The sequence below is a fragment of the Sphingomonas sp. CBMAI 2297 genome (genome assembly GCF_029870595.1).
Lineage (GTDB): Bacteria > Pseudomonadota > Alphaproteobacteria > Sphingomonadales > Sphingomonadaceae > Sphingomonas.
The window spans coordinates 113,211-168,353 of record NZ_JAPDIR010000009.1 but is presented as its reverse complement, the minus strand read 5'-3'; the positions used below and the strand labels follow the sequence as shown (position 1 = coordinate 168,353).

The following is a 55,143-nucleotide window of genomic DNA, read 5'->3' as shown; positions in this document are numbered from 1 at the left end:
AATATATGACATTTGCGCAACACTGCTGAGTTAGTCCCCTTTTGCAACCTTTGTTCTGCTTGACGTCCCTCCGGGACCTGTCAGTATTCGAGGATAGGGTATGGAGCCGCCAAAGTGCTCTGGCCCGTGGTGGGAGAGATGATGATGATGCGGTTACGCCTTTTGTCGTGCGTTGCTGTTCCTGCGCTCAGCTTTGCCCTGGCGGCTCCTGCCTTCGCGCAGGACACCCAGACCCCGGCCGACGCGGCTGCCCAGAACCAGAGTGGCCAGAACCAGAACGGCCAGAACCAGGCCGAGCAGAACACGGGAACCCGCGATCCCAACGAGATCGTCGTCACTGCCCAGGGGCGCGCCCAGGTGCTCGCCGACGTGCCGCTCGCCGTCTCGGCGGTGACCGCCACCCAGCTCGAGCGCACCGGCGCCAACGACATTCGCGCGCTCAACCAGGTCGCGCCGTCGCTGCTCGTCTCCTCGACCGGCAGCGACGCCAACACCTCCGCCCGCATCCGCGGCGTCGGCACGGTGGGCGACAATCCGGGCCTGGAAAGCTCGGTCGCGACCTTCATCGACGGCGTATATCGCTCGCGCACCGGCCTGGGCCTGAACGACCTGGGCGAGATCGAGCGCATCGAAGTGCTGCGCGGGCCGCAGGGCACGCTGGGCGGGCGCAACGCCTCGGCCGGCATGCTCAGCGTCACCACCAAGGGGCCGGAGTTCACCTTTGGCGGCATGGCCGAGGCCACCTATGGCAATTACGACGCGTGGCGCCTGCAGGGCGCGGTGACCGGGCCGCTGACCGAGCAGCTCGCCTTTCGCCTCGACGGGCTCTATTCCAAGCGCGACGGCTTCTATCACGACGTCAATACCGGGCGGGACATCAACAATCGCGACCGCTATCTCGTCCGCGGCCAGCTGCTGTTCCAGCCCAGCTCCGATCTCTCCGTCCGCCTGATCGGCGACTATAGCTATCGCAAGGAAGATTGCTGCGCCGCCGTCTATGCGACTGCCGACGTGTCGCAGGCCAATGCCTATGTCTCGCCGACCAATCCCGGGCTGATCGCGCCGGGCACGCCGGTGGCGACGGTGCTGACCGGGATCACCGGCACCACCTTCGCGCAATATTTCCCGGGCTATAACGACGCCTATTCGCGCCGCATCGCGACCAGCGCCAACCGCTCCTATACCGGCAAGACCAAGGACTGGGGCTTCTCGGCCGAGGTCAACTGGAACCTGGGCGGCGTCGAGCTGACCTCGATCACCGCCTATCGCGACTATGACAATACCCAGGCGGCCGACGCCGATTACGGCCTGGCCGACATCCTCTATTTCGGCCCGAAGAGCGGCCGTCAGTTCAAGACCTTCACCCAGGAGCTGCGCTTCCATGGCGAGGCGCTGGGCGGCAAGCTCGACTGGCTGGTGGGCGGCTATTACGCCCATGAGGACCTGGACACCAAGAGCGAGCTCAAGTTCGGCAATGATTATGGCCGGTTCGCCGCCTGCCGCGTCGTCTATGGCTCGTTCAGCGCCTTCTACAATCCGAACAATGTCGGCTGCCTGTCGCCCACCGGCGTGGCGGTGCTGAGCAACACGCTCGGGCCGCTCGGCGCGGCGGGGTCGGCGATGGTGCAGGGGCTGCAGCGGCTCGACACGGTCCGCAACGTCGGCGACGACACGGCGAACTTCGACCAGACCAGCTCGAACTTCGCCTTCTTCACGCACAACATCTTCCACGTCACCAGCAAGGTGGATCTGACGGTGGGCCTGCGCTACACCAACGAGACCAAGAAGCTGAACGCGAACTTCAACAATACCAACACGATATGCCCGGTGCAGCAGGCGAACCTGCTGCCCTATATGGGCGTGGCTGCGCTGGCGCCGCTCGCCGGCGGCATCATCACGCTGAGCTGCCAGGGCGGCTCGTCCTCCGCGCTCAACGGGCTGACGCTGAACGACCAGCGCAAGGAGAACAAGTTCACCGGCACGGCGATCCTGTCGTGGAAGCCGGTCGACAACATCCTGCTCTATGGCAGCTATTCGCGCGGCTACAAGGCGGGCGGCTTCAACCTCGATCGCTCGGCCTTCAAGAACCCGAACCCGGCCCAGCCGCTGCCGATCTTCCCGATCAGCCTGGCCAATGCCGGCTATTATGCCGATGTGCTCCAGTTCGAGGAGGAGACGGTTACCGCCTATGAAGCGGGCATGAAGCTCTCGACCCGGGGCTTCAACCTGAACGTCGCGGGATTCCGCCAGGAATTCAGCAATTTCCAGCTGAATACCTTCAACGGCACCGTCTATCTCGTCCAGAACATCAACGGCTGCAAGATCAGCCTGAACGGCGGCGATCGCGACCTGAGCGCGACCACCGGCGCCTGCCCGTCGAACCAGATCAAGCCGGGCGTGGTCTCGACCGGCTTCGAAGTCGAGATGGCCATGTCGCCGGTGCGCGACCTGAACTTCAACTTCGGCGTGACCTATGCCAAGACCAAATACGCCAACAACCTGGTCGGCTCGAGCAGCGGCGCGCCGCTCGATCCGGCGCTGCGCCTGCTGCCGGGCCAGCTGCTCTCGAACGCGCCCGAATGGGTGGTGACGAGCTCGGCGGGCTGGACGCCGTCGCTGGGCGGATCGCTGCGCGGCCTGCTCTATGTCGATGCGCGTCTGGCCGACCGCTACAACACCGGCTCGGACCTGTTTCCCCAGAAGGAGCAGCAGAGCTTCGTGGTGGTCAACGGCCGGATCGGCATCAGCGGCAACGACCAGCTCTGGGCCCTGGAGCTCTGGGTCCAGAACGCGACCAAGGCCAATTACATGCAGGTCGGCTTCAGCTCGCCCTTCCAGGCGGTGAGCACCACGCCGACGACGGGCTATCCGGGCGGGTCGCAGATCTTCTCGGCCTATCTCGCCGAGCCGCGGACCTATGGCATCACGCTGCGCTCGCGCTTCTGACGCCTTTGGCAAGGAATGGGGACGGGCCCGCGGAGCGATCCGCGGGCCCGTTCGCCGTTTCAGACGCGGTTCAGCCGGCCGGGCGGAAGGAGAGGGAAGATGATCGTGGAGAAATGCCGCATGCGCTTGTTCCCGTTGCCCCTGTTCGCCTTGCTCGTACCGGCCCCGGCCCCGGCCCTTGCCCAGGCGGCGGCGCCGGAATGCGCGGTCCGCGTCCAGTTCGGCAGCTATGCGATGGGGATCGACCGGCCCGCCTTCGAGCGCGTGCGGGCGCTGCTCGCGCGCGATCGCGGGGTGCGGGCGGTGGAGCAGCAGCATTGGGGGCGGGAAGGGGAGACGACGCTCTGCGTGCGGACGCGCCGGCCGAGCGATGCGCGGCGGCTGTTCGGACGCGTGCAGGCGGCGCTGCCCGCCAAGCCGCGCGGCCCGATCACGGTGGAGGCGCGCGGTGGCCTGCGCTTCGAGGCGCCGCGACCGCAAGAACACTGAATCGTGCATGATCGTGCGCATTGACTCGCGTAGTTATGCACGATAATGCCGATTCATGATTGTTGATCCTCCCAATGCGCGGCGCGATGCGATTGCCGCGCGCCTTGCCGGCGGGCAGCCGGTTTCGGCCGGCGCCCTGGCCGCCGAGTTCGCGGTTTCGGAAGACGCGATCCGGCGCGACCTGCGGGCGCTGGCCGCCGAGGGCAAGTGCCGGCGCGTCTATGGCGGGGCGTTGCCGGTCTCCCCGATCTCGGCGCCGATGGCGGCGCGCATCGCGGGCGATCAGGGGCACAAGCATGCGCTTGCCCGCGCCGCCGCGACGACGATCCGCCCGGGCGAGTTCCTGTTCCTCGACAGCGGCAGCACCAACCTCGCGCTGGTCGAGTTCCTGCCCGAGGACAAGGACCTGACCATCGCGACCAATGCGATCGACATCGCCGCGGCGGTGCTGCGGCGGCAGGACCTGAAGCTGATCCTGCTGGGCGGCGAGGCCGATCCGATCATCGGCGGCTGTGTCGATGCGGTGGCGCTGCAGGCGCTGATGCAGATGCGGTTCGACCGGGCATTCATCGGCGCCTGCTCGGTGTCGGAGGACGGCGTGGGAGCGGCGCAGCTCGCCGATGCGACCTTCAAGCGCGCCCTGGTCGCCCGGGCGGCGCGCACAGTGGCGCTGATCGCCAGCGACAAGCTCGGCCGCGCCGCGCCGCACCAGGTCGCGGCGCTGGGCCAGATCGATCTGCTCGTGGTCGAGGCGAGCGCCTCGGCCGTGCAGCGCGCCGCGCTCGATGCCGCCGGGTGCCGCGGCATCCTCATCGCCGACCCCGCCTGAGCCGGAGCATTTCATGACGTCCGCCGATCGTCCGGCCACGCGGCTGGCCACGCGCCTTTCCTTCCTGGTCGCCGGGTTCGGGATCTCCTGCTGGGCGCCGCTGGTGCCCTTTGCCAAGGCGCGCCTGCATATCGACGCCGCGATGCTGGGGGTGCTGCTGCTCTGCATCGGCATCGGCTCGATCGCGGCGATGCTGGCGACCGGGCCGCTCAGCGCGCGTTATGGCGGCAAGCCGGTGATCGTGACGAGCGGCATCGCGCTCGCGGTGATCCTGCCGCTGCTGACCGTCGCCGCGACGCCCCTGGCGCTGGGCGGCGCGCTGCTGCTGTTCGGCGCCGCGCTCGGCTCGCTCGACGTGGCGATGAACGTGCACGCGGTGGAAGTGGAGCGCGCGGCGGACCGGCCGCTGATGTCCGGCTTCCATGCGCTGTTCAGCATCGGCGGCTTTGCCGGGGCCGGGCTGATGACGATCTTCCTGTCGCTCCGGGTAAGCGCGCTTGCCGGCAGCCTGGTGTGCGCGGGAATCATGCTGGCGGCGATGCTGGTCGCCCGGCCGCGATTGCTGCCGGCCATGCGGGGCGAGGACGGGCCGCTGTTCGTGCGGCCGCACGGCGTGGTGGTGCTGCTGGCGGTGCTCGCCATGGCGACCTTCCTGGCCGAAGGCGCGATGCTCGACTGGAGCGCGCTGTTGATCACCCAGATGGGGCTGGTCGGCGCGACGCAGGGCGGGCTGGGCTATATTCTGTTCGCGATCGCGATGACGGGCGGGCGGCTGCTGGGAGACCGGCTCACGGCGCGGCTGGGCGATTACCGCACCTTGCTGGGCGGCGGGCTGGTCGCGGTCGCGGGCTTCGTGGTGCTGCTGAGCGTGCCGGTCGCGCCGGTCGCCCTGGCGGGGTTCCTGCTGATCGGACTGGGGGCGTCGAACATCGTGCCGGTGCTGTTCCGCCTGGCCGGCGCGCAGACCCATATGCCGCCGGCCCTGGCGATCGGCGCGATCACCACGCTCGGCTATGCCGGCATTCTCGCCGGGCCGGCGGGGATCGGCCTGGTGGCGGAAGCGGTGGGGCTGCGCGCCGCCTTCTGGATGCTGGCGCTGCTGCTCCTGCTGGTTCCCTTCACCGCCCGGCGGACGGCGAGGGCGGCGAGTCCGGCCTGACGCGCGCCGGTATGGCGCAGGGGCTATTGCGACTAGCTTGCAATAGCATCTCTCCACTGCTAGCGGCTCCCGCGAACAGGCCGGCCCATGGCGGCACGGCGAAACTCCCGGGGGTCCAACCATGGCCGTGCGCGCGCGCCTTTCGCTGCTTTCCTTGCCGTTGCCGGTGCTTGTCGTGGCGATGCCGCCCGTCGCCCATGCCCAGCAGGCCGAGCCACGAAAGGATGCGGAGAATTCCGAGGAGATCGTCGTCACCGCGGCGCGCACGATGCTGCCGCCCAACGCGCTGCCGCTCACCATCGACGTGATCGACAAGCAGCGGCTCGACCAGCAGATCGCGATCTCGGGATCGGTGACCGATGCGGTGGCGAACCTCACGCCTTCCTTCTCGCCGACCCGCCAGAAGCTGTCCGGCGCGGGCGAGACGCTGCGCGGCCGCTCGCCGCTCTATGCGATCAACGGCATCCCGCAATCGACGCCGATGCGCGACGGCAGCCGCGACGGCTTCACCATCGACGGCTTCTTCGTCGACCGGGTCGAGCTGATCTATGGCTCGAACGCGCTGCAGGGGATCGGCGGCACCGGCGGCATCGTCAACCAGGTGACGGTGGGCGCGCCGAAGACCGATGGAGTCAGCGGGCGCGTGCTGCTGCAGGGCACGGCGGACAACGACTTCCGGAGCGACGGCATCGGCGGCAAGGCCGCGGGGCTGGTCCAGTGGAAGTCGGGCCGCTTCGACGCGAGCTTCGGCGCCGCCTATGAGAAGCGCGGCGTCTTCTACGACGGCGACGGGCGGCGCGTCGGCCTGAACCTCACCCAGGGCGAGACGCAGGATTCGACCACGGTCTCGCTGTTCTCGCGCATCGGATACCAGGTGGGCGATACCGGGCGGATCGACCTGATCGCGAGCCGCTTCGAGCTGAAGGGCGGCGGCAATTACGTCGCGGTGCCGGGCAACCGCGCCACCGGCCTGCCGACCAGCGCGATCCGCGGCGACGCTCCGGGCAAGCCGGCCACGAGCCGGACCGAGAGCGTGGCGCTCACCTATACCGACAGGGCGCTGGGCGGCGGCAATTTCGTCGGCCAGATCTTCTTCAACCGCACCCATGACACGTTCGGCGGCGAGATCGCGCCGATCGCGACCTTCCAGGACCCCAGGCTCGATCCGACCGAGAAGCTGTTCGACCAGTCGGAGAACCGCTCGCGCAAGCTGGGCGCCAAGCTGAGCTATGAGCGGGCGGTGCCCGGCTTCGAGGCGCTGACCGCCACGCTCGGCTTCGACGCGCTGATCGACAAGACCGAGCAGCGGCTGATCGCCACCGGCCGCATCTGGGTGCCGCCCAGCGATTTCCGCAGCCTGGCGCCCTTCGCCCAGGCGAACCTGAAGCTGTTCGGCGGCAAGCTGCGCCTGGCCGGCGGCGCGCGCTATGAGAATGTCGAGATCAGGATCGACGATTACCACACGCTCGCCTCCACCACCTATGTCGCGCCGAACAAGGCGACCTATGGCGGCGTCGCGGTCTCGGGCGGCAAGCCCAGGTTCGAGGACCTGCTGTTCAACGGCGGCGTGATCGTGGAACCGGTGGCCGGCATCCGCGCCTATGCGAGCTATGCCGAGGGCTTCACCGTGCCCGACATCGGCCGCATCACCCGGGCGATCAAGGTGCCCGGCGTCGACCTGGACAATTATCTCGACATCTCGCCGATCGTCTCGAACAATCGCGAGATCGGGGTGGAGGCGAAGCGCGGGCCGCTCGACGCCTCGGTCACCTATTTCTGGTCGTCGAGCGACAAGGGGCAGCTGCTGATCGCGCGCGCGAGCGGGATCTTCGACGTGCAGCGCCAGCGGGTGGAGATCGAGGGGCTGGAGGTCAATCTGGGCGTGAAGCTGCCGGTGCCGGGCCTGAAGGCGAGCATCGGCTATGCGCATCTGAAGGGCCGCTACGATGCGGACACGGTGCCGGACGGCAAGGTCGACACCGATCTCGACGGCACCAACATCTCGCCCGATCGCGTCAACCTGGCGGCGGACTATGCCAGCGGGCCGTTCAGCGCGCGGGTGCAGACGCAATTCTATCTGTCGCGCCGCTTCGACGGCAAGGCGCGGACGATCGACGACGCCAATCCGCTGCACCCGCAAAAGCTCTTCATGAACGATTTCGGCGGCTATGTGCTGACCGACGCCTATGTTCGCTACCAGACCGGGCTGGGCGGGCTGAGCCTCAGCGTCACCAACCTGTTCGACAAGATGTATATCGACTATAGCTCCGACACCCGTCTGCCCAACGACAACACGGTGTTCTATGCCGGGCGCGGGCGCACCTTCACGCTTGGCTGGGATTATCGCTTCTGATGCAGCGCGGCGTGATGCAATGGCTCGACCTGATCCACCGCTGGACCGGCGGCGTGCTCGGCCTGGTGCTGGCGATCATGGGGCTGACCGGGGCGATCCTGGTCCATGAGGAGAGCTGGCTGGCGCTGACGCTGCCGCACGCGGCGGACATGCGCGTGGCGGACGACGGCGCCATCGCCGCGACGACGGCGAAGCTGATGGCGGCCGAGCCGGCGACGCAGAGCATCGTCTATGCCGACGACCGGTTCGGGCTGCACCAGCTGCGCCTGGCCAAGGGTGCGGGCGCCTATGCCGACCAGGCGGGCGATGTGGTGACGCGCTGGGGCAGCCAGTGGAGCCGGCCTGAATTGTGGCTGTTCGACCTGCACCATCATCTCTTCACCGGCGATACCGGCGAGACAGTGATCGGCATCGCCGGGCTGGCGGCGATATTGTTCGTGATCACCGGCACGATCCTGTGGTGGCGGACGCGCAGGACCTTCAGGTTCCGGCTCTGGCCCAAGCGGCTGAGCCGGCCGATGGTCGTGATGCAGCACCGCGACCTGGGGATCGTGGTGGCGCCGCTGCTGCTGCTGTCGGCGGTGACCGGCACGATGATGATCTTCAAGCCCTTCGCGGCGCTCGTCACCATGCCCTTCTCCTCTCCGGCCGCCGATGCGGCGGCGATGAAGCCGCCCATGGCGAAGAGCGGGCCGCTGGCGGTGCATCCCGACTGGCGCGCGATCGTGGCGGCGGCGCATGCGCGCTTCCCCGATGCGCAGATCCGCATCCTTTCGCTGCCGCGCAAGGCCGGCGACCCGATCCTGGTGCGGATGCGGCGGGCGGGCGAATGGCTGCCCAACGGCCGCTCGAACATCTGGTTCGATGCCGCCGACGGCCATATGCTGGGATCGATCGACGCGCTGGCGCTGCCGCGAGGCGCGCAGATCTTCAACGGCGCCTATCCTGTGCACGCCGCCAAGGTGGGCGGGCTGCTCTACCGGCTGCTGCTCACCGCATCGGGGCTGGCGATGCTGCTGCTCGGCAGCCTGGCGGTGTGGAGCTTCTGGTTCAAGCGGCCGAAGATGGGGAAGCGCCCGGCCTAGCCGGACACGAACTTCTCTCCCCGATGGCCGGCTACCCCGCCAGCACCCGATCGTCGAACAGGCCGAAGGCCAGCGTGGAGGCATAGAAGGCCACCGCGCGCTCGCGCGGCATGGTGCTGGCCCATTTGCGCATGTCGAACGCCGCGTTCTGGAGCGCCATCAGCGTCTGCGAGGCGACCAGCGGATCGATCGCGCGGATCGAGCCCTGGGCGATCCCGTCCGACAGCATGCCGGCGAAGCGGCGGGCGATGCGGTTCGAGCGGTCGATCATCGTCGAGCGGACCTGGGGCGGCAGGCCGGAGAGCGCCGTGGTGCGCAGCAGCGGGCCGCGCTCGCTGAACTGATAGTCGAGCAGCGTGGCGATCGTGCTCTCCAGCTGCTCCCAATGCGTGCCGCCCGCATTCTCGGCCAGGCGCTGGGCGTCGGCGATGATGTCGAAGCTGCGCTTGTAGCAGGCGATGACCAGCTCGTCCTTGGCGTCGAGATGGTGGTAGAAGCTGCCCTTGGTGACGTTCAGCTCGGACGCGATCTTCTGGACCGAGGCGCCGCGATAGCCGAGCTCGTTGATCAGCCGGGTGGCGGCGAGCAGAAAGGCCTCGCGCCCCGGCTCGGGCTCCTCGTGCACGAGATCGAGCATCGCCGGCGTCCAGGCCTCGCCCGGGGCGGCGATGCCGGTGCGGAACACGTCCATCAGGCGCGCCTCGACGCGCGGATATTCGTCCACCTCGTAGCGGGGCAGCCAGGCGGTGAGCCAGAATGTGTTCTCGAGCAGCACATGCGCGCGGGCGCCGTGGAGATCGGTCTCGGCCCGGCTGGCGGCGGGGGCCCAGAGCGCGCGCGTCTTGCGGAACACGTCGCGCCAGCGATCGAGCAGCTCGCGCTTGATCGGGTCTTCCATCGCCCGCAGGTCGGAGAGAATGGCGAAGTCGCGCTCGGCGCCGCGGCGGATGCGGGCGAGTCGCTCCATGTTGATGTTGAGATAGCGCGCCACCCGGTCCTCGGGCGTGGGCTCCCGCGCGGCATCCTCGAGCATCGCCTCGAGCCGGTCGAGCGTCTGCTCGAAGGCGGCGGCGGCAAGGTCTTCCTTGCGCTTGAAGTAATAGGTGACGGACGTGGTGTTGAGGCCGACGCGGCGGGCCACGTCGGCGAAGGTCATCCCCTTGGCGCTCTGCTCGTTGATCGCGTCCGCGGCCGCGGCGAGGATCGCGTCCCGCTTGGCCTGGAAGCGTTTCGTCGCGCTTGCGATTTCGACTTTCCCCGGTGCATTCATTGCAACCAGTCTAACGGATTTGGTGTGAAGCCAAAGCGTTTTTTCGAATCGCGGTTGTGCCGATTTTCGCGCCGGCCCGACTTTACCGAATATCCGGTATGCTCTACTCCGGTCCAAGGAACTGAGATCGGAGAGGATGCGCCATGGATTTCACGCTGAGCGAGCGCGAGACCTATTTCCGCGATCGGGTGAAGGCGTTCATCGACACGCGCATCCGCCCCCGCGACGGCGACTATCGCGCCCAGCAGAAGGCGGGCGATCGCTGGAAGGTGCTGCCGGTGATCGAGGAAGTGAAGGCCGAGGCCAAGGCCGCCGGGCTGTGGAACTTCTTCATGCCGCCGCATTCGGGCCAGGCCCATGTCGACGACAGCTTCGAGTTCCAGGGCACGCAGCTCACCAACCTCGAATATGCGCTGTGCGCCGAGGAGATGGGGCGGCTCGGCTGGGCTTCGGAGTGCTTCAACTGCTCGGCGCCGGACACGGGCAACATGGAAGTGCTCCACCGCTACGGCACGCGGGCGCAGAAGGACCGGTGGCTCGCGCCGCTGATGGCGGGCGAGATCCGCTCGGCCTTTCTGATGACCGAGCCGGCGGTGGCGAGCTCGGACGCGACGAACATCCAGACGCAGATGGTGCGCGACGGCGATCATTATGTGGTCAACGGGCGGAAATGGTGGAGCTCGGGCGTGGGCGACCCGCGCTGCGCCGTCTCGATCGTGATGGGCAAGACCGACACGGGCGCCGCCAGGCACGCCCAGCAGAGCATGATCCTGGTGCCGATGGACGCCCCCGGCGTGAAGATCGAGCGCATGCTTTCGGTTTTCGGGTATGATCATGCGCCGCACGGGCACGGCGAAGTGGTGCTCGAGAATGTCCGCGTGCCGGCGGAGAATGTGCTGCTGGGCGAAGGCCGCGGCTTCGAGATCGCGCAGGGCCGGCTCGGGCCGGGGCGCATCCACCATTGCATGCGGACGATCGGCGTGGCGGAGGAGGCGATCGAGGCGATGGCCAGGCGGCTGGTCTCGCGCGTCGCCTTCGGCAAGCGCATCTCGGACCATTCGATCTGGGAGCAGCGCATCGCCCGCGCCCGTATCGACATCGAGATGACGCGGCTGCTCTGCCTGAAGGCGGCGGACATGATGGACAAGGCCGGCAACAAGGCCGCCCAGCTCGAGATCGCGATGATCAAGGTGCAGGCGCCGCAAATGGCGCTGCAGATCATCGACGACGCGATCCAGGCGCATGGCGGCGCGGGCGTCTCGGGCGATTTCGCGCTGGCGCACGACTGGGCGGGCATCCGCACGCTGCGGCTCGCCGACGGGCCGGACGAGGTTCATTGCCGGGCGATCGCGCGCAACGAGTTCGGGAAATATGCCGAGTTCAAGGCGGACCGGGCGTCGAGCGGGGATGTGGGAGTCAGCCGCTAGCCTTCGTCATCCCCGCGAAGGCGGGGATGCGGAGGTGCGAGGGACCTCGCTCAGTTACCCTGGATCCCCGCCTTCGCGGGGATGACGGGTTGGGGGAGCAGGAGGACGGGTTAGGGGAGCAAGATGAAAGCAGCCATTCTCTACGAAGCGGGCAAGCCGCTCGAGATCGCCGATATCCGCGTTGCCAAGCCGGGCCCGCGCGAGGTGCTGATCCGCACCGCGGCGGTCGGCGTATGCCGCTCGGACCTCCATTTCGTCGACGGCGCCTTCCCGCATCCGGTGCCGACGGTGCCGGGGCACGAGGCCGCCGGCGTGATCGAGGCGGTGGGCAGCGACGTGGCGCATCTGAAGGTGGGCGATCACGTCATCACCTTCTTCACCGTGTTCTGCGGCAGCTGCGAGATGTGCGTGACCGGGCGCCCCTCGCTCTGCGTCGATCCGTCCACGCGCCGCCCGGCCGATGCCGAGCCGCGGCTGTCGCTGGACGACGGCACCGCGCTGGCGCCGTTCCTCAACCTTTCCGCCTTTGCCGAGCAGATGCTGGTGCACGAGAATGCGTGCGTGGCGATCTCGAAGGATATGCCGCTGGACCGGGCCGCGCTGCTGGGCTGCGCGGTGATCACCGGGGCGGGATCGGTGTTCAACGATAGCCGGGTGCGCCCCGGGGAGAGCGTCGCGGTGATCGGCGCCGGCGGGATCGGGCTCGCCGCGATCAACGCCGCCAGGATCGCCGGCGCCGGCACGATCCTGGCGATCGACCCGGTGGCGGAGAAGCGCGAGCTGGCGCTCAAGCTGGGCGCCACCCATGCGCTCGACGCGATGGCCGAGGGACTGGCCAAGGACGTGCTCAAGCTGACCGGCGGTGGCGTCCATTATGCGATCGAGGCGGTCGGGCGGCCGAACACCGCCGAGCTCGCCTGGAACATCCTGCGCCGCGGCGGCACCGCGACGATCCTGGGGATGATCGCGCCGGGGAACAATGTCAGCCTGCCCGGGCCGACCTTCCTGACCGGCAAGAAGATCCAGGGCTCGCTGCTGGGCTCGACGCGCTTTCCGATCGACATGCCGCGGCTGGTGCAGATGTATCTCGACGGGCTGCTCGACCTCGACACGATGGTCGCCGAGCGGATCCGGCTGGAGGACGTCAACGACGCGCTGGAGAAGCTGCGCAAGGGCGACAGCGTGCGCTCGGTGATCGAATTCGCATGAGCGACCTGGACGAAGCCCGGCTGGCGGACTGGCTGGCCGCGAACGTCGCCGGTTTCGCCGGTCCGCTGGCGGTGACCAAATTCCCGGGCGGGCAGAGCAACCCGACCTATCGGATCGATGCCGGCTCCGGCGCTTATGTGCTGCGCAGGAAGCCGTTCGGGCCGATCCTGCCCTCGGCGCATGCGGTGGAGCGCGAATATGCGCTGATCGCGGCGCTGCACCCGACGGGCTTCCCGGTCGCGCGGCCTTATGGGCTCTGCGAGGATGCCGAAGTGATCGGCGCGCCCTTCTACATCATGGAGATGGTGGAGGGGCGGACGCTGTGGGACGGCGCGCTGCCCGGCATGGCGCCGGCGGAGCGGACCGTGCACTACCATGCGATCGTCGACACGCTCGCGGCGCTCCATGCGGTGGAGTATGAGGCGGTGGGCCTGGGCGGCTATGGCAAGCCGGGCAATTACTTCGCGCGGCAGGTCGAGCGCTGGTCGAAGCAGTATCGGATGAGCCAGACCGACGACCTGCCCGAGATGGAGCAACTGATCGCGTTCCTGCCGCGCACCGTGCCCGAGCAGACGCGCACCAGCATCGTCCATGGCGATTTCCGCATCGACAACATGATCTTCGCGCCCGAGGGGCCGCGCATCCTGGCGGTGCTCGACTGGGAGCTGTCGACGCTGGGCGATCCGCTGGCGGACTTCTCCTATTTCCTGATGAGCTGGGTGACCGAGCCGGAAGGGCGATCGGGCGTGAAGGGGCTCACGGGCCCGCAGACCGGCATCCCGACGATCGAGCAGGTGGTCGCGCGCTATTGCGCGGCGACGGGGCGCGACGGCGTGCCTGACCTCAACTGGTATTTCGCCTATAACCTGTTCCGCCTCGCCGGGATCGTGCAGGGCATCAAGAAGCGGATGATCGACGGCAACGCCTCCAGCGCGCAGGCGGCGGCGACGGTGGAGCGGATGCCGGGGTTGGTGGCGGCTGCCTGGCATTTCGCGCGGGAAGCGGGGGCCTGATCGTCATCCCGGCGAAAGCCGGGATCTCGTGCGGCTCTTTTCCCGCCATCGCCTGAGATCCCGGCTTTCGCCGGGATGACGGGCAGAGTTGGAGGAAGGATGAGCACATTGTTCGACCTGGCCGGCAAGGTGGCGATCGTCACCGGATCCTCGCGCGGGATCGGCAGGGCCGCGGCCGAGGCGCTGGCCGCGCAGGGCGCGAAGGTGGTGATCTCCAGCCGCAAGCAGGACGCGTGCGACGAGGTCGCCGCCGCGATCGACGCGAGGCACGGTGCCGGCACCGCGCTGGCGGTGGCGGCGAGCATCTCGGACAAGGCGGCGCTCCAGCATCTGGTCGACGCGACGCGGCGCGCGTTCGGCCGTATCGACGTGCTGGTCTGCAATGCGGCCTCCAATCCCTATTACGGTCCGCTCGAGGGCATCGCGGACGACCAGTTCCGCAAGATCCTCGACAACAATGTCCTCTCCAACCACTGGCTGATCCAGATGGTGGCGCCGGAGATGCGGGCGCGGCGCGAGGGATCGATCGTGATCGTCTCGTCGATCGGCGGGATGCGCGGATCGCCGGTGATCGGAGCGTACAACGTCTCCAAGGCGGCGGACCTGCAGCTGGCGCGCAACTATGCGGTCGAGTTCGGGCCGGACAATGTGCGGGTCAACTGCATCGCGCCGGGCCTGATCCGAACCGACTTCGCCCGGGCGCTGTGGGAAGATCCCGAGCGGGCCAGGGCGACCAACGCGGCCACGCCGCTGCGGCGGATCGGCGAGCCCGAGGAAATCGCCGGTGCGGTGGTGTATCTGGCCAGCCCGGCCAGCGCGTTCATGACCGGCCAGGCGATGGTGATCGACGGGGGCGTGACGATTTGAATCCGCCTTCCGCGAGCGGGAGGGGAGAAGAGAGGGAAACGAAGAGATGCAGTTCACCGGCAAGGTCGCAATCGTCACGGGTGCCGGCTCCGGGATCGGGCGGGCGACGGCACGCGCCTTCGCGGAAGCCGGCGCGATGGTGGCGGCGGCGGATCTCAGCGAAGCCGTGGAGGAGACCGTCGCCGGACGGGAGAGCATGATCGCCGTGCGCATGGATGCGGGCGACGAAGCGGATGTCGAGCGGCTGGTCGCCACCGCGATCAAGGCGTTCGGCGGGCTCGACATCTTCTTCGCCAATGCCGGCATCTCCGGCGGCGCCACCGGCATCTTCGATACGCCGGTGGACCTGTGGACCGAAGTGCTGCGGGTGAACCTGATCGGCCCGGCGCTGGCGATCAAGCATGCGGGGCCGCGGATCGTCGAGCGCGGCGGCGGCGCGATCCTCTGCACCGCCAGCGTGGCCGGGCTGCGATCGGGCGCGGGCGGCCCGGCCTATTCGGCGAGCAAGGCGGGCGTGATCAACCTGGTGCAGACCGCCGCGCAGCAATTCGCCGGATCGGGCGTGCGCGTGAACGCGATCTGCCCGGGGCTGATCGAGACCGGCATGACCCAGCGCGCCTTCGACTATGCGCGTGAGACGGGCAAGGAAGACAAGCTCGGGCGGCTGAACCCGCTGCGCCGCGCCGGCGTGCCGGACGAGATCGCGCGTGTGGCGCTGTTCCTGGCGAGCGACGCCGCGAGCTATGTCAACGGCCAGGCCTGGGTGGTGGATGGCGGGCTTTCGTCGAGCCACCCGGTGACGCGGCAGGAATTCGGCAAGCCGGCGTTCTGATTGACTTGGGGCAGGCCACTCCGCACTCTCCCGATCAACGGAGGGAGAGCGGGCATGAAATGGCTGTTGGCGGCATTTTCACTGATATCGGTCGCGCCGGCGTTCGCGCAGCAGGCGGTCCCAGCGACGAGCGCGCAGGAGATCGTGGTTACCGGCTCGCGGCGCGAGGCGGACGATTATTCGGATACCATGCCGATCATCACTCTGCGCCGCACCGCGGATTTCGCGGTGCAGGAAGTCAGGGTGGCCGGCGACACGCGCGAGGCGGGCAAGCGGCGCGAGGAGATCTACGCGATGATCCGCGGCGCGATCGACCTGGCCGCCGCCCATGGTGTGGAGCTGGCGACCGGCGAATATGTCGTCGAGCCGCTGACGGTGGCCAATTACCGGAACCTCCCCTTGTCGAACGACGGGCGGCCTGACACCGACAAGACCGTGTTCCTGGTCAAGACGCGCCTCGCGCCCGGTGTTGATGCCAAGACCGCGCTCGACCGGATCACGCGCTTCCTGAAGGCAGTGCCCAGCGTCGGCCGGGCGGAGATGACCGAGAAGGGGGATCTCACCCTGTCGGTGGTCAATCCCGACCAGTATCGCCCGCAGATCATCGGGCTGATCGCCGCCGATGCCGAGGCGACGGCAGCGAAGTTCGGCACCGGCTATGGCGTGGAGGTGCGTGGGCTGGACCGGCCGGTGGAATGGGCGCGGGCCAGCCTGACCGAGGTGTTCCTGTATCTGCCCAGCGCCTATGTGGTGCGGCCCAGGAACTAGAGTTCGACGCTGCCGTTGAACACCGGCACGCAGCGGCCGGCGACGCTGGCGCGGATGCCTTCGGGCGCGCGCCAGGCGCGGACGACGAGGTTGCTGGGGCGACCCATCTCGACGCCCTGGCGCACGTCGAAGCGCGCCGTTTCCGCCTCGCCGAGCGACAGCAGCAGCGCGCCGAGCGTGGCGTTGGCGCTCCCGGTGGCGGGGTCCTCCCAGGTGCCGGTGAGCGGGGAGAACATGCGGGCGCGGATGCGGTTATCTTCGCGGGCATAGAGGAAGATCGACAGGCGCGCGGCGCTGTCGCGCTCGGCATCGGCGAGGCGCTGATAGGCAGCGATATCGGGCCGGGCGAGGCCGAGCGCTTCCTCGGCCACTTCGACGAAGACGAAATCCACGCCCAGGCTGGCGCGGATGGGGGCATGGGTGGTGGTGACCAGATCCGTCACATCGAGACCGAGACAGGCGGCGGTGCCGTCCGCCGGGAGCGTGCCGAGCAGCTGGAGCGGCTGGGGCGCGTCGATCTCGGCGCCGAGCGGGCCGCCCCTGTCGTCGCGGGCGATGCGGACCTCGACCAGCCCGGCGATCTCCTCGAAGCGGAGCGTGTCGCCGGCATCGGGGCGCAGGCCCGCGAGGACGAAGCCGGTGCCGACATTGGGATGGCCGGCAAAGGGCATCTCGGCGGTGCGATGGAAGATGCGGACGCGCGCGGTGTTGGCCGGATCGGCGGGAGGCAGGACGAAGGTGGTCTCGCTATAGTTCATCTCGGCGGCGAGAGCCTGCATCTCGGCGTCGGTCATGCCCCGGGCATCGGTGAACACGGCGAGCGGATTGCCGCCGAAGCGAGTCTCGGTGAACACGTCCAGAGTGACATAGGCGAAGCGGCGCGCGGCGGTTTCCATGCTCCGCCCTCTAATGCTTCCCGGCTCAGGCGCAATTGGGATCGGCGACGGGATTGCCGGTGGCGCGGAACAGGCCGTCCTTGCCCTGCGTCACTTCGATCGGCTTCACGCTGAAATAGCTGCCGCCGTTCAGCGCGCGATCGAGGATGCAGAGCTTCATCGCCTTGTCGCCGCGATCGAGGATGCTGACGCGAAAGGTCCAGCTCTTGTCGGCGGCGTCGAGCACCGCGGCATTGCCGTCGCGGGCCACGCTGGTGAAGCCATAATCGGCGAAGGTGCGCAGCCCCTCCTTGCGGCGTGGGCCGGTCGAATTGGGGAAGGACGTGATGTCGAGCTTGGTGGCGACCGCGACGGGATCGGCGGCGTCGGCGGTGACCAGCGCCAGATCCTGCGCGAACCATGCCGCCAGCACCATGCCGATCGCCATCTTCCCGAACTCCCGCCTTGATGTCCCCGCCGCCAACGCCCGGCTGGAACTGGACGTTCCGGCGGCGAGGGGGCAGGCGGGCGCATGTTCTTGATATGTTCGTAGAAAGCAGCTAGCGCGGCCGGGCGAGGGAGGAGCTGGCATGGCAATCGAGGCGGGCGGCGTGGCGCATGGCGAGGATCTGTCCGCCGGCGAATTCGGCGATGCCGATCTCGCGGGCGCGCGGTTCGAGAATTGCGTGCTGCGCGTTGTCCAGCTGACCGGGACCTGCCTGCAGGACGCGCGGTTCCGCGATTGCCGGATCATCCGCTGCCGCTTCGCCAATGCCGATCTGCGCGACGCCAGGTTCGAGAATTGCAGCTTCGCCGACGATGCGGGGCATGCCGGCGTGCAGTTCGCTTTCTCCCAGCTCGACCAGGTGGCGTTCGAGCGCTGCGACCTCTCCTTCGCCAGGATCGAGCGATCGAGCCTCCATGCCGGCGCGCTCAGGGGCTGCAACCTGCGGGGCGCCGTCTTCCACAAGGTGGATTTCGGCCATGCGCTGGGGCGCCGGCTGGTGAAATGGGCCGGCGTGATCGCCGATTGCAACCTGGAGCTCGCCGACCTGAGCGAGCTGCGCATGCCCGATTGCACGCTGACCGGCTCGCGCCTCCGCGAGGCGCTGCTGTTCGATGCCGAGCTGGAGGGCGCCGATCTGCGCGGCTGCGACTTCACCAATGCCCAACTCGCCGGCGCGAAGCTGGCGCGGGCCGATCTGCGCGGAGGCGAGCTGGCCGGGATGGTGCTGCGGGAGCTCGGCAGCGTCGAGGGGATGATGGTCTCCGCCGACCAGCAATTCGCGCTGCTGACGGCGCTGGGCCTGGACGTCCACCCGGATTAGGCGGGGGCCTAGTCCTTGACGCGGACCAGCCCCTCCTGCGCCACGCTCGCGACGAGGCGGCCGTCGCGCGCATAGATGCGGCCGCGGTTGAAGCCGCGCGCATGGCCGGCCCAGGGGCTGTCGGTGGTGTAGAGCAGCCATTCGTCGAAGCGGAACGGCTCGTGCAGCCACACGGCATGGTCGAGGCTGGCGGTCTGCACGCCGCCGTTCATCCAGCTGACGCCATGCGGGAGCATGCAGGTGCCGAGCAGCGTCATGTCGGTGGCATAGGTGAGCATCGCGCGGTGGAGCGCGGGATCGTCGGGCAGGGGGGCGACGACGCGGAACCAGCTGTGCTGGACGGGCTCGCTCTTCACCGGCTTGAACCAGTTGCGCGGATTGACCGGGCGGATCTCGATCGGCCGCGCGCGCAGGAAGAAGCGGCGGAACTTCTCGGGCACCTCGTCGCGGATCGCCTCGCGCAGGTCGCGCTCGGAGACGAGGCTGTCCGGATCGGGCACGTCGGGCATGTCGAACTGGTGGTGCAGGCCCTCGGCAGGGAGCTGGAAGCTCGCGGTCATGTTGAGGATCGGCTGGCCGCCCTGCATCGCGATGATCCGGCGATTGGCGAAGCTGCGCCCGTCGAAATCGCGCACGACCCGGTAGATGATCGGGTGGTTCTCGTCGCCGGGCCGCATGAAATAGGCGTGGAGCGAATGGGCGAGCTTGTCGTCCTCGACCGAGCGCTGCGCGGCCTGGAGCGCCTGGGCGACCACCTGGCCGCCGAACACGCGGCCGACGCCGCCGGGCTGGCGCGGACCGCGATAGAGATCGGTGTCGATCCGCTCGACGTCGAGCAGCTGGGTGAGCTGGCCGACCAGGGCGGCGGGCTCGGTGGCGCGTTCGGGAGTGTCAGTCATTCGCGCATACTCCGTCATCCCCGCAAAGGCGGGGATCCTGGGTAACGGAGCGACGCCCCTTGCGACTCTGGATCGCCGCCTGCGCGGGGACGACGAACGGGAAGGAAATGCGGCCTGCCATCAATATCCCGCCGCTTCCGCCAGCGCGTTCGCATGGAAGTTGCTGTCACCGAACATCTCGGCGAGCACGCGGGCGCGCTTCATGAAGAAGCCGATGTCATATTCGTCGGTCATGCCGATGCCCCCGTGCATCTGGACACCCTCCTGCACGGCGAGCGTGGTGGCAAGTCCGGTCATCGCCTTGGCGACCGACACGGCCTCGGCCGCGTCCTGCCCGGCATCAAGCAGCTGCTGGGCCTTGAGCACGGCGGCGCGGGCGACTTCCATCTCGCTATAGAGATGCGCGGCGCGGTGCTGGAGCGCCTGGAAGCTGCCGATGGCCATGCCGAACTGCTTGCGCTCCTTGAGATAATGGACGGTCCGGTCCATCGCGCCGCCGCCGACGCCGACCATCTCGGCCGCGGCGCCGGCGCGGCCCGCGGCGAGCAGGCGGGCAAGCGGGCCGTCCCCCTGGTCGACCTCGCCGATCACGGCATCGGCATCGACTTCCACGCCGTCGAACCGGAGGCGGGCGGCGATGCTGGAATCGGCGAGACGCTCGGGCGTGGCGGTGAGGCCGGCGGCATCCTCGGGGACAGCGAACAGCGTGACGCCGTTCCCGGTTCTTGCCGCGACGAGCAGCAGGTCGGCGACATGGCCGTGCGTCACGAACTGCTTGGTGCCGGTGAGGCGGAAGCCGTTGCCCGCGCGCTCGGCCTGCATCGCGATCCTGCCGTCGTGCTTGGGCCCCTCGTCGATCGCCAGGGCCGCGACGGTCTCGCCGGCGAGGATGCCGGGATACCAGGTTCGGGCGGCGGCAGTGCCCTTCAGCGCTTCGACGGCGGCGACGGCGGTGGCGAGGAAGGGCGAGGGCGACAGGTTGCGGCCGATCTCCTCGAGCACCACGCCCGCCTCGACATGGCCGAGGCCGAGGCCGCCTTCGCTCTCGGGAATCAGGATGCCGGTGAAGCCCATTTCGGCGAACTGCTTCCAAAGCGCGCGGGAAAAGCCGGTGGCGTCCTCGGCGTCGCGCAGCGCGCGCATGTGGCTGACCGGAGCTTCCGAGGCGACGAAATCCCTCGCGGTGTCGCGGAGCATGGTCTGGTCGTCATTGAGGTAGAGGGGCATTTTGCTTCTCTTTCGTCATCCCCGCGAAGGCGGGGATCCAGGGTAACCGAGCGAGACGCCTGTGGCGCTGGATCCCCGCCTTTGCGGGGATGACGGTTACGAAGGGAGGTCGAGGATCCGCTTGGCGATGATGTTGAGCTGGATCTCGCTCGTCCCGCCCTCGATCGAATTGGCCTTGGTGCGCAGCCAGGTGCGGGCCGCGGCGCCCTGATGGCTGGCCTCGCTCTCCCATTCGAGCGCGTCCGAGCCGCCCGCCGCCATTTCGAGCTCGTGGCGGGCCTTGTTCAGCTCGGTGCCGTAATATTTCATCATCGAGGGCTGGGCGGGATGCGCCTGGCCGGCCTTCAGCTCGTCGATGAACTTCTCGGACATCGCGGTGAATGCCTTGGAGCGAACCTGGAACAACGCGATCTGCGCGCGCAGGATCGGATCGACGCCCTTGCGCGCCGCCTCGACCAGCGGATCCTTGCCGGCACCGCCCAGGCCGAAGCCCGAGATCATCTCGCGCTCATGGCCGAGCAGATATTTGGCGACGTCCCAGCCCTTGTTCAGCTCGCCGAGCAGATTGGCCTTGGGTACCTCGACATTGTCGAAGAAGGTCTCGCAAAAGGGCGAGTTGCCGCTGATCAGCAGGATCGGCCTGGTCGAGACGCCGGGCGAGGCCATGTCGAACAACAGGAAGCTGATGCCGGCCTGCTTGACGGTCTTGTCGGTGCGGACGAGGCAGAAGATCCAGTCGGCCTTGTCGGCATAGCTGGTCCACACCTTCTGGCCGTTGACCAGGAAATGATCGCCCTTGTCCTCGGCGCTGGTCTGCAGCCCGGCGAGGTCCGAGCCGGCGTTCGGCTCCGAATAGCCCTGGCACCAGCGGATCTCGCCGCGCGCGATCCTGGGCAGATGCTCGAGCTTCTGCTCCTCGGTGCCATATTTCAGCAGCGCCGGCCCGAGCATCGAGATGCCGAACGAATTGAGCGGATTGCGCGCCTTGATCGCCTTCAGCTCCTCGCGGAGGATCTTGGTCTCGGCCGGCGAGAGCCCGCCGCCGCCATAGGCCTTGGGCCAATCGGGGACGGTCCAGCCGCGCGACGCCATGCGATCGAGCCAGACCTTCTGGTCCGGATGCGCATAATGGGGATTGCGCCCGCCCCAGGTGGTTTCCTTTTCCGACTTGGGCGGGGTGCGCATCTCGGCCGGGCAGTTTTCCTCCAGCCAGGCGCGGGTTTCGGCGCGGAATTGGTCGAGTGCTTCGGTCATCCTCAGATCCTTCTCCCTCTCTCCGCCTGTGGGGAGAGGGATGGGGCAGCCTTGCGTTGCGACTGCCCCTTTCCCCGACCCTCTCCCCCGACGGGGGAGAGGGAGCTTGGGTTACTTGTTGAACTTTTCGCCCTTCTCCGCCTTTTCGCGGAGCAGCGGGGCGACTTCGAAGCCGTATTTCTCGAGGCCCTCGACGATCTTCTTGAGGCCCTCGGTGTCGGCCCAGAACATCGGGCCGCCGCGATACGGGGGCCAGCCATAGCCATAGACCCACACCACATCGATGTCGCTGGCGCGCTGGGCCATCTTCTCGGCGAGGATCAGCGCGCCTTCATTGACCATGGTATAGAGCGTGCGGACGACGATCTCCTCCTCGGTGATCTCGTGCTGCGGCACGCCCAGCTTCTCGCGCCACTCGGCGATCAGCTCGGCGACGCGGGGGCTGTTCGAGGGAGTGCGCTTCTCGTCATAATCGTAGAAGCCGGCGCTCTTCTTCTGGCCCCAGCGGCCCTCGGCGGCGAGCGCGTCGCGGATATTCTCGATCCGGTTCGGGTCGCGGTGCCAGCCGATGTCGACACCGGCGAGATCGGCCATCTGGAACGGGCCCATCGGCATGCCGAAGGCGACATGGACCTTGTCGATCTGCTCGGGCGTGGCGCCTTCGAGCAGCATCTTGTTGGCCTCGACCTGGCGCGGCATCAGCATGCGGTTGCCGATGAAGCCGTAGCAGACGCCGGCGATGACGGCGACCTTCCTGATCTTCTTCGACACGGCCATGGCAGTGGCCAGCACGTCGTCGGCGGTCTTGGCGCCGCGGACGATCTCGAGCAGCTTCATCACGTTCGCCGGCGAGAAGAAGTGCAGGCCGAGCACGTCCTGCGGACGGCTGGTCACGGCGGCGATCTCGTCGATGTTCAGATAGCTGGTGTTCGAGGCGAGGATGGCGCCCGGCTTGGCGATCTTGTCGAGCTTGCCGAAGATGTCCTTCTTGACGTCCATATTCTCATAGACGGCCTCGATGATCAGGTCGCACTCGCCGAGCGCGTCGAAATCGAGCGTCGGGTTGAGCAGACCCATCGCGCCTTCCACCTGCTCGGCGGTCATGCGGCCCTTGGCGGCGGTCGCCTCGTAATTCTTGCGGATCACGCCGGTGCCGCGATCGAGCGCTTCCTGCGCCATCTCGACGATGGTCACCGGCACGCCCGCCGACAGGAAGTTCATCGAGATGCCGCCGCCCATCGTGCCTGCGCCGATCACGCCGACGCGCTTGATGTCGCGGAGCGCGATGTCCTCGGCGATGCCGTCGATCTTGGCGGCCTTGCGCTCGGCGAAGAAGATGTGGCGCAGCGCGGCGGACTGGGTGCCCATGATCAGCTTCATGAAGCCCATGCGCTCGGCCTGGACGCCCTCGGCATAGGGCTTGCCGGCGGTCTGCTCGATCAGGTCCATGATCGTGTTCGGCGCGTCCATGCCACGGAAGCGCTTGGCGTTCTTGGCACGGAATGCCTCGAACACGGCCGGATCGACGGTGACCGGACGCTCGGACGAGCGCGAGACCGGCTTGCCGATCACTTCCTGCGCGAAGGCGACGGCATCGGCGACGAGATTGCCCTCGGTCGCGAGACGGTCGACCAGGCCGGCGGCCCTGGCCTGCTCGGCCGAGATCGGATCGCCCTTGGTCGCCATTTCGAGCGCGACCTCGACGCCCGCGACGCGCGGCATGCGCTGGGTGCCGCCGGCGCCGGGCAGGATGCCGAGTTTGACCTCGGGCAGGCCGAACTTCGCCGAGGGCACGGCGATGCGATAGTGCGAGGCGAGGGCGACTTCGCAGCCGCCGCCGAGCGCGGTGCCATGGACGGCGGCGATCACCGGCTTGTCGAGCGCCTCGATCTCATCGACCAGCACCGGGAGCGAGGGCTCCTGCATCGGCTTGCCGAATTCGGTGATGTCGGCCCCGGCGAAGAAGGTCTTGCCGGCGCAGGTGATCACGACGGCCTTGATGCCGTCGTCGCCCTTGGCTTCCTGGATGCCGGCCTGGATGCCCTGGCGGACCGCCGCGCCGAGCGCGTTCACCGGCGGATTGTCCGAAGTGATGATCAGGACGTCGCCCTGGCGGGTGGTGGTGATGGGGGAGGTCATTTTGGTCTCCAGTTTATTGGTTCACGCGTGGGCGCGAGGACGTGAAGAAGGAAGGTTTTGGTTCGCGCAGAGGCGCGGAGGACGCAGAGGCTGTCTTTGCCGAAAAGGTTGGCGCCGCGTCAGCGGCGGGAAAGGCGACGAGGCAGAAAGTGGACTGCCGCTGACGCGGCGCGCAACTTCTCTGCGCTCTCTGCGCCTCTGCGCGAACAATCTCTTTGTCCATACCATCAGTCGTTCAATGCCGAATAGATCAGCGTCTTCAGCTCGCGCCGGATCGGGTAGAGCATGGACGGGGAAAGCTGCGTCATGAAGACCATCGAGAGCCGCTCGACGGGATCGATGAAGAAGGACGTCGAGAACATCCCGCCCCAATAATATTCGCCGGCCGAGCCGGGGATCATCGCCTTGGCCGGATCCATGGTGATCGCGAAGCCCAGGCCGAAGCCGGTGCCGGCATTGGTCGTCTCGCTGAACAGCGACTGCGACATGGCGTGGAGGTCCGAGCCGCCGGGCAGGTGGTTGGCCGTCATCAGGTCGACCGTCTTGCGGCTGACCAGGCGGGTGCCCGCCAGCTCCCCCTTGTTCAGGAAGAAGGTGCAGAAGCGGTGATAGTCGAGCGACGTCGAGACCAGGCCGCCGCCACCGGAGACGAGGCGCGGCTCGCGCGACCAGGCGCTCTCGGCGCCGCGATCGTACATCACCCGGCCCTTGCCCTGCACCATCGTCCAGCAATCGGCGAGGCGGTCGATCTTGTCGGCGGGGACGGTGAAGCCGGTGTCGTGCATGCCGAGGGGCGCGAAGATGCGCTGGCGGAAGAAGTCGCCGAGCTTCATGCCCGAGACGCGCTCGACCACCGCGCCGAGCACGTCCGTGGACACCGAATAGTTCCACTCGCTGCCCGGCGAGAATTCCAGCGGGATCCGGCCGAGCGCCGCGATGAAGCCGTCAAGGTCGAGATTGCCGTGCCAGTCCTCGATCCTGCCGGCGCGATAGGCGGCATCGACATTGGTGCGATTCTGGAAGCTGTAGGTGAAGCCGGAGGTGTGGCGGAGCAGGTCCACCATCCGCATCGGCTCCTCGGTGGGCGTGGTCTGGAACGGCACCTTGTCGCCGCCGGCCTTGAACACGCCGAGCGCCTTCAGCTCGGGAAGGATGTGGTGGACGGGGGTGTCGAGGCCGACCAGCCCCTCCTCGACCAGCATCATGAAGGCCAGGCTGGTGACCGGCTTGGTCATCGAGGCGATGCGGAAGAGCGTGGCCTCGTCCACCGGCGCGCCGCCCTCGCGGGCCGGGCCCTGGTGCGAGAAATGCACGATCTCGCCGCCGCGCGCGATCAGCAGCTGGGCGTGCGGGAGCTTGCCCGAGTCGAGATAGCGAGCCTTCAGATACGGATCGATCCGTGCCAGCCGGGCCGCGTCGAAACCCTGGTTTTCGGGCTTGGCAAGTTTCATGCGGCTGGCATACCTCTCATTCGAAACCGGTGACTCGCATCTTCTCGGGGATGCGCTTCCCCTATTGCCTTGAGCGCGCGATGAATCAACACTAACGTTGTTTACGGTACGGCATCCGGTGCCAAACCCAACATTCTAGAAACAGAACGCGCATAGACTGGAGAGAATCGCCTTGGCCCCCGAACCGATCGTTCCGCTCGACCCCAATTGGCCGGCGATGTCGCTGGCGCAGGTGAAGGCCGCGCTAACCGCGCCGGGCGCGCGCTTCGAGATGGAGGACGCGGAGATCCGCGGCGTGCCGACCCGGGTCTGGAAGAACGCCCCGCCCACGCTCGGCGTGCTCCAGCAGCTGGTGCGCCTCTATGGCGACCGCGTCTTCACCATCTACGAGGATGAGCGGGTCACCTATGACGCGAACTATCGCGCGGTCTGCCACCTGGCGCAGCGGCTGACCGAGATGGGCGTGCGGAAGGGCGACCGGGTGGCGCTGGCGATGCGCAACCTGCCGGAATGGCCGACCATCTTCTTCGCGGTGACGAGCCTGGGCGCGATCATCGTGCCGCTCAATGCATGGTGGACCGGCGGCGAGCTCGAATATGGGCTGAAGGATTCGGGCGCGAAGGTGCTGTTCGTCGATGCCGAGCGGCATGCGCGGCTGAAGGACTGCTATGCGCATCTGCCCGAGCTGGAGCGCGTGGTGGTGAGCCGCTGCGACGAGGAACTGGGCGGCAATGCCAGCCGCCTCGAAGTGCTGATCGGCACGCGGAGCGACTGGGCCGGCCTGCCCGACATTCCCTTTCCGCAAGTGGCGGTCTCGCCCGAGGACGATGCGACGATCTTCTACACCAGCGGCACCACGGGCAGTCCCAAGGGCGCGTTGGGCACGCACCGCAACATCTGCACCAACATCCTGTCGAGCGGATACAGCGCGGCGCGGGCGATGCTGCGGCGGGGCGAGATGCCGCCTGCGGTGATCCCGCACAAGGTGGGCCTGCTGGTGATCCCGCTGTTCCACGTCACCGCGTGCAGCGCCGCGCTGATGACCGGCATCGCGACCGGGCAGACCATATTGTTCATGCGCCGCTGGGACGCCGAGCAGGCGATGGGCCTGATCGAGCGCGAGAAGGTGACCTTCACCGGTGGCGTGCCGACGATCGCCTGGCAGCTGCTCGAGCATCCGGCGCGGGAAAAATACGACCTCTCCAGCCTGGAGGCGATCTCCTATGGCGGCGCGCCCTCCGCGCCCGAGCTGGTGAAGCGCATCTATGAGGAATTCGGCGCGCTGCCCGGCAATGGCTGGGGCATGACCGAGACGATGGCGACGGTGACCCAGCATAGCGGCGAGGATTATCTGACCCGGCCGACCAGCGCCGGCCAGCCGGTGGCGACCGCGGACCTCAAGATCATGACGGTCGAGGGCGACCGGGAGCTTCCCGTGGGAGAAGTGGGCGAGCTCTGGGCCAAGGGGCCGATGATCGTGAAGGGCTATTGGGGCAAGCCCGAGGCCACCGCCGAGACCTTCATCGACGGCTGGGTGCGCACCGGCGACCTGGCCAGGCTCGACGAGGAGGGCTTCCTCTACATCGTCGACCGGGCCAAGGACATCGTGATCCGCGGCGGCGAGAACATCTATTCGAGCGAAGTGGAGGATGTGCTCTACGCCTTCCCCGGCGTGATGGACGCGGCGCTGATCGGGGTGCCGCACAAGACGCTGGGCGAGGAGCCGGTGGCGGTGGTCCATATGGCGCCGGGCACCGGCGCGACCGAGGCGGAGCTCCAGGGCTTCGTCCGCGAGCGGCTGGCGGCGTTCAAGGTGCCGGTGCAGGTGCGCTTCGTGGCCGACACGCTGCCGCGCAACGCCAATGGCAAGATCCTGAAGAAGGACCTGCGGGCGTTGTTCGTCGGAGAGGCCGCGGCCTGAGTCGCAAAGGCGCTGGCGGAGGGAGCGGCGCGCGCTAGGATCGGCATCCGAAGGGAGACTCCCGATGCATTCCGATCGCCGCGCGTTCCTGGGGCTCGCCGCCACCGCCATGGCCCTGCCGCCACTGGCCCGGGCGGCGGGGTGGCAAGCGGCACCGGCCTTTCCGCCGGTCGATGCGCGCAGCGTCTGGCTGGTCGGGGACTCCGCGCCGCCCGATCCCGCCGCCATGTCGGCGCGGCTGGCGGAGCTGGCGGGCGGCGGTTCGGTGCGCGACGGCTATCTGAACGGCGGCGCGGTCGAGGCGCTGGAAAAGGCCTTTGCGGCCCATCTCGGCAAGGAGGCCTGCGCTTTCTTCCCGACGGGCACGCTGGCCAACAATGTCGCGCTGCGGGTGCTGTGCGGGGACGCGCCGCATGCGCTCTGCCAATATGACAGCCATCTCTACCGCGACGAGAGCAACATGGCGCAGCGGCTGGCGGGCATCAACCTGGTGCCGCTGGCGGCGGGGCGGGTGGCGCCGACCCGGGACGAGCTGGTTGCGGCGTTCGATGCCGCCGAGAAGGGCCCCTATGCGCTCAAGGTGGGCGCGATCTCGCTGGAGAGTCCGGTGCGGCGGCTGGACGGGCAGCTGATCCCGCCGGAGCGCATCGCGGAGATCGCCGCGCTGGCGGCGGCGCACGGCACGCGGATGCACCTCGACGCGGCCCGGCTGCTGCTCGCGCCGCCCAAGCTCGACCGCAAGGCCTATGTGGCGCCGTTCGAGACGGTCTATGTCTCGCTCTACAAATATCTCGGCGCCCCGTTCGGCGCGGTGCTGGCCGGGCCGGCGGCGGTGATCGCCAGGGCGAGGGAGTGGCGGCACCTCTATGGCGGGCTGATCTATCAGGGCTGGGCACCGGCCCTGCTGGCGCTCGACGGGCTGCAGCGCCTGCCCGAGAGCATCGCCAGGGCGCATGGCGCGGCCGGTGCGCTGTTCGCGGCGCTGGAGAAGAGCGGCAAGGTGAAGCGCGCGCCGAACCCGGATGCGTCGAACATCTACCGGCTGGAGATGCCGCAGGCGCTGGCCGAGGCCGCGTTCGAGCGCGGGCGCGTTGCCGGCGTGCGGATCGGGCGGTGGGAGAAGGGGTCGATCCCGTTCTTCGTCAACGAGACGCTGCTGCGGCGCCCGGTGGAGGAATATGTGCGGGTGTTTCTGGGGTAGGGGGCTCTCGCATTTGCGCCCCCCGCCAATCCCTTCGGCACTCCGGCGAAAGCGAGGCCCATCTCCCGCGAGGGCAGCAGGTAAGGCGGTATGTTACAGGCTAGTCCGGGAGATGGGTTCCCGCTTTCGCGGGAGTGACGACCGAGGTCACGGCACTTCTCCAGCCCGCCAGCCGAGTGGCACGGGCATCGCCATCCAGCCCCGGCTCGAACGTAAGCCCCGCGCCGCGCATCTTCGTCGCGTCCTCGATCCCATGGAACATCCCGCAGCCGATGCCGGCGAGCATCGCGGCCCCCAGCGCGGTGGTCTCGGCGAAGTCGGGGCGATCCACGGGAATCGCGAGGATGTCGGCCAGGTCCTGGGCGATCCAGTCGTTGGTGACCATGCCGCCGTCGATGCGCAGCCGCGACCAGTCCGCGCCATCGGCGGCGAAGGCGGCCTTCAGGTCGTGGCTCTGGTGCGCCATCGCCTCCAGCGCGGCGCGGACGATGTGCGCGCGGGTCGCGGCGAAGCTGAGGCCAGAGATCGCGGCGCGCGCTTCCGGTTCCCACCAGGGCGCGCCGAGGCCGCTGAGCGCCGGGACGAGATACACGCCGCCATTGTCCTTGACCGAGCGGGCCAGCGCCTCGGTCTCCTGCGCCGTCTCGATCAGCTTCACCGAATCGCGCAGCCACTGGACCAGGCTGCCGGCGACGAACACCGAACCCTCGATCGCATAGGTCCGCCGCCCGCCCAATTGCCAGAGCACGGTGGCGAGCAGCCGGTTCCTGGAGGAGGGCGGGGTGCCGCCGGCGTTGGTCAGCACGAAGGCGCCGGTGCCATAGGTCGCCTTGGTGTCGCCGCGCTCGATACAGGCCTGCCCAATCGTCGCGGCCTGCTGGTCGCCGGCCAGGCCGCAAATGGGGATCTCGCCGCCGAACAATCTGGTGGTGCCGAACCTGCCCGCGCAATCGACGATCTCCGGCAGCGCGTCGCGCGGGGCGGAGAACATGTCGAGCAGCCCGTCGCTCCACCCGCCGGAGCCGAGCCCCATCAGCAGCGTGCGCGAGGCGTTGGTCGCGTCGGTGACGTGCAGGCCGCCGGTGAGCTTCCACACCAGCCAGCTCTCGACCGTGCCGATGGCGAGGCGATCGCCGACGCCCTTCAGCTGCGGCCAGTTGCGCATTGCCCAGGCGATCTTGGTGCCGGAGAAATAGGGATCGAGCAGCAGCCCGGTGCGCGCCTGGACGCCGGCTTCCTCGCCGGCTTCGCGCCAGGCCCGGCACATCGCGGCCGAGCGGCGATCCTGCCAGACGATGGCCGGCGCAAGCGGCTCGCCGGTGGTCTTGTCCCAGAAGACGATCGTCTCGCGCTGGTTGGTGATGCCGATCGCGGCGATCGCCTGCGGGCCGCCGGCCTGCTGCACCATGGCCATCGCGCATTCGAGCGAGCGCCGCCAGATCTCATTCGCATCATGCTCGACCAGGCCGGGCCCCGGATAATGCTGGGTAAGGTCGGCGCTGTGGCTGCCCAGGCACTTGCCCGACGGCGCGAACAGCATCGCGCGGGTGGAGGTGGTGCCCTCGTCGATGACCAGGATGTTCTCGCCCATGCGGCAAGGCTAGCGCAGCCGTTACGGGCGCGAAAGCCCGGCACCGTCATTCCCGCGGAGGCGGCGATCCGGCGTTTCCCGCCGAGCCGCCCGGATCCAGGGGGGCTGCCTTCACGGGGATGACGAAGGAGGGGGGACGCGCTAGGGTCTGCCGCGAAAGGGAAGGGCAGAAGTGAGCGATCGACCCGGCAGCATCGGCGGCGAACCCCTGGACGACGGCCTGCCGTCGGGACCGGCAAGGGCACCCTTGCTCGGGCCATCGAGCCAGGAAAGCATGGGCGACGGCCAGAAGCGCGACCGGCTGATGGCGGCGCTGGCGCTGATGGCGGGGATCGGCCTGTTGCTGGCGCTGCCCTTCGCGCTGCAGGCGGGCGCGGTGTTCTTCCTGCCGCTCACCACCGCCCTGGTGATCGCGATCGCGCTGGTGCCGCTGCTCGAATGGCTGGAGCGCCACCGCGTGCCCGCGCCGATCGCGGCGTTCATCTGCGTGCTGCTGTTCCTGATCGCGGCCAATGTCGCGCTGGCCTCGATCGTGGTGCCGGCCTGGCAATGGATCCGCGACCTTCCCGCCAAGATCCCGCAGATCCAGGAGAATCTGAAGCCCCTGATCGAGTTCTACGCGAACCTCGACAGCTTCGTGAACAAGACGGTGATGAACTTCGCCTCGGCGCCGATGAAGCAGCCCGAAGTGATGGCGGCCACGCCGCCGCGCTCGCTGATCGACCTGTTCGCCACTTCCGCGCCATCGGCGCTGGTGGAGATGTTCTTCGCCATCCTCGTCATCTATTTCTTCCTGTCGGGCTGGACCCGGCTGCGCCGCAACGCGATCACCAGCCGGGCGAGCTTCGGCGGCGCGATGGCGACGGCGCGCGTGATCCAGGACGTGGTGGACGATACCTCGGCCTATCTGGGCACGATCACGCTGATCAACCTGACGCTGGGCCTGATCGTCGCGGGCGTGCTCTGGGCGATCGGCATGCCCACGCCGCTGATGTGGGGCGGCATCGTCGCGCTGCTCAACTACATCCCCTATTTCGGGCCGGTGTTCGCCGCGCTGCTGCTGGCCATGGGCGGGCTGATGACCTTTCCGGACCTGGGCTGGGCGTTCGTACCGCCGATCGTGATGATCGCCTGCCACCTGATCGAGGCGAATGTGGTGACGCCGCTGATCGTGGGCCACCGGCTGACGATCAGCCCGATCATGATCCTGATCTCGCTGAGCTTCTGGGGCTGGGTGTGGGGCACCACCGGGGCGCTGCTCGCGGTGCCGCTGCTGATCATCATCCAGACGGTGGTGAACGCGGCGGGCAAGCCGGACATCGCCGGTTTTCTCTTCGAGCACGGGACCTTGGTGAACGATCCTGTGGATAATCGGCCGCTGCGGCGAAAAAGTCGCGACCAATCCGGTTGACACCCCCGAATCTCGCGTCTAGTGCCCGCCTCCTCGCTTCGAGAGAGCGGGTGTAGCTCAGTTGGTTAGAGCGCCGGCCTGTCACGCCGGAGGTCGCGGGTTCGAGCCCCGTCACTCGCGCCATTCCCCATTGCCGGACCGGTAAGGCGCCGCTCGTGCGGAGCCCGGCGGATCGATGCCGTGGCGGCGATGGTCGGTTCTCGTGCACGCATGCGGGTGTAGCTCAGTTGGTTAGAGCGCCGGCCTGTCACGCCGGAGGTCGCGGGTTCGAGCCCCGTCACTCGCGCCATGCGCCGCATGGCATCTTCCAGCAGCATGCGAAGCGCCGACTCGCCAAAGTACCGGAAGCACATGCCGGACGCAGGTTTTCGGCGGCCCTATTTTCCCTATTTTCCCGGAAACGCGGCGCATCTCGTAACATTCTTGCGCACGCATGATCCTATCTTTCCTACAGGTCAAAGAGCGGCAGGCCCCGCGGCCGGCTGTACGGGTTCAGCAGGCGACATCCTACAAAGCAAGGGGCAAGGGCGGCCTTCAGGCGCGGCGCCAGCGCCCCGTTTCCATCCAGCGCAACACCCCGCCGAGCGGCAGGATCCAGACGATGCCGGTCACGACATAGATCGGCAGCTGGGCGAGCACGTGCAGCCGGCCGATCCAGTGCGAGAAGCTCGCCACCAGCACGATCCAAACCAGGATCCAGGCAATTATGCCCAGCGCCCCCGCGGGCTTGCGCCAGCTCGGCGCTATGCTCCCGCGTGCCATGTCATGCCTTTCTCGGTGATTACGGCCTGGAGCGGCACGTCCCAGATGTCGGAGGGGATGGCCGGCACTTCCTGCATCGCCCAGGCCACGCCGACGCGCCAGGCATCGGGATAGCGGGCAAAGGCGCGGTCGTAATGCGCGGCGCCCTGGCCGAGGCGGTTGAGCCGCGCGTCGAAGCCGACGAGCGGCGTCAGGATCACATCGGGCGCGACTTCGGGGCGGTCGGCATGCGGCTGGCGCAGGCCGAACGGACCATCGACCAGCGGTTCTCCCATCTGCCAGGCGAGGAAGCGGATCGGCGCCGCCCGGTCGACGACGAAGGGAAGGGCGAGGGCGCAACCCCTTTCGGCCGCCGCGGCGGCAAGCTGGGTGGGATCGGCTTCGCTGCCGATGGCGACATAGGTGGCGACGATCGCCCCGGGGGCCAGGCGCTCGACGAACGCCTCGGGCGCGAGGATCGCCTCGCTCGCTGCGATGGCGAAGGCGTCACGCTCGGCGCGGAGCTGCGCCCGCAGGGCTAGCTTGTCGATCATGCCACGCTTCTAGGGGAGCGGTGGCGGGACCGCCATGGCCGTTTGCCAGAATATCCACTGACGCCCTTTACGTCAGGTGGGGACCATGTGCAGCGGACCAGGATCCGTACAGGGACAGCCCCCATGGATGATGAATAGCCTCAGGGATAATTGCTATGGCTCGTACCGGGCAGTGCCCGCCACGGCCGGATGTAGGGATTTCGCAGGGCATTCGCAACGGCTCCGCCCAAATTCGTCATCCCGCTCGCCTCTCCGTCACCCCGGCGAAGGCCGGGGCCTCAAGCGATGGCGGGATTGGGGCGAGGGATGGAGGTCAGGCCTCGCCGGCATCCTCTTCGAGCGCCGCGGCCACGGCCTCGAGCCGGTCGGCGATGCGCTCGAGCAGCACGGGCGACACGCCTTCGGGCGGACTGCGCTCGGTCTCGTCGAGCAGATCGGCGAGGATCAGCGCGAGATAGACGAGCGTGCGCTCGGCGTTCAGGCCGCCCGACGCGCGCAGGGCGGTTTCCGCATGGCGCTGCAGGATCGATTCGAGGTGGCGGATATGCGCTTCGTCGCCTTCGCGGGTGGCGACCGAATAGCTGCGGCCGGCGACGGAGATGTCGAGGTCCGCCATCAGTCCTGCTCCGCCCCGGCTTCGCGCGCGATCAGGGCGTCGAGCGAGCTCACCGCATCCTCGATGCGGGCGCGCAGCTTGGCGTGGCGTTGGGTGATCCGTTCGCAGGCATAGGCCCGCGCGGCGGCGGCTTTCTCGATGCGGACGAGGGCCTGTTCGATACGATCGGCGGGCGTACTTGCCATGCCGCAAGCGTTACGCACCCCATCCGAACCTAGCAACCCCTGAATGGTATCGGTTGCAGGGCGCGTTCGACGAGGCGGACCGGAGCCGCGCCGGCTCGAGTCCGCCCGGCATCCGGCCGGCGCTCGGGGTGTCGAGGCGGTTGACGTGGCGGTCCAAGGTGCCCAAAGGCGTCCGCGCCAGCATCAGGGGACTCCAAGTGACCGCAAGCTTCGCCGATTGCGCCAATGCCATCCGGGCATTGTCGATGGACGCCGTGGAGGCGGCCAATTCGGGGCATCCGGGCATGCCGATGGGCATGGCCGACGTCGCGACGGTGCTGTTCCAGGAGTATCTGAAGTTCGATCCGGCCGATCCGAAATGGGCGGACCGCGATCGCTTCGTGCTTTCGGCCGGGCACGGCTCGATGCTGCTCTATTCGACGCTCTACCTTACCGGCTATGCCCAGCCGACGCTGCAGGACATCCGCGATTTCCGCCAGGTCGGCAGCCCCTGTGCCGGCCATCCCGAGAATTTCGAGCTGCCGGGCGTGGAATGCACCACCGGCCCGCTCGGCCAGGGCTTTGCCATGGCGGTCGGCATGGCCGCTGCCGAGCGGCACCTGAACGCCGTCTATGGCGACGACCTGGTCGATCACCGCACCTGGGTGATCGCGGGCGACGGCTGCCTGATGGAAGGCATCAATCACGAGGCGGTCGGCCTGGCCGGGCATCTGAAGCTCGGCAAGCTGATCGTGCTGTGGGACGACAACAAGATCACGATCGACGGCGCGGTCTCGCTCTCGTCGAGCGAGGACGTGCCCGCGCGCTACCGCGCCTCGGGCTGGCAGGTCGTCGCGTGCGACGGCCATGACCGGGCCGACATCGCCCGCGCGATCGACGAAGCGCTCGCCAGCGAGCTGCCGTCGCTGGTCCAGTGCCGCACGGTGATCGGCAAGGGCGCGCCGAACAAGCAGGGCTCGTCCAAGGTCCATGGCTCGCCGCTGGGCGCGGACGAAGTCGCCGCCGCCCGCGCGGCGCTGGGCTGGAACCACCCGGCGTTCGAGATCCCGGGCGATATCCGCGCGGCCTGGCTGGAAGCCGGCAAGCGCGGCGCCGCGCCGCATGCCGCGTGGAAGCAGCGGCTCGAAGCGCATGAGGACCGCGCCGAATTCGAGCGCCGGATGCGCGGCGACCTGCCGGCCTGGTTCTCGATGCAGGATCACATCCAGGGCCTGCTCGCCGCGCCGCAGAAGGTTGCGACCCGCAAGGCGAGCGAGATGGCGCTCGAGGCGATCAATGCGCAGATCCCCGACACCGTCGGCGGCTCGGCCGACCTGACCGGCTCGAACAACACGCTGACCAAGGGCCTGGGCACGTTCAGCGCCGGCAACTATGCCAGCCGCTACGTCTATTACGGCATCCGCGAGTTCGGCATGTCGGCGGCGATGAACGGGATGGCGCTGCATGGCGGCGTGATCCCCTATGGCGGCACTTTCCTGGTGTTCGCGGACTATGCCCGCGCGGCGATCCGCCTGTCGGCGCTGCAGCAGGCACGCGTCGTCTATGTGATGACGCACGACTCGATCGGCCTGGGCGAGGACGGCCCGACCCATCAGCCGGTGGAGCACCTCACCAGCCTGCGCCTGATCCCCAATCTCGACGTCTATCGCCCGTGCGACGTGATCGAGACCGCGGAATGCTGGGAACTGGCGCTGCAGAAGGCGGACGGCCCGGGCCTGCTCGCGCTCAGCCGCCAGAACCTGCCGCAGCTGCGCACCGAGGCTGCCGAGAACCGCTCGGCGCGCGGTGCCTATGCGATCCGCGAGGCCGAGGCGCCGCGCCAGGTGGTGCTGATCGCCAGCGGTTCCGAAGTCGAGATCGCCGTTGCGGTGCGCGACGAACTGGAAGCCCAGGGCATCGGCGCCGACGTCGTATCGATGCCGTGCTGGGAGCGTTTCGACGCGCAGGACGCGCGGTACAAGCGCGACCTGCTGCCGGCGCATGCGCTCAAGGTCTCGATCGAGGCCGGCGCGACTTTGGGCTGGGAGCGATATACGGGCTTGGACGGGCTAAACTTCGGCGTGGATGGATTCGGCGCCTCGGGGCCTTATCTGAAGCTCTACGAGCATTTCGGGCTCACCGCGGGAGCCATCGTGCCGCGGATCGTCGAAAAGTTGAACGGAGAACAGGCATGACGAAGGTTGCGATCAACGGGTTCGGGCGCATCGGTCGACTGGTGGCGCGCGCGATCCTCGAGCGCCCCGACAGCGGGCTCGAGCTGGTCACGATCAACGACCTGGCCGATGCCAAGTCCAACGCGTGGCTGTTCTCGCGCGACAGCGTGCACGGCAAATATCCGGGCACCGTCACCGCCGAGGGCGAGGACCTGGTCATCGACGGCAAGCACATCAAGGTGACCAAGGAGCGCGATCCCGCCAACCTGCCGCATGCCGAGAACGGCGTCGAGCTGGTGCTGGAGTGCACCGGCTTCTTCACCGACCGTGCCTCCGCCCAGAAGCATATCGATGCCGGCGCCAGGAAGGTGCTGATCTCGGCTCCGGGCAAGAATGTCGATCTCACCGTGGTGTTCGGCGTGAACCACGACAAGCTCGAGGCCGGCCATAGCATCGTCTCGAACGCGTCGTGCACCACCAACTGCCTGGCGCCGGTCGCCAAGGTGCTGAACGACACGATCGGCATCGAGCGCGGCCTGATGACCACGGTGCATGCCTATACCAACGACCAGAAGATTCTCGACCAGATCCACCCGGACCTGCGCCGCGCCCGCGCCGCCGCGATGAGCATCATCCCGACCACCACCGGCGCCGCCCGCGCCGTGGCCGAGGTGCTGCCCGAGCTGAAGGGCAAGCTGGACGGCTCGGCGATCCGCGTTCCGGTTCCGGATGGCAGCCTTGTCGACCTGACCTTCACGCCGAAGCGCGACACCAGCATCGAGGAAGTGAATGCCGTGCTGAAGGCGGCGTCGGAAAATGGCCCGCTCAAGGGCATCCTCTGGTATTCGGACGAGCCCCTGGTCTCGATCGACATCGTCCACACCTCGGCCTCGTCGACCGTCGACAGCCTGGAGACCGCGGTGATCGACGGCAAGCTGGTGCGCGTCGTCAGCTGGTACGACAATGAATGGGGCTTCTCGAACCGCATGGTGGACACCGCCAGCGCGATGGCGAAGCTGGGCTAACCGCCACCCTCAATACCTGCCGTCATGCTGAACCTGTTTCAGCATCCAACGCGCCTCAAGCGGTATCGCCCGTGGAGAGTTGGGCCCTGAAACAAGTTCGGGGTGACGGTGGGAGGGGAGGCCATGTCGCCCCCCGCATCAACGACCAATTGTGAGGACGATATGACCCGCCCCTTCAAGACGCTCGACGACATGGGCGAGATCGCCGGCAAGCGCGTGCTGGTCCGCGAGGACCTGAACGTGCCGATGGCGGATGGCCGGGTGACCGACGATACCCGGCTGCGCGCCGCGGTGCAGACCGTCGCCGAGCTGGCGGACAAGGGCGCCAAGGTCGTGGTCCTCGCGCATTTCGGGCGGCCCAAGGGGCAGCGCAACCCGGAGATGAGCCTGTCGCTCGTCACCCGGCCGTTCAGCCATGTCCTTGGCCGTGAAGTGCGCTTCATCGACACCGACGGCGCGGCCGAGGCGATCGACGCGATGCGCGATGGCGACATCGCCCTGCTCGAAAATACCCGTTTCGACGCCGGCGAGGAGAAGAACGCGCCCGAGGCCGTCGCCGCGCTCGCCGCGCTGGGCGACCTCTATGTCAACGACGCCTTTTCGGCCGCGCACCGCGCGCATGCCTCGACCGAGGGCCTGGCCCGCACGCTGCCCGCCTTTGCCGGCCGCCAGATGGAAGCCGAGCTCGACGCGCTCGACAAGGCGCTGGGCAATCCGGAGCATCCGGTCGCCGCGGTGGTCGGCGGCGCCAAGGTCTCGACCAAGCTCGACGTGCTCAAGCATCTGGTCGACAAGGTCGATCACCTGATCATCGGCGGCGGCATGGCCAACACCTTCCTGGCGGCGCGCGGCGTCGATGTGGGCAAGAGCCTGTGCGAGCACGACCTGACCGGCACCGCCGAGGAGATCCTCGACGCGGCCGATCGCGCCAACTGCACCGTGCACCTGCCCTATGACGTGGTGGTGGCGAAGGAGTTCGCGGCCAACCCGCCGAGCCTGCGCACCGTCAACGTCCATGAAGTCGCTTCGGACGAGATGATCCTCGACATCGGTCCGGCGGCGACCGAGGCGCTGGCGGACGTGCTCAAGACCTGCCGCACCCTGGTGTGGAACGGTCCGCTCGGCGCGTTCGAGACTCCGCCGTTCGACACCGCGACGATCAGCCTCGCCAAGACCGCGGCGGCGCTTACCAAGGAAGGCCAGCTCGTCTCGGTCGCCGGCGGCGGCGACACGGTGGCGGCGCTCAACCAGGCCGGCGTGGCGGGCGACTTCACCTTCGTCTCCACCGCGGGCGGCGCCTTCCTCGAATGGATGGAAGGCAAGGAGCTGCCGGGCGTCGCGGCGCTGGCACGCGGCTGAACGGGGAGGGGCGCATCGCCGATGCCCCTCTCTTTTATGTATTTTACGCGATTTCCCAAGGGGTAGCACCGAAACGGCTATAATGCCCGATGCGGAGAAGAGGCGTGTTCCGCGCCCGTCAGCCGCCCGGAGCGCCCATGACCAAGTCCCTGCCGATCTCGCACAAGCTGGCCAGCGCCTTCGCGCTGGTGATCCTGATCGCCGCCGCGATCATGACCTTCGTCTATACGACCTCGGCCGAGGTCGGCAGCCTGACCGAGGCGAATGGCAGGATCGACGCGGAGCAGGCGCTGGCCGCCGAGATCGAGAATTCGCTGCTCGCCGCCGTGGCCAATCTGCGCGGCTATACCATGAGCAACGACCCCGCCGACGCGGCCGCCTTCCAGCGCAGCATCGCCCAGTTCGACAAGGCGACCCAGGCGCTCAAGCCGCTGCTGACCGATCCCAAGGACAGTGCCCTGCTGGAATCGACGATGCGGGGCGTGGCCCGCTGGCGCGCCGAGACGGTGGCCCCGCTGCTCGCGCACATGTCCGCATCGGAAGCGGCGCGGGCCCGCGAGCTGCTCCGGGACGAGCGTGCTTCGGCCGGCGTGCGCACGCTTGCCCAGGGCGCCGAGGCGCTGCGCGAGGAGAAATATCGGGACGTGCAGCAAAGCCTGGCGGCGATCGACCAGGCCAGCCGCGAGGAGGAGCGCTCGATCGTGATCGGCGGGATCGCGCTGGTCGTGGCGGCGGGCGCGCTCTGGGCGTTGCTCCGCAAGCTGCTCGGCAGCCCGATCCTGTTCATGACCGGCGTGATGAAGCGCCTGGCCGGCGGTGACAATCGCGTCGAGGTGCCCGATGCCGATCGCCGCGACGAGATCGGCGACATGGCCCGCGCGCTGCTCGTGTTCCGCGACGCCGCGATCGCCAAGGAAGCCGCCGATGCGGCCAAGGCCGTCGCGGATGCGGAGCAGCGCCTGGTGGTCGAGACGCTGGCGGAGGGGCTGGGCAAGCTCTCGGCAGGCGACCTGACCGCGCATATCGGCGGCGATTTCCCCTCGGGCTATGCGAGCGTGCAGCGCAATTTCAACGATGCGCTGGGCAATCTCCGCACGCTGATCGGCGCGGTGCGCGACAGCGCGGAGGCGATCCGCTCGGGCGCGAGCGAGATCGCCGACGCCTCGGAGAATCTCGCCGAGCGCACGCAGAGCAATGCGGCGAGCCTGGAGGAGACCAATGCCGCGATCAGCCAGGTCGATACCAGGCTGCGGACCAGCACCCAGGCCGCGGCACGCACCGTGGCGCGCGCCGGCGAAGCGATCGGGACCGTGCGGGGCGGTCGCGAAGTGGCCGACGAGGCAGTGCAGGCGATGGGCCGGGTGAGCGAAAGCGCCAAGGGCATCGACGGCGTGATCGAGGGGCTGGACAAGATTGCCTTCCAGACGCGCGTGCTGGCGATGAATGCCGCGGTGGAGGCCGGGCGTGCCGGCGAGGCGGGACGCGGCTTCGCGGTGGTCGCCGATCTGGTCTCGGCGCTCGCGATGCGGGCCGAGGAGGAAGCGAAGCGCGCCCGCGACCAGCTGACCGTGACGCAGAGCGACATCCATGCCGCCGTCGCGGCGGTCGAGCGGGTCGACGGCGCGCTGGCGGGCATCTGCGAGGGCGTGGGCGAAGTGCACGAGCTGGTCGACGGGATGGCGGCGGACAATGCCGTGCAGGCCAGCGCCATCGCCGAGATCAACGGCGCGATCGGATCGATGGACCGCACCACGCAGCAGAATGCGGCGATGGTCGAGGAGACGTCCGCCGCCTCGCGGTCGCTGTCGAACGAAGTCGCGCAGCTTGCCGCCCAGGCCGCGCGGTTCAAGGTGGCGGGCGGCGTTCCGGCGCGGGCCGGGCAGCAGGCGCCGAGCCTCGCGACGATGCACTGACCGGCGCTATCTGGCCTTTTCGTTGAGCAGCGGGACCAGCAGCGCGTTGAGGCTCTCCAGCGTGAACGCGCCGGCCTTGGCATAGCGGACCACGCCGTTGCGATCGATGACGATATTGGTGGGCACCGCGCCGCCGAGCACGTCATAGGGGCCCTTGATCGAGCGCACCGGCTCGATGTGCATCACGTCGAACAGCTTCTTGAGCTGATAGGGTTTGAGCGAATCCTCGGTAGTGACGGCATAGACGCGGAGACCGGCGTCCTTGCGCAGTTCGTAATAGCGATCGAGCGTCGGCAGTTCCGTGCGGCAGGGGACGCACCAGGTCGCCCAGAAATTGAGCACGACCACATTGCCGCGCAACTCCTCGAAGGAGATCTTGCCGCCGTTGATCAGCCGCAGGGTGAATGGCGGCGCCGGCTGACCTTCCTTGACCGCCGCGAACATCGGCCGCGGGGCCGGCGCGGCGCCGAGCAGTGCCAGTGGCAGCGCGGCGAGCGCCAGCCGCCTGGAAAGCGAAGCGATTCCCATGTTCCGTCCCCCATTGCCCGGCGTCATGCTGTCGCGGGCCGGGGGAGGCGTCAAGCGCGGCCCCGGGGCCCCCTTTCGCCGCCCTTCCCGGAAAAGCCCGTGCGGTGGCAGCGTTGTCAGGCTTTTCGCTTGCGAAACCGGGCGATAGGGGCTCGTTCAGCACTACACGAACAAGGGAAAATCCATGTCGATCACGCCCGCTGTCAAAGCCATCCTCGCCAATTACGAGTCCGACAATCCGGGCGTGAAGGCCAATCTCGCCCGCATCCTGATGCAGGGCAAGCTGGGCGGCACGGGCAAGCTGATCATCCTGCCGGTGGACCAGGGCTTCGAACATGGTCCGGCACGCAGCTTCGCGGTGAACCCCGCCGCCTATGATCCCCATTATCACTATCAGCTGGCGATCGACGCGGGCCTCAGCGCCTATGCCGCGCCGCTCGGCATGATCGAGGCCGGGGCCGATACCTTTGCCGGCCAGATCCCGACCATCCTCAAGGTCAACAGCTCGAACAGCTGGGCGACCTCGATCGACCAGGCCGTCACCGGTGGCGTCGACGATGCGCTGCGCCTCGGCTGCTCGGCGATCGGCTTCACCATCTATCCGGGTGCCGACGACGTGTTCGGCATGATGGAGGAAATCAAGGAACTGCGCGCCGAGGCCGCCTCGGTCGGCATCGCCACGGTGATCTGGTCGTACCCGCGCGGCGGCAAGCTTTCGAAGGACGGCGAGCTGGCGCTCGACGTCGGCGCCTATGCCGCGCACATGGCGGCGCTGCTCGGCGCGCACATCATCAAGGTGAAGCTGCCGAGCGCGCATATCGAGCAGAAGGAAGCCCAGAAGGTCTATGAGGGCACCGACTGGTCGGCGCAGGCGGACCGGGTGAAGCATGTCGCGCAGAGCTGCTTCGCCGGCCGCCGCATCGTCGTCTTCTCGGGCGGCGCGGCGAAGGGCGCCGATGCGGTCTATCAGGACGCGCGCGATATCCGCGACGGCGGCGGCAATGGCTCGATCATCGGCCGCAACACCTTCCAGCGCCCCCGCGACGAGGCGCTGGCGATGCTCGACAAGCTCGTGCGCATCTACAAGAACGAGGAATGATCGGTCGCCGACCCGTGCTGGCAGGGCTCGCCATGGCGATGCTGGCCGGGTCCGTGCCGGCACGGGGGAAGCGGATGGAAGAAGTCGAGCCCTATGGCCTGATCGGCAAGATCAAGGCGCGGCCGGGCAAGCGGGCCGAGCTGGTCGCGCTGCTCTCCGGCGGCACCGGCGACATGCCGGGCTGCATGGCCTATCTGATCGCCGAGGATCTGAAGGACGCCGACGGCATCTGGATCACCGAGATCTGGAAGACCCGGCAGTTCCACGCCGACTCGCTCAAGCTGCCCGCGGTGCAGGCGGCGATCGCCAAGGGACGGCCGCTGATCGCGGGGTTCGAAACCCATGTCGAGACGCGGCCCGTGACGGGAATCGGGATCAAGAGCTAGGCGCTAGTGGCAGCCGGTCGCCACGGTTCCGGCATTGATCGGATCGAGTATTGCCGGGCGCAGTTCACTGTCGGGATAGGCGTGGAGGAGAGTGCCCTTCGGGTCCCGGGCGAAGCGGATGCGGAATCGATCCCGCTTGCCGCCGGAAATGCCGTCGAGCTCCACCGCTCCATCGACGACGCGATAGGTTCCGGAGGCGTTGCCGAAGCCATTATAGGCGAGGAACTTGCCCGGCGCGGGAAAGCTGAGCGGCCCCGCGTCGCAGGGGGCCATGGGTTCGCGGCGGATGAGGTGCCCGGGCAGCAGCCCGGCCAGCTCCGCCGCGGGCACCGGCGCGAGGTATCTCTCGGGCGCGGGAGCACCGCAGGCGGCAAGCGCGAGGGACCCCGCCAGGGCACCCCGTCGACCAAATCCGCGCAAGCCTCTCCCCATCGGGGCGACTTTGGGTCATCCTGGGCCAAGTGGCAATCGGCGCGGCGGAGACGGGCATGGCGCAGGACTGGATCGCGGTGGACGGCTATATCGCCGGCAAGCTGATCGGCGCGGACCCGGCGCTCGGCGCCACGCTGGCGGCCAATGCCGCGGGCGGGCTGCCGGCGATCGATGTCTCGGCGGCGCAGGGCCGGATGCTCGAGCTGTTCGCCCGAATGTCCGGCGCGCGGCGCATCCTCGAAGTGGGGACGCTGGGCGGCTATTCGACGATCTGCCTCGCCCGTGCCCTGCCGGGGGACGGACAATTGGTTACGCTCGAACTGGAGCCGCATCATGCCGAGGTGGCGCGGGCCAATCTGGCGCGGGCCGGGCTCGATGCCCGTTGCGACGTTCGCGTCGGACCGGCGGCGGAGACGCTCGCAGCGATGATCGCGGCGGGTGAGGGGCCGTTCGACCTGGTGTTCATCGACGCCGACAAGCCCGGCAACCGGGCCTATCTCGACGCGGCGCTCAGGCTCACGCGGCCGGGCAGCGTGATCCTGGTCGACAATGTGGTCCGCGGCGGCAGGGTCCTGGAGGCGGACAGCGCCGATCCCAGCGTGCTCGGCACCCGCGCGCTGTTCGACGCGGTCGCAGCCGAGCCGCGCCTCGACGCCACCGCGATCCAGACGGTGGGCGACAAGGGCTGGGATGGGTTCCTGATTGCGGTGGTGCGGGCCGGCTAGGCTTTGCCCGGCGGGGCATGTTCCCGCAACGCGCGCATCTGCGCCTCATATTGCTCGCGCGACTCCCAGCCGAGTGGGTGCGGGCCGTAGGCATTGGGGCCGAAAGTGCCCGGCCAGAACAGCAGAGCGATCCAGAGGACCAGCGCTACCAGCAAAAGCACGCCGAGTCCGGGCAATGATGCGAGGGCCGCCAGCGCAACGAAACCGAAGAGCCACCAACCCGGTTTGCCGATGTCGTGCAACCGGGCAATCGCCACGACAAGCAGCGCCAGGTCGAATGCTGCTTCCAATGCGACGTACCAGAGCGGGAAGAAAGTCGGATGCGCAATCGCCTCGGAGCGGAAGCCGAGCTGGATGCTTCCGAGAGCGACCTGGCGAAAGGCGAAGAACTTGATCGCCGAGAAGCCCAGGCTGCCAAGGATCAGCCACAGGAACATCGCGCCGCGGCCGGCGCGGCCGATTGGCCATTTGAACATGCTGAACATGCGAATCCCCCTTCCGCTTGTTATCCTGCGGCGATCCTGCCTTGGCCGGGGCCCGGCCGCCACTCGGTTTCGATCGATAGTGGTGAAGCCAACCGGCTTTCGCTAAGGCTCCCCCGATGACCGACCTGGATGAAGACGGCCTGCCGCCGCTCGACCCGAATTTCGCCGCGCAGTTCGAGCGGGACGTACGTCGTCCGCCCTGCCAGCTCTACCTGATCTCGCCGCGCGAGGTGGGCGGCGCCTTCCCCGAGCGGCTGAAGCGCGCGCTCGGTGCCGGGCCGGCGGCGGCGTTCCAGTTCCGGGTGAAGGGCGTCGACCAGCACGAGGCGGCACGCCTTGCCGAGCCGCTGCAGCGGATCTGCGCCGATGCCGACATCGCCTTCATCGTCAACGACAGCGTCAGCCTGGCCAAGCGCCTGGGTGCCGATGGCGTGCATCTGGGGCAGGAGGACGGCGATCCGCGCGAGGCGCGCGCCGTGCTCGGCCCGCAGGTGCAGGTGGGGGTGACTTGTCACGACAGCCGGCACCTGGCGATGGAAGCCGGCGAGGCGGGGGCGGACTATGTCGCGTTCGGTGCCTTCTATCCCACCGCCACCAAGGAGACCCGGCATCGCCCCGAGCCGGTGATCCTCAGCTGGTGGTCGGCGCTGTTCGAGCTGCCTTGCGTCGCGATCGGCGGGATCACGCCCGAGAACGCGCCGCCGCTGGTGAAGGCGGGCGCGGACTTCCTCGCGGTTTCCGGCGCGATATGGGACGGGGACGAGGAAGCCGCGATGAAGGCGTTCGCCGCGCTGCTGGCCTGATCCCGGACGTCGTCCGGGCCGGGACGACGGAAACACTCGGAGTTCCAGCCGTTGTTCTTGCGGAACGTCATCTGCAGGAGCTTGATTCGGTGCGGAAATTTGTCGGATTCGCGGCTTGCCTCGCCTGTGTCTCCTTTGGTCCCGCCGCGGCGGGGCAGGGGGGAACTTCCGGCAGGCCGCCGATCGATTACTCCATCCTCCATGCCCAGGTCATCCTCGATCATCTCGGCTTCTCGCCCGGCATTCTCGACGGGCGCCCGGGCCAGTCGCTCACGGCGGCGCTGAAGGGGTTCCAGACCGCGCGCGGCATGCCCGCGACCGGCACGCTCGATCCGGCGACGCTGCGCGCGCTCGCGCCCTATGCCTCGCTGCGTCCGGTCCGGCGGCTGACTCTCGACGCCGGGACGCTGGCCGGGCCCTATGTCAACCCGATCCCGAAGGACCCCGAGAAGCAGGCCAGGCTGGCCTCGCTCGCCTATACCCGCCCGCTCGAGAAGCTGGCCGAGATGTTCCACACCACGCCCGAGGTGCTGGTCGAGCTCAATCCGGGCGGCGGCAGGATCGTGCCGGGCGCGGCGTTCCGCTTCCCCAATGCGCTTCCTGCATCGCGCGACTATCCGGCGGACATCAAGCCGGAATGGCGGCGGACGCTCAACATGCTCAACGTCGAGGCCAAGGTGCCCGAGGCCGATCACATCGTGGTCGACAAGAGCGAGAAGGTGCTCAAGGTGTATGACGGGCAGGGGCGCCTGGTCGCTCAGTTCAGCGCGACCATGGGCAGCGCGCACGATCCGCTGCCGATCGGCACCTGGAAGATCAACGGGGCGGACACCAATCCGAAATTCCACTACAACCCCAAGCTGTTCTGGGACGCGAAGAAGGGCAGTGACCCGGCGATGCTGCCGCCGGGGCCGAACGGCCCGGTGGGGGTGGTGTGGCTGGATCTTTCCAAGGAGCATTACGGCATCCATGGCACGCCCGAGCCGCAGCTGATCGGCCGCACCGAGAGTCACGGCTGCATCCGTCTGACCAATTGGGATGCGGCGCGGCTCGCGCTGATGGTGAAGCCGGGCACCAGGGCAGTGTTCCAGGAATAGGCGCGATGGGGCTCTGGGCGAAGCGGGCCGGCTGGAGCCTGGCCGTGCTGCTGGCGCTGATGGCGGCGGGGTTCCTGTCGCTGGTGCGGATCACGGTGCAGCCCGCCGCGCCGGCCGCCCCGTCGCAGCTTGCGGGGCCCCAGGACGCCGCTCCCGCCGGCGCGGACGATGCGGATGATGCCGCCGCGCTGATCATTCCCGTGGAGGGCGTGGCCGCCGGCCAGCTCAGCGACAGCTGGGGCCAGAGCCGCGGCAACGGCGCGCGCGAGCATCATGCGATCGACATCATGGCCCCCAGGGGCACGCCGGTGCTCGCCGCGGCGGCGGGCACGGTCGAGAAGGTCTTCGAGAGCGTGAATGGCGGCCACACCCTCTATGTGCGCACCCGGGACGGCGGGACGATCCATTATTATGCCCATCTCGACAGCCGGCTGGTGGACGAGAGGCAGCCGGTGCGCCAGGGCGAGCGCATCGCGACGGTGGGCAATAGCGGCAGCGCGGCGGGCGGCGCGCCGCACCTCCATTTCGAGATCAAGCGCATGCGGCCGGGCGAGGGCTGGTGGCAGGGGCGGAACGTCAATCCCTATCCGCTGCTGCGGAATGCCCGGCCGTGATCCGTCATTCCGGCGGAAGCCGGGATCTCGTGCGGCAAATCGGACAGCATGCGGCACGAGACCCCGGCTTCCGCCCGCGTGGCCGGCAAGAACCGGGATGGCTTGCCCAAGTCCCCGCGCGCGGCTAAAGGCGCCGGCTCAGCTCTTTCTCAGTTCCATAGGTCTCGACCATGAAGATCAGCGGCGTGGACATCCGTCCCGGCAACATCATCGAATATGAAGGCGGCATCTGGCGTGCCGTGAAGATCCAGCACACGCAGCCCGGCAAGGGCGGTGCGTACATGCAGGTCGAGCTCAAGAACCTGCGCGACGGCCGCAAGAACAATGTCCGCTTCCGCTCGGCGGAGACGGTGGAGCGCGTGCGCCTCGACACCAAGGACTTCCAGTTCCTGTATCCCGAGGGCGACAGCCTGGTGTTCATGGACAAGGAAACCTACGACCAGACCACGCTGCCGCGCGACCTGCTCGGCGATGCCGCCGCCTTCCTGCAGGACGGCATGGACGTGATCATGGAACTCTATGACGAAGAGGCGATCAGCGTGCAGCTGCCCGACACGATCGAGGCGACGATCGTCGAGGCCGATGCGGTGGTGAAGGGCCAGACGGCCTCGTCGTCGTACAAGCCCGCCGTGCTGGACAATGGCGTGCGCATCATGGTGCCGCCGCACATCGCCTCGGGCACGCGCATCGTCGTCGACGTGTACGAGCAGGCCTATGTCCGCCGCGCGGACTGATGCCTAGCGTGATCAGAGACGCGCGCAGCTTCCGGGCCGAGCGGCCCTGGGGCGCGCGCGATCTGGTCGAGATCGAGGGCGCGACGGCGCGCCTGCATTGGACGGACCAGCCCTATCGCTGGCACGTCAATGACGGTGCCGAGCTGTTCTGCGTCCTCGATGGCGAAGTCGACATGCACTATCGTCTGGACGGTAGCGAGCATGTGGCGCGCCTGGCTGCCGGCGACATGTTCGTGGCCGAGATCGGCGACGAGCATGTCGCGCACCCCGTGGGCGAAGCCCGCATCCTGGTTTTCGAGCGTAAGGGCTCCGTCTAATGGTTTCGCATTCCGGCCTCATCACCGTCATGGAGCGCGCCTGCCGCAAGGCCGGCCCGCGCCTGCGCCGCGACTTCAACGAAGTCCAGCACCTCCAGGTCAGCCGCAAGGGGCCGGCGGACTTTGTCAGCCTCGCCGACCGGCGCGCCGAGGACACGCTGATCGAGGAGCTCCAGAAGGCGCGGCCGGACTGGGGATTCCTGGTCGAGGAGCGCGGCGAGATCGCGGGCGATCCCAACAAGCCGCGCTGGATCATCGATCCGCTCGACGGGACCAGCAACTTCCTGCACGGCATCCCGCATTTCTGCATCTCGATCGCGGTCGAGGACCCGCACGGCGCCCAGGGCAAGCCCGAAGTGACGCACGGCTATATCTATCAGCCGCTCACCGACGAGAGCTTCTGGTCGGAGAAGGGCCGCGGTGCCTGGCTGCAGGACCAGCGCCTGCGCGTCTCGGCGCGCCGCCATCTCGACGAGGCGCTGATCGCCACGGGCATCCCGTTCCTGGGCCATGGTGATTTCGCCGAATGGAGCCGCATCTTCGGCGCGGTGGCGCCCGAAGTGGCCGGGATCCGCCGGCTGGGCTCGGCGGCGCTCGACCTCGCCTGGGTTGCCGCGGGCCGGTTCGACGGTTTCTGGGAATCGAACCTGAAGCCCTGGGACGTGGCGGCGGGCATGCTGCTGATCCGCGAGGCCGGCGGCTTCGTGACCGACTATCGCGGGCAGGACCTGTCGCGCGAGCGCAACCAGTATCTCGCGGCCAATGACGTGCTGCACTCCAAGCTGCACAAGCTGGTGGCGAACTCGCTGCGCTGATCTTTGGGAGCAATGTCCTTCACTGTCATCCCCGCGAAGGCGGGGATGACGGAAGTGATTTCAAGGGCCTGCCCGGGTTCCCGACCTAGGGGCGGAGCGTCGCCGCCAGGAACGCCACCATCTTCGGCCAGGCATCGGCGCGTGCCTTGGCGTTCGCCTCCGGCGTGCCGCCGCCACGCGGATCGACGCGCGGTTCCGCCGATCCGCCACCCAGGTCGTGGCCGGCGTCCGGATAGATCAGCGCCTGCGTCTCCAGCCCCCTGGCCTTGCGCGTCGCGACGATGTTGCGTGCCATCCGGCCCGAATTCCACAGCCGGTCCGCATCGCCGGTGATCAGCATCAGGGCGCCGCGATAGTCCTCGACCGGAATGCGGGCGGCGGCTTCGCGATCGGGATGGTCGGCGCGACCATTCTCGTGGATCGCGCGCAGATCGGCGGCGGGGCCGGCCTGCAGCCCCGCGACGAACCCGCGATAGGGCATGAAGGCGAGCGGCTTGCCGGCGAAGGAGAAGGAGGAGCGGGTGCCTTCCGCCTCCAGCATCTCCGGGCCCCAGCCTTCCCAAACCAGATCCGACGGCGTGTAGGCGACCACCGCGTCGATCCAGGCATAGCGGCTGGCCGCGACCAGCGCGAACTCCGATCCCTTGGACCCGGCGAACAGGCCGAATCGCTCGACATCGACGCCGGGGAGCCTGGCCAGCGCGGCGCGAAGGCCGGCCAGCTGGTCCACGCGGATGTCGATGAAGCTGCCGGGCAGGTCGGGAAAGGCGGGGGGCGGGCCATATTTGCCCCAGTTGGGGGAGTAATAGGGCAGGCTCACCGCCGCATAGCCGAGCCTTGCCAGGATGGGGCCGAAGCGGCGGCCGGCCTCGTCGCCGCCCTCGGCGCCGGGCAGGATCACCACTACCGGGCGGCGCGTCTCGCCGGCGATGCGATAGAGCCGCGCATGCGGGAATCCCGCGATCTCGCGCTCGTCGAGCGCCGCCGCCGGTTTCGTCGCCGCGCCCGGTTGGGCAAGGGCCGGGCAGGCGGCCATGGCCAGTGCGATCCCGAGCAGCAGAGTCCGTGCGATCATGTGAAGACACCCCGTTCACAAAATTTCACAATGGCAAGTGTATTGCACATATAAATCACCCCATGGCAATGCGCGATTGCGCCGGCGCGGTGCGGTTCCGGCGATGCCGCGGCCCCTGGAAACGCGGTTTCGGAAGGCTTCCGGACCAAGGCATCCACAACCGGTTCTTCTTGCGAGTCATTCTCACCCGTCGAGGCGTTGCGTCCCGGGGAAGTGAGTCCTAGAAGCCCCCTCAGATTCCGCATCCGCGAGAAGAGAAGGCCCTTGGTCGACCTGTCACAATATCTGCCGATCCTGTTGTTCCTCGGGGTCGCCCTCGCGCTTTCGAGCGCCTTCGTGTTCCTGCCCATGCTGGTCAGCCGGCTGACGGGTTCGCACAAGCCGACCGAGGCCAAGCTCAGCGAGTATGAGTGCGGCTTCCCGGCCTTCGAGGATTCGCGCAGCCAGTTCGACGTGCGCTTCTACCTCGTCGCCATCCTGTTCATCATCTTCGATCTCGAAGCGGCGTTCCTCTACCCCTGGGCCGTCTCGGTCTTCTCGCTGGGCTGGACCGCGTGGATCTCGATGATGATCTTCATCGCCGAGCTGACGCTCGGCCTCGTCTACGCCTGGAAGAAGGGAGCGCTCGAATGGGAGTAGAGCTCACCACGACGCCGCCCCCGCCGGGAACTCTCCCGGACGTCGGCTTCCTGAACGACATCAATGCCGAGCTCGGCGACAAGGGCTTCCTGGTCACGTCGACCGAGGAGCTGTTCCAATGGGCCCGTACCGGCTCGCTGTGGTGGATGACCTTCGGTCTCGCCTGCTGCGCGGTCGAGATGATCCACGTCAACATGCCGCGCTACGACATGGAGCGTTTCGGCGCCGCGCCGCGCGCGTCGCCGCGCCAGTCGGACGTGATGATCGTGGCCGGCACGCTGTGCAACAAGATGGCCCCGGCGCTGCGCCGCGTCTACGACCAGATGTCGGAGCCGAAATACGTCATCTCGATGGGCAGCTGCGCCAATGGCGGCGGCTATTACCATTACAGCTACAGCGTCGTGCGCGGCTGCGACCGGATCGTGCCGGTGGACATCTATGTCCCGGGCTGCCCGCCGACCGCCGAGGCGCTGCTCTATGGCGTGATGCAGCTCCAGCGTAAGATCCGCCGCGTCGGGACGATCGAGCGATGAGCGTGGTGAAGACCTCCGCGCCGCGCTTCGCCTCGAACGAGGGCGTGATCGAGGCGGCCAAGGCGGCGCTCGGCGATATCCTCCTCTTCTCCGAGGATAGTGTCGGCGAAGTGAACCTGGTGCTGGACCGCGCCCGCACGGTCGAGGGGCTCACGCTGCTGCGCGATACGCCGGGCCTGGAATATCAGCAGCTCATGGAGATCGCCGGCGTCGACTATCTCGACCGCGAGGAGCGGTTCGAAGTGGTCTATTGCCTGCTCAGCCTGACGCGGAACCACCGCATCAAGGTGAAGGTGCGCACCGACGAGGAGAAGCCCGTCCCCAGCGTCACCGGCGTCTGGCCGGTCGCGGGCTGGCTCGAGCGCGAAGTGTACGACATGTACGGCGTGCTCTTCTCGGGCAATACCGACCTGCGCCGCATCCTGACCGATTATGGCTTTGTCGGCCATCCGCAGCGCAAGGACTTCCCGCTGACGGGCTATGTCGAGCTGCGCTACTCGGAAGAGGCGAAGCGCGTGGTCTATGAGCCGGTCACGCTGGCCCAGGACTTCCGCAATTTCGACTTCATGAGCCCCTGGGAAGGCGCGAAATACGTGCTGCCGGGCGACGAGAAGGCGGCTGCCCCCGCGGCGCCGGCTCCCGCGCCTGCGCCCGCTCCGGCTCCCAAGCCGCAGCCCGAGGCGAAGGGCGCGCCGGCTCCGGCGGTCGTGGAAGAAGCTCCCAAGCCGGCACCCGCCACCAAGGCGGCCAAGGCAAAGGCTGCCAAGACCGAGGGCAGCGACGGCGCCGCCGATGCGGAGCCGGTCAGGAAACCCCGCAAGCCGCGCGCCAGGAAGGCGCCGGAGGGTGAAGCGTAATGGCTGAATATCTCGACGAGATCGAAGGTGTCACCGACGGCGGCAAGCCGGAAAAGGGCGACACCGAGATCGCGAACTACACGATCAACTTCGGTCCGCAGCACCCGGCGGCGCACGGCGTGCTGCGTCTGGTGACCGAGCTGGACGGCGAGATCATCGAGCGCATCGATCCGCATGTCGGCCTGCTCCACCGCGGCACCGAGAAGCTGATCGAGTACAAGACCTATACCCAGGCGCTGCCCTATTTCGACCGGCTCGACTATTGCTCGCCGCTGGGCATGGAATACAGCTATGTGCTGGCGGTCGAGAAGCTGCTGAACCTCGAGGTTCCGCTGCGCGGCCAGTATCTGCGCGTGTTCTTCGCCGAGCTGACCCGCATCTGCAACCACATGCTGAACCTGGGTTCGCACGTGATGGACGTCGGCGCGATGACGCCGAACCTGTGGATGTTCGAGATCCGCGAAGACTGCATGAACTTCCTCGAGCGTGCCTCCGGCGCGCGCATGCACTCGAACTGGTTCCGCGTGGGCGGCGTCCGCCAGGACGTGCCGCTCAAGCTGCTGACCGACATCGCCGAATGGCTCGACACCCGCCTGCCGCGCCTGTTCGGCGACGCGATCAGCCTGGTCGCGGAGAACCGCATCTTCAAGCAGCGCAACGTCGATATCGCGGTGGTGAGCCGCGAGGACGCGGTGGCCTGGGGCTTTTCGGGCCCGATGATCCGCGGCGCGGGCATCCCCTGGGATATCCGCAAGTCCCAGCCCTATGACGTGTACGACCGGGTCGAGTTCGACATTCCCGTCGGCACGCGTGGCGACTGCTATGACCGGTTCATGGTCCGCGTCGAGGAAGTCTATCAGTCCGCGCGCATCATGAAGCAGTGCCTCCAGCAGATGCCGGAAGGTCCCGTGCTCACCCTCGACCGCAAGATCGCGCCGCCGCGGCGCGGCGAGATGAAGCAGTCGATGGAAGCGCTGATCCACCACTTCAAGCTGTTCAGCGAAGGCTATCACGTGCCGGCGGGCGACGTGTACGTCGCGACGGAGAGCCCGAAGGGCGAGTTCGGCGTCTATCTGGTCGCGGACGGCACCAACAAGCCGTATCGCTGCAAGATCCGCCCGACCGCGTTCAGCCATCTCCAGGCGATGGACTTCATGTCGAAGGGCCATATGCTCGCCGACATCACCGCCATCCTGGGCGCGCTCGACATCGTGTTCGGGGAGTGCGACCGGTGAGCCAGGATCGCATCGCGATCGCGCACGAGATGATCGCGCATTACAATGCGCAGGATGCCGACGCCTATGTCGCGCTGATGACTGACGATGCCTGCGAGGCGGGCTATCGCGGCGCGGTGCTGCGTGAGGGCAGGGAAGGCGTCCGCTTGGGGCTGAAGGCGATGTTCGCCGAATTCCCGCAGAACCGCGCCGACATCCTGAACAGCTATATGCTGGGCGACACCGTGGTGCTCCACGAGAAGGTCGCCCGCTCGCCCGAGAGCGAGCCTTTCGAAGTCATGTCCATCTATTCTTTCGCCGACGACCTGGTCGATCGCGTGGAGTTCATCCGTTAATGGCCGACGCACCCGAACTTCCCAACGAAGCGGAAACCCGCGCGCGCTGGGGCAATTTCGCCTGGACGGCGGAGAATGCCGTCAAGGCACAGGAAATCATGGGCCGCTATCCGGCGGGCCGGCAGCTCTCGTGCAGCATCCCCTATCTCGACCTGGCCCAGCGCCAGGTCGGCGCGGAGACCAACACCCAGGGCTGGCTGCCGATCCCGGTGATCGAGTTCGTCGCGCGCGAGCTGGGCGTGCCGTACATCCGCATCTTCGAGGTCGCGACCTTCTACACCATGTTCAACCTGGTGCCGGTTGGCCGCTATCACGTGCAGGTCTGCGGCACGACGCCGTGCATGCTGCGCGGATCGGACGATGTGATGGCCGCCTGCAAGGCGCGGGGGCTGAAAAAAGGCCACACCACCGAGGACGGGCTGTTCACGCTCACCGAGGTCGAGTGCATGGGCAATTGCTCCTCGGCACCGATGGTCCAGATCAACGACGACAATTACGAGGATCTGGACTATGACCGGACTCTCGTGATCCTCGACGCGCTGGCGCGGGGCGAGAGCCCCAAGACCGGCACGCAGGAGCCCGGCCGCCACACCGTGGAACCGCTCGGCGAGCCGACCAACCTGGCGGCGATGGAGACCGGGAACCACGATTATCGGGGGGAATGGTGATGAAGCCGGAGACCAAGAACCTCGTCTTCGTCATCCTCGCGATCATCGGCGGCATCGTCGTGCTCGGCTGGACGCTGAAGATCGCCTTCAAGCTGGTCGGCATCGCGATCGTGCTCGGGCTCTGCGTGCTCGCGTACATCTTTATTCAGAACATGGTGGGGAAGGGCCGATAAATGCTCGCGGATAAGGACCGCATCTTCACCAATGTCTACGGCTTCCAGCCGTGGAACCTGCCGGCTGCCCAGCAGCGCGGCGATTGGGACAAGACCAAGGATTTGCTGGCGCTCGGCAACGACGTCATCATCGACAGGATCAAGGCGTCGGGCCTGCGCGGTCGCGGCGGCGCCGGCTTCCCGACCGGCATGAAGTGGAGCTTCATGCCCAAGGAACCGCGCCCGGATCGGCCGAACTTCCTGGTGATCAACGCCGACGAGTCCGAGCCGGGCTCGTGCAAGGACCGCGAGATCATCCGTCACGATCCGCACAAGCTGATCGAAGGCGCGCTGGTCGCCGGCTTCGCGATGCGCGCGCGCGCGGCGTACATCTACATCCGCGGCGAATATATCCGCGAGGCCGAGACGCTCTTCGCCGCCGTGAAGGAGGCGTATGACGCCGGCCTGCTCGGCAAGAATGCCTGCAAGTCGGGCTATGACTTCGACGTGTTCGTCCATCGCGGCGCCGGCGCCTATATCTGCGGCGAAGAGACCGCGATGCTCGAGAGCCTCGAGGGCAAGAAGGGCCAGCCCCGCCTGAAGCCGCCCTTCCCGGCGGGCGCGGGCCTTTATGGCTGCCCGACCACGGTGAACAACGTCGAGTCGATCGCGGTCGTCCCGACGATCCTGCGGCGCGGCCCGGAATGGTTCGCCAGCTTCGGCAACGAGAACAACAAGGGCACCAAGCTCTTCCAGATCTCGGGCCATGTGAACAAGCCGTGCGTGGTCGAGGAGGCCATGTCGATCCCGTTCCGCGAGCTGATCGAGAAGCATTGCGGGGGCATCCGCGGCGGGTGGGACAACCTCCTCGCGGTGATCCCGGGCGGCTCCTCGGTGCCGCTGGTGCCGGCGGCGCAGATCATGGACTGCCCGATGGATTTCGACGGGCTGCGGGCGCTGGGCTCGGGCCTGGGCACCGCCGCCGTGATCGTGATGGACAAGTCGACCGACGTCGTCCGCGCGATCTCGCGTCTCAGCTATTTCTACAAGCATGAGAGCTGCGGCCAGTGCACGCCGTGCCGCGAAGGCACCGGCTGGATGTGGCGCGTGATGGAGCGTCTGCGCACCGGCGATGCCGATATCAGCGAGATCGACACGCTCCAGCAGGTCACCAAGCAGGTGGAGGGCCACACGATCTGCGCGCTCGGCGATGCCGCGGCGTGGCCGATCCAGGGCCTGATCCGTCATTTCCGTCCGGAGCTGGAGCGCCGGATCAACGAACGCCAGGCGGGTGCCGGCATGCAGGAGGCAGCGGAATGACCAAGGTCCTGATGATGCTCGCGGTCCCGGCGATGCTGGCGATCGTGCCGGCGGCGCATGCGCAGAATGCCGAGGGCCCGGCGGCCTTTGGCAAGTGCGCGGTCGATGCCGATCGCACGGCCGCCACCGCGCTGCTCGCGACGAAGGTCGGCAGCGGGGAATCGAAGAGCGCGGCGAAGAAGCTGGCCGACAAGAACGGCGCCT

Annotated in this window: 55 protein-coding genes and 2 tRNA genes (1 of these 57 cut by a window edge); 40 read left to right on the top strand and 17 right to left on the bottom strand. The window is 68.0% G+C overall.

The genetic code is table 11. The features are described 5' to 3' along the window. Window positions 1–147: 147 nt before the first annotated feature. The 6 genes from OMP43_RS14320 (at window position 148) to OMP43_RS14295 (ending at window position 8,861) form a co-directional block, all read left to right on the top strand. On the top strand, window positions 148–2,946 hold the full coding sequence (locus OMP43_RS14320) for a TonB-dependent receptor (protein ID WP_280280202.1): 2,799 nt from the start codon (window positions 148–150) through the stop codon (window positions 2,944–2,946). A 120-nt stretch (window positions 2,947–3,066) separates the two neighbouring features. Continuing rightward, a complete protein-coding gene (locus tag OMP43_RS14315) occupies window positions 3,067–3,435 on the top strand; it encodes a hypothetical protein (protein ID WP_280280201.1) in 369 nt (122 codons plus the stop codon). A gap of 55 nt (window positions 3,436–3,490) precedes the next feature. After that, window positions 3,491–4,264 (top strand): DeoR/GlpR family DNA-binding transcription regulator, encoded by a 774-nt coding sequence (locus OMP43_RS14310; protein WP_280280200.1) that lies wholly within the window; start codon window positions 3,491–3,493, stop codon window positions 4,262–4,264. A gap of 13 nt (window positions 4,265–4,277) precedes the next feature. After that, complete coding sequence (locus OMP43_RS14305) at window positions 4,278–5,423, top strand: MFS transporter (protein ID WP_280280199.1); 1,146 nt, start codon at window positions 4,278–4,280, stop codon at window positions 5,421–5,423. Window positions 5,424–5,544: 121 nt separating this feature from the next. Then, window positions 5,545–7,776 carry a TonB-dependent receptor gene (locus OMP43_RS14300; protein ID WP_280280198.1) on the top strand — a complete coding sequence of 744 codons (2,232 nt, stop codon included), beginning with the start codon at window positions 5,545–5,547 and terminating at the stop codon, window positions 7,774–7,776. Then, complete coding sequence (locus tag OMP43_RS14295; protein ID WP_348538606.1) at window positions 7,776–8,861, top strand: PepSY-associated TM helix domain-containing protein; 1,086 nt, start codon at window positions 7,776–7,778, stop codon at window positions 8,859–8,861. Before OMP43_RS14300 ends, OMP43_RS14295 begins: the two co-directional genes overlap by 1 nt. A gap of 31 nt (window positions 8,862–8,892) precedes the next feature. Here the strand turns inward: OMP43_RS14295 and OMP43_RS14290 are convergent, their stop codons facing one another. Then, the gene (locus tag OMP43_RS14290; protein ID WP_280280197.1) at window positions 8,893–10,131 is read right to left on the bottom strand and encodes a TetR/AcrR family transcriptional regulator; all 1,239 of its coding nucleotides are present in this window, start codon (window positions 10,129–10,131) and stop codon (window positions 8,893–8,895) included. 143 nt (window positions 10,132–10,274) lie between these two features. Between OMP43_RS14290 and OMP43_RS14285 the strand changes: the two genes are divergently transcribed. The 6 genes from OMP43_RS14285 to OMP43_RS14260 all read left to right on the top strand — a co-directional run bounded on the left by OMP43_RS14285 (window position 10,275) and on the right by OMP43_RS14260 (window position 16,247). Beyond that, window positions 10,275–11,558 carry an acyl-CoA dehydrogenase family protein gene (locus OMP43_RS14285; protein WP_280280196.1) on the top strand — a complete coding sequence of 428 codons (1,284 nt, stop codon included), beginning with the start codon at window positions 10,275–10,277 and terminating at the stop codon, window positions 11,556–11,558. Between the two features lie 123 nt (window positions 11,559–11,681). Continuing rightward, complete coding sequence (locus tag OMP43_RS14280; protein WP_280280195.1) at window positions 11,682–12,767, top strand: Zn-dependent alcohol dehydrogenase; 1,086 nt, start codon at window positions 11,682–11,684, stop codon at window positions 12,765–12,767. Further along, on the top strand, window positions 12,764–13,780 hold the full coding sequence (locus OMP43_RS14275) for a phosphotransferase family protein (RefSeq protein ID WP_280280194.1): 1,017 nt from the start codon (window positions 12,764–12,766) through the stop codon (window positions 13,778–13,780). Before OMP43_RS14280 ends, OMP43_RS14275 begins: the two co-directional genes overlap by 4 nt. A 99-nt stretch (window positions 13,781–13,879) precedes the next feature. Then, complete coding sequence (locus OMP43_RS14270; RefSeq protein WP_280280193.1) at window positions 13,880–14,647, top strand: SDR family oxidoreductase; 768 nt, start codon at window positions 13,880–13,882, stop codon at window positions 14,645–14,647. A gap of 46 nt (window positions 14,648–14,693) precedes the next feature. Further along, a complete protein-coding gene (locus OMP43_RS14265; RefSeq protein WP_280280192.1) occupies window positions 14,694–15,479 on the top strand; it encodes a glucose 1-dehydrogenase in 786 nt (261 codons plus the stop codon). A 54-nt stretch (window positions 15,480–15,533) separates the two neighbouring features. Then, window positions 15,534–16,247 (top strand): TonB-dependent receptor, encoded by a 714-nt coding sequence (locus tag OMP43_RS14260; RefSeq protein ID WP_280280191.1) that lies wholly within the window; start codon window positions 15,534–15,536, stop codon window positions 16,245–16,247. Here the strand turns inward: OMP43_RS14260 and OMP43_RS14255 are convergent. Beyond that, a complete protein-coding gene (locus tag OMP43_RS14255) occupies window positions 16,244–17,143 on the bottom strand; it encodes a PhzF family phenazine biosynthesis protein (protein ID WP_280280190.1) in 900 nt (299 codons plus the stop codon). The two genes, OMP43_RS14260 and OMP43_RS14255, sit on opposite strands and share 4 nt — an antisense overlap. 25 nt (window positions 17,144–17,168) lie before the next feature. After that, a complete protein-coding gene (locus OMP43_RS14250; RefSeq protein WP_280280189.1) occupies window positions 17,169–17,570 on the bottom strand; it encodes a hypothetical protein in 402 nt (133 codons plus the stop codon). Window positions 17,571–17,712: 142 nt separating this feature from the next. Between OMP43_RS14250 and OMP43_RS14245 the strand changes: the two genes are divergently transcribed. Further along, window positions 17,713–18,450, top strand: coding sequence for a pentapeptide repeat-containing protein (locus tag OMP43_RS14245; RefSeq protein ID WP_280280188.1), 738 nt, complete (start codon window positions 17,713–17,715; stop codon window positions 18,448–18,450). Between the two features lie 8 nt (window positions 18,451–18,458). Here the strand turns inward: OMP43_RS14245 and OMP43_RS14240 are convergent, their stop codons facing one another. The 5 genes from OMP43_RS14240 to OMP43_RS14220 all read right to left on the bottom strand — a co-directional run bounded on the left by OMP43_RS14240 (window position 18,459) and on the right by OMP43_RS14220 (window position 25,420). After that, the gene (locus OMP43_RS14240) at window positions 18,459–19,349 is read right to left on the bottom strand and encodes an acyl-CoA thioesterase II (protein ID WP_280280187.1); all 891 of its coding nucleotides are present in this window, start codon (window positions 19,347–19,349) and stop codon (window positions 18,459–18,461) included. 120 nt (window positions 19,350–19,469) lie between these two features. Beyond that, complete coding sequence (locus OMP43_RS14235) at window positions 19,470–20,576, bottom strand: acyl-CoA dehydrogenase family protein (protein WP_280280186.1); 1,107 nt, start codon at window positions 20,574–20,576, stop codon at window positions 19,470–19,472. Between the two features lie 96 nt (window positions 20,577–20,672). Next, window positions 20,673–21,830: an acyl-CoA dehydrogenase family protein gene (locus OMP43_RS14230; RefSeq protein WP_280280185.1), complete on the bottom strand. Its 1,158-nt coding sequence runs from the start codon at window positions 21,828–21,830 to the stop codon at window positions 20,673–20,675. 111 nt (window positions 21,831–21,941) lie between these two features. Next, a complete protein-coding gene (locus OMP43_RS14225; RefSeq protein ID WP_280280184.1) occupies window positions 21,942–23,969 on the bottom strand; it encodes a 3-hydroxyacyl-CoA dehydrogenase NAD-binding domain-containing protein in 2,028 nt (675 codons plus the stop codon). A 227-nt stretch (window positions 23,970–24,196) separates the two neighbouring features. Continuing rightward, entirely contained in the window at window positions 24,197–25,420 is a 1,224-nt protein-coding gene (locus OMP43_RS14220) for a serine hydrolase domain-containing protein (RefSeq protein WP_280280183.1), read from the bottom strand. A 217-nt stretch (window positions 25,421–25,637) separates the two neighbouring features. Between OMP43_RS14220 and OMP43_RS14215 the strand changes: the two genes are divergently transcribed. Then, complete coding sequence (locus tag OMP43_RS14215) at window positions 25,638–27,341, top strand: class I adenylate-forming enzyme family protein (protein ID WP_280280235.1); 1,704 nt, start codon at window positions 25,638–25,640, stop codon at window positions 27,339–27,341. Window positions 27,342–27,405: 64 nt separating this feature from the next. After that, a complete protein-coding gene (locus tag OMP43_RS14210) occupies window positions 27,406–28,542 on the top strand; it encodes a beta-eliminating lyase-related protein (RefSeq protein WP_280280182.1) in 1,137 nt (378 codons plus the stop codon). Between the two features lie 100 nt (window positions 28,543–28,642). Here OMP43_RS14210 and OMP43_RS14205 read toward each other — a convergent pair whose 3' ends face one another. Then, a complete protein-coding gene (locus OMP43_RS14205; protein WP_280280181.1) occupies window positions 28,643–30,133 on the bottom strand; it encodes a glycerol kinase in 1,491 nt (496 codons plus the stop codon). Window positions 30,134–30,407: 274 nt separating this feature from the next. On the opposite strand from OMP43_RS14205, the gene OMP43_RS14200 reads away from it, so the two are divergent. The 3 genes from OMP43_RS14200 (at window position 30,408) to OMP43_RS14190 (ending at window position 31,833) form a co-directional block, all read left to right on the top strand. After that, window positions 30,408–31,544 carry an AI-2E family transporter gene (locus OMP43_RS14200; RefSeq protein WP_086130073.1) on the top strand — a complete coding sequence of 379 codons (1,137 nt, stop codon included), beginning with the start codon at window positions 30,408–30,410 and terminating at the stop codon, window positions 31,542–31,544. 46 nt (window positions 31,545–31,590) lie between these two features. Then, window positions 31,591–31,667: transfer RNA gene (locus OMP43_RS14195), tRNA-Asp, on the top strand. 89 nt (window positions 31,668–31,756) lie between these two features. Beyond that, window positions 31,757–31,833, top strand: a tRNA-Asp gene (locus tag OMP43_RS14190). Between the two features lie 245 nt (window positions 31,834–32,078). Here OMP43_RS14190 and OMP43_RS14185 read toward each other — a convergent pair. The 4 genes from OMP43_RS14185 to OMP43_RS14170 form a co-directional block, all read right to left on the bottom strand. Further along, the gene (locus OMP43_RS14185; RefSeq protein ID WP_280280180.1) at window positions 32,079–32,306 is read right to left on the bottom strand and encodes a DUF2842 domain-containing protein; all 228 of its coding nucleotides are present in this window, start codon (window positions 32,304–32,306) and stop codon (window positions 32,079–32,081) included. Then, window positions 32,288–32,839: a 5-formyltetrahydrofolate cyclo-ligase gene (locus OMP43_RS14180; protein WP_280280179.1), complete on the bottom strand. Its 552-nt coding sequence runs from the start codon at window positions 32,837–32,839 to the stop codon at window positions 32,288–32,290. The genes OMP43_RS14185 and OMP43_RS14180 overlap by 19 nt, the downstream gene beginning before the upstream one ends. 313 nt (window positions 32,840–33,152) lie before the next feature. Next, window positions 33,153–33,455 (bottom strand): cell division protein ZapA, encoded by a 303-nt coding sequence (locus OMP43_RS14175; RefSeq protein ID WP_280280178.1) that lies wholly within the window; start codon window positions 33,453–33,455, stop codon window positions 33,153–33,155. Continuing rightward, entirely contained in the window at window positions 33,455–33,640 is a 186-nt protein-coding gene (locus OMP43_RS14170; RefSeq protein ID WP_086129626.1) for a hypothetical protein, read from the bottom strand. Before OMP43_RS14170 ends, OMP43_RS14175 begins: the two co-directional genes overlap by 1 nt. Before the next feature lie 197 nt (window positions 33,641–33,837). Here OMP43_RS14170 and tkt point away from each other — a divergent pair, with 197 nt between their 5' ends. From tkt to OMP43_RS14150, 4 genes are all read left to right on the top strand, one after another. Next, window positions 33,838–35,814 (top strand): transketolase, encoded by a 1,977-nt coding sequence (tkt, locus tag OMP43_RS14165; RefSeq protein ID WP_280280177.1) that lies wholly within the window; start codon window positions 33,838–33,840, stop codon window positions 35,812–35,814. Continuing rightward, window positions 35,811–36,818, top strand: coding sequence for a type I glyceraldehyde-3-phosphate dehydrogenase (gene gap, locus OMP43_RS14160; RefSeq protein WP_280280176.1), 1,008 nt, complete (start codon window positions 35,811–35,813; stop codon window positions 36,816–36,818). The genes tkt and gap overlap by 4 nt, the downstream gene beginning before the upstream one ends. Before the next feature lie 162 nt (window positions 36,819–36,980). Continuing rightward, on the top strand, window positions 36,981–38,177 hold the full coding sequence (locus OMP43_RS14155) for a phosphoglycerate kinase (RefSeq protein WP_280280175.1): 1,197 nt from the start codon (window positions 36,981–36,983) through the stop codon (window positions 38,175–38,177). Between the two features lie 137 nt (window positions 38,178–38,314). After that, window positions 38,315–40,090, top strand: a complete 1,776-nt coding sequence (locus OMP43_RS14150) for a methyl-accepting chemotaxis protein (RefSeq protein WP_280280174.1) — start codon at window positions 38,315–38,317, stop codon at window positions 40,088–40,090. A 6-nt stretch (window positions 40,091–40,096) separates the two neighbouring features. Here the strand turns inward: OMP43_RS14150 and OMP43_RS14145 are convergent, their stop codons facing one another. Continuing rightward, complete coding sequence (locus tag OMP43_RS14145; protein ID WP_280280173.1) at window positions 40,097–40,618, bottom strand: TlpA disulfide reductase family protein; 522 nt, start codon at window positions 40,616–40,618, stop codon at window positions 40,097–40,099. A gap of 184 nt (window positions 40,619–40,802) precedes the next feature. Here OMP43_RS14145 and OMP43_RS14140 point away from each other — a divergent pair, with 184 nt between their 5' ends. After that, window positions 40,803–41,717 carry a class I fructose-bisphosphate aldolase gene (locus tag OMP43_RS14140; RefSeq protein WP_280280172.1) on the top strand — a complete coding sequence of 305 codons (915 nt, stop codon included), beginning with the start codon at window positions 40,803–40,805 and terminating at the stop codon, window positions 41,715–41,717. Then, on the top strand, window positions 41,714–42,103 hold the full coding sequence (locus OMP43_RS14135) for an antibiotic biosynthesis monooxygenase (RefSeq protein ID WP_280280171.1): 390 nt from the start codon (window positions 41,714–41,716) through the stop codon (window positions 42,101–42,103). The genes OMP43_RS14140 and OMP43_RS14135 overlap by 4 nt, the downstream gene beginning before the upstream one ends. A gap of 3 nt (window positions 42,104–42,106) precedes the next feature. On the opposite strand, the gene OMP43_RS14130 is transcribed toward OMP43_RS14135, so the two are convergent. Next, a complete protein-coding gene (locus tag OMP43_RS14130; protein WP_280280170.1) occupies window positions 42,107–42,433 on the bottom strand; it encodes a hypothetical protein in 327 nt (108 codons plus the stop codon). A 158-nt stretch (window positions 42,434–42,591) separates the two neighbouring features. Between OMP43_RS14130 and OMP43_RS14125 the strand changes: the two genes are divergently transcribed. Continuing rightward, window positions 42,592–43,260, top strand: coding sequence for an O-methyltransferase (locus OMP43_RS14125; RefSeq protein WP_280280169.1), 669 nt, complete (start codon window positions 42,592–42,594; stop codon window positions 43,258–43,260). Here OMP43_RS14125 and OMP43_RS14120 read toward each other — a convergent pair. After that, the gene (locus OMP43_RS14120; RefSeq protein ID WP_280280168.1) at window positions 43,257–43,745 is read right to left on the bottom strand and encodes a DUF805 domain-containing protein; all 489 of its coding nucleotides are present in this window, start codon (window positions 43,743–43,745) and stop codon (window positions 43,257–43,259) included. The two genes, OMP43_RS14125 and OMP43_RS14120, sit on opposite strands and share 4 nt — an antisense overlap. A 116-nt stretch (window positions 43,746–43,861) precedes the next feature. Between OMP43_RS14120 and thiE the strand changes: the two genes are divergently transcribed. From thiE to OMP43_RS14090, 6 genes are all read left to right on the top strand, one after another. After that, window positions 43,862–44,548, top strand: coding sequence for a thiamine phosphate synthase (gene thiE / locus OMP43_RS14115; protein WP_280280167.1), 687 nt, complete (start codon window positions 43,862–43,864; stop codon window positions 44,546–44,548). Between the two features lie 182 nt (window positions 44,549–44,730). Beyond that, window positions 44,731–45,645 carry a L,D-transpeptidase family protein gene (locus OMP43_RS14110; protein WP_280280234.1) on the top strand — a complete coding sequence of 305 codons (915 nt, stop codon included), beginning with the start codon at window positions 44,731–44,733 and terminating at the stop codon, window positions 45,643–45,645. A gap of 5 nt (window positions 45,646–45,650) precedes the next feature. Continuing rightward, complete coding sequence (locus tag OMP43_RS14105) at window positions 45,651–46,259, top strand: M23 family metallopeptidase (RefSeq protein ID WP_280280166.1); 609 nt, start codon at window positions 45,651–45,653, stop codon at window positions 46,257–46,259. A 170-nt stretch (window positions 46,260–46,429) separates the two neighbouring features. After that, window positions 46,430–46,993, top strand: coding sequence for an elongation factor P (gene efp, locus OMP43_RS14100; RefSeq protein ID WP_280280165.1), 564 nt, complete (start codon window positions 46,430–46,432; stop codon window positions 46,991–46,993). Window positions 46,994–47,001: 8 nt separating this feature from the next. Continuing rightward, window positions 47,002–47,310 carry a cupin gene (locus tag OMP43_RS14095; RefSeq protein ID WP_280280164.1) on the top strand — a complete coding sequence of 103 codons (309 nt, stop codon included), beginning with the start codon at window positions 47,002–47,004 and terminating at the stop codon, window positions 47,308–47,310. Then, complete coding sequence (locus OMP43_RS14090) at window positions 47,310–48,125, top strand: inositol monophosphatase family protein (protein ID WP_280280163.1); 816 nt, start codon at window positions 47,310–47,312, stop codon at window positions 48,123–48,125. Before OMP43_RS14095 ends, OMP43_RS14090 begins: the two co-directional genes overlap by 1 nt. A gap of 85 nt (window positions 48,126–48,210) precedes the next feature. On the opposite strand, the gene OMP43_RS14085 is transcribed toward OMP43_RS14090, so the two are convergent. After that, on the bottom strand, window positions 48,211–49,200 hold the full coding sequence (locus OMP43_RS14085) for an acyl-CoA thioester hydrolase/BAAT C-terminal domain-containing protein (protein WP_280280162.1): 990 nt from the start codon (window positions 49,198–49,200) through the stop codon (window positions 48,211–48,213). 264 nt (window positions 49,201–49,464) lie between these two features. Here OMP43_RS14085 and OMP43_RS14080 point away from each other — a divergent pair, with 264 nt between their 5' ends. The 9 genes in view from OMP43_RS14080 to OMP43_RS14040 are tightly spaced (at most 5 nt apart) and all read left to right on the top strand, a layout consistent with a single transcriptional unit that may run on beyond the window. After that, window positions 49,465–49,839, top strand: a complete 375-nt coding sequence (locus OMP43_RS14080; RefSeq protein ID WP_086129639.1) for an NADH-quinone oxidoreductase subunit A — start codon at window positions 49,465–49,467, stop codon at window positions 49,837–49,839. Then, entirely contained in the window at window positions 49,830–50,372 is a 543-nt protein-coding gene (locus tag OMP43_RS14075; protein ID WP_280280161.1) for an NADH-quinone oxidoreductase subunit B, read from the top strand. Before OMP43_RS14080 ends, OMP43_RS14075 begins: the two co-directional genes overlap by 10 nt. 5 nt (window positions 50,373–50,377) lie before the next feature. Next, entirely contained in the window at window positions 50,378–51,229 is an 852-nt protein-coding gene (locus tag OMP43_RS14070; RefSeq protein ID WP_280280233.1) for an NADH-quinone oxidoreductase subunit C, read from the top strand. Next, window positions 51,229–52,464, top strand: a complete 1,236-nt coding sequence (locus tag OMP43_RS14065) for an NADH-quinone oxidoreductase subunit D (protein ID WP_280280160.1) — start codon at window positions 51,229–51,231, stop codon at window positions 52,462–52,464. Before OMP43_RS14070 ends, OMP43_RS14065 begins: the two co-directional genes overlap by 1 nt. Then, window positions 52,461–52,799, top strand: coding sequence for a nuclear transport factor 2 family protein (locus OMP43_RS14060; protein WP_280280159.1), 339 nt, complete (start codon window positions 52,461–52,463; stop codon window positions 52,797–52,799). Before OMP43_RS14065 ends, OMP43_RS14060 begins: the two co-directional genes overlap by 4 nt. After that, complete coding sequence (locus OMP43_RS14055; RefSeq protein ID WP_086129643.1) at window positions 52,799–53,467, top strand: NAD(P)H-dependent oxidoreductase subunit E; 669 nt, start codon at window positions 52,799–52,801, stop codon at window positions 53,465–53,467. The genes OMP43_RS14060 and OMP43_RS14055 overlap by 1 nt, the downstream gene beginning before the upstream one ends. Continuing rightward, complete coding sequence (locus OMP43_RS14050) at window positions 53,467–53,640, top strand: hypothetical protein (protein WP_280280158.1); 174 nt, start codon at window positions 53,467–53,469, stop codon at window positions 53,638–53,640. The genes OMP43_RS14055 and OMP43_RS14050 overlap by 1 nt, the downstream gene beginning before the upstream one ends. After that, the gene (gene nuoF, locus OMP43_RS14045) at window positions 53,641–54,939 is read left to right on the top strand and encodes an NADH-quinone oxidoreductase subunit NuoF (protein WP_280280157.1); all 1,299 of its coding nucleotides are present in this window, start codon (window positions 53,641–53,643) and stop codon (window positions 54,937–54,939) included. Continuing rightward, window positions 54,936–55,143, top strand: partial view of a hypothetical protein gene (locus OMP43_RS14040; protein ID WP_280280156.1) — the start only. The gene runs 377 nt beyond the window's last position; 208 of the gene's 585 nt are visible here — the first part of the coding sequence; its start codon is at window positions 54,936–54,938; its stop codon lies off the right edge, out of view. The genes nuoF and OMP43_RS14040 overlap by 4 nt, the downstream gene beginning before the upstream one ends.

What these genes read in the sequence shown, in the direction of transcription:
- OMP43_RS14320 (WP_280280202.1), top strand. Translation starts at nt 148, where the DNA reads ATGCGGTTACGCCTTTTGTCGTGCGTTGCTGTTCCTGCGCTCAGCTTT.
- OMP43_RS14315 (WP_280280201.1), top strand. Translation starts at nt 3,067, where the DNA reads ATGCGCTTGTTCCCGTTGCCCCTGTTCGCCTTGCTCGTACCGGCCCCG.
- OMP43_RS14310 (WP_280280200.1), top strand. Translation starts at nt 3,491, where the DNA reads ATGATTGTTGATCCTCCCAATGCGCGGCGCGATGCGATTGCCGCGCGC.
- OMP43_RS14305 (WP_280280199.1), top strand. Translation starts at nt 4,278, where the DNA reads ATGACGTCCGCCGATCGTCCGGCCACGCGGCTGGCCACGCGCCTTTCC.
- OMP43_RS14300 (WP_280280198.1), top strand. Translation starts at nt 5,545, where the DNA reads ATGGCCGTGCGCGCGCGCCTTTCGCTGCTTTCCTTGCCGTTGCCGGTG.
- OMP43_RS14295 (WP_348538606.1), top strand. Translation starts at nt 7,776, where the DNA reads ATGCAGCGCGGCGTGATGCAATGGCTCGACCTGATCCACCGCTGGACC.
- OMP43_RS14290 (WP_280280197.1), bottom strand. Translation starts at nt 10,131, where the DNA reads ATGAATGCACCGGGGAAAGTCGAAATCGCAAGCGCGACGAAACGCTTC.
- OMP43_RS14285 (WP_280280196.1), top strand. Translation starts at nt 10,275, where the DNA reads ATGGATTTCACGCTGAGCGAGCGCGAGACCTATTTCCGCGATCGGGTG.
- OMP43_RS14280 (WP_280280195.1), top strand. Translation starts at nt 11,682, where the DNA reads ATGAAAGCAGCCATTCTCTACGAAGCGGGCAAGCCGCTCGAGATCGCC.
- OMP43_RS14275 (WP_280280194.1), top strand. Translation starts at nt 12,764, where the DNA reads ATGAGCGACCTGGACGAAGCCCGGCTGGCGGACTGGCTGGCCGCGAAC.
- OMP43_RS14270 (WP_280280193.1), top strand. Translation starts at nt 13,880, where the DNA reads ATGAGCACATTGTTCGACCTGGCCGGCAAGGTGGCGATCGTCACCGGA.
- OMP43_RS14265 (WP_280280192.1), top strand. Translation starts at nt 14,694, where the DNA reads ATGCAGTTCACCGGCAAGGTCGCAATCGTCACGGGTGCCGGCTCCGGG.
- OMP43_RS14260 (WP_280280191.1), top strand. Translation starts at nt 15,534, where the DNA reads ATGAAATGGCTGTTGGCGGCATTTTCACTGATATCGGTCGCGCCGGCG.
- OMP43_RS14255 (WP_280280190.1), bottom strand. Translation starts at nt 17,143, where the DNA reads ATGGAAACCGCCGCGCGCCGCTTCGCCTATGTCACTCTGGACGTGTTC.
- OMP43_RS14250 (WP_280280189.1), bottom strand. Translation starts at nt 17,570, where the DNA reads ATGGCGATCGGCATGGTGCTGGCGGCATGGTTCGCGCAGGATCTGGCG.
- OMP43_RS14245 (WP_280280188.1), top strand. Translation starts at nt 17,713, where the DNA reads ATGGCAATCGAGGCGGGCGGCGTGGCGCATGGCGAGGATCTGTCCGCC.
- OMP43_RS14240 (WP_280280187.1), bottom strand. Translation starts at nt 19,349, where the DNA reads ATGACTGACACTCCCGAACGCGCCACCGAGCCCGCCGCCCTGGTCGGC.
- OMP43_RS14235 (WP_280280186.1), bottom strand. Translation starts at nt 20,576, where the DNA reads ATGCCCCTCTACCTCAATGACGACCAGACCATGCTCCGCGACACCGCG.
- OMP43_RS14230 (WP_280280185.1), bottom strand. Translation starts at nt 21,830, where the DNA reads ATGACCGAAGCACTCGACCAATTCCGCGCCGAAACCCGCGCCTGGCTG.
- OMP43_RS14225 (WP_280280184.1), bottom strand. Translation starts at nt 23,969, where the DNA reads ATGACCTCCCCCATCACCACCACCCGCCAGGGCGACGTCCTGATCATC.
- OMP43_RS14220 (WP_280280183.1), bottom strand. Translation starts at nt 25,420, where the DNA reads ATGAAACTTGCCAAGCCCGAAAACCAGGGTTTCGACGCGGCCCGGCTG.
- OMP43_RS14215 (WP_280280235.1), top strand. Translation starts at nt 25,638, where the DNA reads ATGTCGCTGGCGCAGGTGAAGGCCGCGCTAACCGCGCCGGGCGCGCGC.
- OMP43_RS14210 (WP_280280182.1), top strand. Translation starts at nt 27,406, where the DNA reads ATGCATTCCGATCGCCGCGCGTTCCTGGGGCTCGCCGCCACCGCCATG.
- OMP43_RS14205 (WP_280280181.1), bottom strand. Translation starts at nt 30,133, where the DNA reads ATGGGCGAGAACATCCTGGTCATCGACGAGGGCACCACCTCCACCCGC.
- OMP43_RS14200 (WP_086130073.1), top strand. Translation starts at nt 30,408, where the DNA reads ATGGGCGACGGCCAGAAGCGCGACCGGCTGATGGCGGCGCTGGCGCTG.
- OMP43_RS14185 (WP_280280180.1), bottom strand. Translation starts at nt 32,306, where the DNA reads ATGGCACGCGGGAGCATAGCGCCGAGCTGGCGCAAGCCCGCGGGGGCG.
- OMP43_RS14180 (WP_280280179.1), bottom strand. Translation starts at nt 32,839, where the DNA reads ATGATCGACAAGCTAGCCCTGCGGGCGCAGCTCCGCGCCGAGCGTGAC.
- OMP43_RS14175 (WP_280280178.1), bottom strand. Translation starts at nt 33,455, where the DNA reads ATGGCGGACCTCGACATCTCCGTCGCCGGCCGCAGCTATTCGGTCGCC.
- OMP43_RS14170 (WP_086129626.1), bottom strand. Translation starts at nt 33,640, where the DNA reads ATGGCAAGTACGCCCGCCGATCGTATCGAACAGGCCCTCGTCCGCATC.
- gap (WP_280280176.1), top strand. Translation starts at nt 35,811, where the DNA reads ATGACGAAGGTTGCGATCAACGGGTTCGGGCGCATCGGTCGACTGGTG.
- OMP43_RS14155 (WP_280280175.1), top strand. Translation starts at nt 36,981, where the DNA reads ATGACCCGCCCCTTCAAGACGCTCGACGACATGGGCGAGATCGCCGGC.
- OMP43_RS14150 (WP_280280174.1), top strand. Translation starts at nt 38,315, where the DNA reads ATGACCAAGTCCCTGCCGATCTCGCACAAGCTGGCCAGCGCCTTCGCG.
- OMP43_RS14145 (WP_280280173.1), bottom strand. Translation starts at nt 40,618, where the DNA reads ATGGGAATCGCTTCGCTTTCCAGGCGGCTGGCGCTCGCCGCGCTGCCA.
- OMP43_RS14140 (WP_280280172.1), top strand. Translation starts at nt 40,803, where the DNA reads ATGTCGATCACGCCCGCTGTCAAAGCCATCCTCGCCAATTACGAGTCC.
- OMP43_RS14135 (WP_280280171.1), top strand. Translation starts at nt 41,714, where the DNA reads ATGATCGGTCGCCGACCCGTGCTGGCAGGGCTCGCCATGGCGATGCTG.
- OMP43_RS14125 (WP_280280169.1), top strand. Translation starts at nt 42,592, where the DNA reads ATGGCGCAGGACTGGATCGCGGTGGACGGCTATATCGCCGGCAAGCTG.
- OMP43_RS14120 (WP_280280168.1), bottom strand. Translation starts at nt 43,745, where the DNA reads ATGTTCAGCATGTTCAAATGGCCAATCGGCCGCGCCGGCCGCGGCGCG.
- thiE (WP_280280167.1), top strand. Translation starts at nt 43,862, where the DNA reads ATGACCGACCTGGATGAAGACGGCCTGCCGCCGCTCGACCCGAATTTC.
- OMP43_RS14105 (WP_280280166.1), top strand. Translation starts at nt 45,651, where the DNA reads ATGGGGCTCTGGGCGAAGCGGGCCGGCTGGAGCCTGGCCGTGCTGCTG.
- efp (WP_280280165.1), top strand. Translation starts at nt 46,430, where the DNA reads ATGAAGATCAGCGGCGTGGACATCCGTCCCGGCAACATCATCGAATAT.
- OMP43_RS14090 (WP_280280163.1), top strand. Translation starts at nt 47,310, where the DNA reads ATGGTTTCGCATTCCGGCCTCATCACCGTCATGGAGCGCGCCTGCCGC.
- OMP43_RS14085 (WP_280280162.1), bottom strand. Translation starts at nt 49,200, where the DNA reads ATGATCGCACGGACTCTGCTGCTCGGGATCGCACTGGCCATGGCCGCC.
- OMP43_RS14075 (WP_280280161.1), top strand. Translation starts at nt 49,830, where the DNA reads ATGGGAGTAGAGCTCACCACGACGCCGCCCCCGCCGGGAACTCTCCCG.
- OMP43_RS14065 (WP_280280160.1), top strand. Translation starts at nt 51,229, where the DNA reads ATGGCTGAATATCTCGACGAGATCGAAGGTGTCACCGACGGCGGCAAG.
- OMP43_RS14055 (WP_086129643.1), top strand. Translation starts at nt 52,799, where the DNA reads ATGGCCGACGCACCCGAACTTCCCAACGAAGCGGAAACCCGCGCGCGC.
- OMP43_RS14050 (WP_280280158.1), top strand. Translation starts at nt 53,467, where the DNA reads ATGAAGCCGGAGACCAAGAACCTCGTCTTCGTCATCCTCGCGATCATC.
- nuoF (WP_280280157.1), top strand. Translation starts at nt 53,641, where the DNA reads ATGCTCGCGGATAAGGACCGCATCTTCACCAATGTCTACGGCTTCCAG.